The 56,275-nt window shown below is 59.5% G+C and carries 54 protein-coding genes, 1 tRNA gene and 1 pseudogene (1 of these 56 cut by a window edge); 23 read left to right on the forward strand and 33 right to left on the reverse strand.

Going from position 1 to position 56,275, the window contains the following annotated elements:
* Nucleotides 1-48: 48 nt before the first annotated feature.
* The 6 genes from tauC to DCO47_RS02640 all read right to left on the reverse strand — a co-directional run bounded on the left by tauC (nt 49) and on the right by DCO47_RS02640 (nt 7,503).
* Nucleotides 49-882 carry a taurine ABC transporter permease TauC gene (gene tauC, locus DCO47_RS02615; RefSeq protein ID WP_064361595.1) on the reverse strand — a complete coding sequence of 278 codons (834 nt, stop codon included), beginning with the start codon at nt 880-882 and terminating at the stop codon, nt 49-51.
* Nucleotides 879-1,673, reverse strand: coding sequence for a taurine ABC transporter ATP-binding subunit (tauB, locus tag DCO47_RS02620; RefSeq protein ID WP_042608577.1), 795 nt, complete (start codon nt 1,671-1,673; stop codon nt 879-881). Before tauB ends, tauC begins: the two co-directional genes overlap by 4 nt.
* A gap of 16 nt (nt 1,674-1,689) precedes the next feature.
* Nucleotides 1,690-2,667: a taurine ABC transporter substrate-binding protein gene (gene tauA / locus DCO47_RS02625; RefSeq protein WP_064361594.1), complete on the reverse strand. Its 978-nt coding sequence runs from the start codon at nt 2,665-2,667 to the stop codon at nt 1,690-1,692.
* Between the two features lie 274 nt (nt 2,668-2,941).
* Nucleotides 2,942-4,525, reverse strand: a complete 1,584-nt coding sequence (gene gshA, locus DCO47_RS02630) for a glutamate--cysteine ligase (protein ID WP_065615362.1) — start codon at nt 4,523-4,525, stop codon at nt 2,942-2,944.
* Between the two features lie 270 nt (nt 4,526-4,795).
* Nucleotides 4,796-5,179, reverse strand: coding sequence for a PaaI family thioesterase (locus tag DCO47_RS02635; protein WP_116657386.1), 384 nt, complete (start codon nt 5,177-5,179; stop codon nt 4,796-4,798).
* A complete protein-coding gene (locus DCO47_RS02640; RefSeq protein ID WP_042608580.1) occupies nt 5,179-7,503 on the reverse strand; it encodes a Tex family protein in 2,325 nt (774 codons plus the stop codon). Before DCO47_RS02640 ends, DCO47_RS02635 begins: the two co-directional genes overlap by 1 nt.
* Nucleotides 7,504-7,861: 358 nt before the next feature.
* Here DCO47_RS02640 and ompR point away from each other — a divergent pair, with 358 nt between their 5' ends.
* Nucleotides 7,862-8,602 carry a two-component system response regulator OmpR gene (gene ompR / locus DCO47_RS02645; RefSeq protein ID WP_042608581.1) on the forward strand — a complete coding sequence of 247 codons (741 nt, stop codon included), beginning with the start codon at nt 7,862-7,864 and terminating at the stop codon, nt 8,600-8,602.
* A gap of 113 nt (nt 8,603-8,715) precedes the next feature.
* Nucleotides 8,716-10,029 carry an ATP-binding protein gene (locus DCO47_RS02650; RefSeq protein ID WP_016770645.1) on the forward strand — a complete coding sequence of 438 codons (1,314 nt, stop codon included), beginning with the start codon at nt 8,716-8,718 and terminating at the stop codon, nt 10,027-10,029.
* A gap of 202 nt (nt 10,030-10,231) precedes the next feature.
* Here DCO47_RS02650 and rimK read toward each other — a convergent pair whose 3' ends face one another.
* Genes rimK through DCO47_RS02665 form a run of 3 tightly spaced genes read right to left on the reverse strand, consistent with a single transcriptional unit; the run spans nt 10,232 to nt 12,409 of the window.
* Nucleotides 10,232-11,137 carry a 30S ribosomal protein S6--L-glutamate ligase gene (gene rimK / locus DCO47_RS02655; protein ID WP_024011184.1) on the reverse strand — a complete coding sequence of 302 codons (906 nt, stop codon included), beginning with the start codon at nt 11,135-11,137 and terminating at the stop codon, nt 10,232-10,234.
* Nucleotides 11,134-11,595 carry an ATP-dependent zinc protease gene (locus DCO47_RS02660; RefSeq protein WP_172667902.1) on the reverse strand — a complete coding sequence of 154 codons (462 nt, stop codon included), beginning with the start codon at nt 11,593-11,595 and terminating at the stop codon, nt 11,134-11,136. The genes rimK and DCO47_RS02660 overlap by 4 nt, the downstream gene beginning before the upstream one ends.
* Before the next feature lie 34 nt (nt 11,596-11,629).
* Nucleotides 11,630-12,409, reverse strand: coding sequence for an EAL domain-containing protein (locus tag DCO47_RS02665; protein ID WP_116657387.1), 780 nt, complete (start codon nt 12,407-12,409; stop codon nt 11,630-11,632).
* A 116-nt stretch (nt 12,410-12,525) separates the two neighbouring features.
* Between DCO47_RS02665 and DCO47_RS02670 the strand changes: the two genes are divergently transcribed.
* Nucleotides 12,526-12,930 (forward strand): RNA-binding S4 domain-containing protein, encoded by a 405-nt coding sequence (locus DCO47_RS02670; RefSeq protein WP_042608583.1) that lies wholly within the window; start codon nt 12,526-12,528, stop codon nt 12,928-12,930.
* A 158-nt stretch (nt 12,931-13,088) separates the two neighbouring features.
* Here the strand turns inward: DCO47_RS02670 and DCO47_RS02675 are convergent, their stop codons facing one another.
* A complete protein-coding gene (locus DCO47_RS02675) occupies nt 13,089-13,892 on the reverse strand; it encodes a phosphatase PAP2 family protein (RefSeq protein ID WP_116657388.1) in 804 nt (267 codons plus the stop codon).
* A gap of 106 nt (nt 13,893-13,998) precedes the next feature.
* Here DCO47_RS02675 and hslO point away from each other — a divergent pair, with 106 nt between their 5' ends.
* Both hslO and DCO47_RS02685 read left to right on the forward strand, forming a co-directional pair.
* On the forward strand, nt 13,999-14,901 hold the full coding sequence (hslO, locus tag DCO47_RS02680; protein ID WP_042608585.1) for an Hsp33 family molecular chaperone HslO: 903 nt from the start codon (nt 13,999-14,001) through the stop codon (nt 14,899-14,901).
* A gap of 181 nt (nt 14,902-15,082) precedes the next feature.
* Nucleotides 15,083-16,624: a phosphoenolpyruvate carboxykinase gene (locus tag DCO47_RS02685; protein ID WP_016772179.1), complete on the forward strand. Its 1,542-nt coding sequence runs from the start codon at nt 15,083-15,085 to the stop codon at nt 16,622-16,624.
* 107 nt (nt 16,625-16,731) lie between these two features.
* Here the strand turns inward: DCO47_RS02685 and nadS are convergent, their stop codons facing one another.
* From nadS to DCO47_RS02705, 4 genes and pseudogenes are all read right to left on the reverse strand, one after another.
* Complete coding sequence (gene nadS / locus DCO47_RS02690; RefSeq protein ID WP_064363398.1) at nt 16,732-17,019, reverse strand: NadS family protein; 288 nt, start codon at nt 17,017-17,019, stop codon at nt 16,732-16,734.
* A 2-nt stretch (nt 17,020-17,021) separates the two neighbouring features.
* Nucleotides 17,022-17,335 (reverse strand): annotated as a pseudogene (locus DCO47_RS02695) (type II toxin-antitoxin system RelE/ParE family toxin).
* Nucleotides 17,336-17,440: 105 nt separating this feature from the next.
* Nucleotides 17,441-17,740, reverse strand: a complete 300-nt coding sequence (locus DCO47_RS02700; RefSeq protein ID WP_064363396.1) for a hypothetical protein — start codon at nt 17,738-17,740, stop codon at nt 17,441-17,443.
* 345 nt (nt 17,741-18,085) lie between these two features.
* The gene (locus tag DCO47_RS02705) at nt 18,086-19,228 is read right to left on the reverse strand and encodes a hypothetical protein (RefSeq protein ID WP_064363395.1); all 1,143 of its coding nucleotides are present in this window, start codon (nt 19,226-19,228) and stop codon (nt 18,086-18,088) included.
* A 298-nt stretch (nt 19,229-19,526) separates the two neighbouring features.
* On the opposite strand from DCO47_RS02705, the gene DCO47_RS02710 reads away from it, so the two are divergent.
* From DCO47_RS02710 to DCO47_RS02720, 3 genes are all read left to right on the forward strand, one after another.
* Complete coding sequence (locus tag DCO47_RS02710) at nt 19,527-21,461, forward strand: ATP-dependent DNA helicase RecQ (protein ID WP_116657389.1); 1,935 nt, start codon at nt 19,527-19,529, stop codon at nt 21,459-21,461.
* Nucleotides 21,462-21,585: 124 nt separating this feature from the next.
* Nucleotides 21,586-22,812, forward strand: coding sequence for a 3-hydroxyacyl-CoA dehydrogenase (locus DCO47_RS02715; protein WP_116657390.1), 1,227 nt, complete (start codon nt 21,586-21,588; stop codon nt 22,810-22,812).
* A 145-nt stretch (nt 22,813-22,957) separates the two neighbouring features.
* Nucleotides 22,958-23,389 (forward strand): thioesterase family protein, encoded by a 432-nt coding sequence (locus DCO47_RS02720; protein ID WP_116657391.1) that lies wholly within the window; start codon nt 22,958-22,960, stop codon nt 23,387-23,389.
* Nucleotides 23,390-23,444: 55 nt separating this feature from the next.
* Here the strand turns inward: DCO47_RS02720 and DCO47_RS02725 are convergent, their stop codons facing one another.
* The 4 genes from DCO47_RS02725 to DCO47_RS02740 form a co-directional block, all read right to left on the reverse strand.
* The gene (locus DCO47_RS02725) at nt 23,445-23,930 is read right to left on the reverse strand and encodes a glycine zipper domain-containing protein (protein WP_039756448.1); all 486 of its coding nucleotides are present in this window, start codon (nt 23,928-23,930) and stop codon (nt 23,445-23,447) included.
* Nucleotides 23,931-24,279: 349 nt separating this feature from the next.
* Nucleotides 24,280-26,628: an FdhF/YdeP family oxidoreductase gene (locus DCO47_RS02730; RefSeq protein ID WP_116657392.1), complete on the reverse strand. Its 2,349-nt coding sequence runs from the start codon at nt 26,626-26,628 to the stop codon at nt 24,280-24,282.
* On the reverse strand, nt 26,625-27,464 hold the full coding sequence (fdhD, locus tag DCO47_RS02735; protein ID WP_042608593.1) for a formate dehydrogenase accessory sulfurtransferase FdhD: 840 nt from the start codon (nt 27,462-27,464) through the stop codon (nt 26,625-26,627). Before fdhD ends, DCO47_RS02730 begins: the two co-directional genes overlap by 4 nt.
* Nucleotides 27,465-27,556: 92 nt before the next feature.
* Nucleotides 27,557-28,444 carry a LysR family transcriptional regulator gene (locus DCO47_RS02740; protein ID WP_064363390.1) on the reverse strand — a complete coding sequence of 296 codons (888 nt, stop codon included), beginning with the start codon at nt 28,442-28,444 and terminating at the stop codon, nt 27,557-27,559.
* A gap of 137 nt (nt 28,445-28,581) precedes the next feature.
* Here DCO47_RS02740 and lysM point away from each other — a divergent pair, with 137 nt between their 5' ends.
* Nucleotides 28,582-29,022, forward strand: a complete 441-nt coding sequence (gene lysM, locus DCO47_RS02745; protein ID WP_042608595.1) for a peptidoglycan-binding protein LysM — start codon at nt 28,582-28,584, stop codon at nt 29,020-29,022.
* 97 nt (nt 29,023-29,119) lie between these two features.
* Here lysM and yrfG read toward each other — a convergent pair whose 3' ends face one another.
* Nucleotides 29,120-29,782, reverse strand: coding sequence for a GMP/IMP nucleotidase (yrfG, locus tag DCO47_RS02750; protein WP_064363389.1), 663 nt, complete (start codon nt 29,780-29,782; stop codon nt 29,120-29,122).
* Between the two features lie 88 nt (nt 29,783-29,870).
* On the opposite strand from yrfG, the gene nudE reads away from it, so the two are divergent.
* A complete protein-coding gene (nudE, locus tag DCO47_RS02755; RefSeq protein ID WP_065615370.1) occupies nt 29,871-30,440 on the forward strand; it encodes an ADP compounds hydrolase NudE in 570 nt (189 codons plus the stop codon).
* A 7-nt stretch (nt 30,441-30,447) separates the two neighbouring features.
* Complete coding sequence (gene cysQ / locus DCO47_RS02760; RefSeq protein ID WP_064363388.1) at nt 30,448-31,275, forward strand: 3'(2'),5'-bisphosphate nucleotidase CysQ; 828 nt, start codon at nt 30,448-30,450, stop codon at nt 31,273-31,275.
* Between the two features lie 203 nt (nt 31,276-31,478).
* Here cysQ and DCO47_RS02765 read toward each other — a convergent pair whose 3' ends face one another.
* From DCO47_RS02765 to DCO47_RS02790, 5 genes are all read right to left on the reverse strand, one after another.
* Nucleotides 31,479-31,934, reverse strand: coding sequence for a YiiD C-terminal domain-containing protein (locus DCO47_RS02765; protein WP_064363387.1), 456 nt, complete (start codon nt 31,932-31,934; stop codon nt 31,479-31,481).
* Entirely contained in the window at nt 31,931-33,313 is a 1,383-nt protein-coding gene (locus DCO47_RS02770; RefSeq protein WP_042608600.1) for a sigma-54 dependent transcriptional regulator, read from the reverse strand. The genes DCO47_RS02765 and DCO47_RS02770 overlap by 4 nt, the downstream gene beginning before the upstream one ends.
* The gene (locus DCO47_RS02775; RefSeq protein ID WP_042608601.1) at nt 33,310-35,118 is read right to left on the reverse strand and encodes an ATP-binding protein; all 1,809 of its coding nucleotides are present in this window, start codon (nt 35,116-35,118) and stop codon (nt 33,310-33,312) included. Before DCO47_RS02775 ends, DCO47_RS02770 begins: the two co-directional genes overlap by 4 nt.
* Nucleotides 35,119-35,302: 184 nt before the next feature.
* Complete coding sequence (gene rfbC / locus DCO47_RS02785; RefSeq protein ID WP_042608602.1) at nt 35,303-35,848, reverse strand: dTDP-4-dehydrorhamnose 3,5-epimerase; 546 nt, start codon at nt 35,846-35,848, stop codon at nt 35,303-35,305.
* An 83-nt stretch (nt 35,849-35,931) separates the two neighbouring features.
* Entirely contained in the window at nt 35,932-36,456 is a 525-nt protein-coding gene (locus DCO47_RS02790; RefSeq protein ID WP_042608733.1) for a DUF3916 domain-containing protein, read from the reverse strand.
* Between the two features lie 212 nt (nt 36,457-36,668).
* Between DCO47_RS02790 and DCO47_RS02795 the strand changes: the two genes are divergently transcribed.
* The 9 genes from DCO47_RS02795 to DCO47_RS02835 all read left to right on the forward strand — a co-directional run bounded on the left by DCO47_RS02795 (nt 36,669) and on the right by DCO47_RS02835 (nt 46,523).
* Nucleotides 36,669-39,581: an aminotransferase gene (locus DCO47_RS02795; RefSeq protein WP_116657393.1), complete on the forward strand. Its 2,913-nt coding sequence runs from the start codon at nt 36,669-36,671 to the stop codon at nt 39,579-39,581.
* 306 nt (nt 39,582-39,887) lie between these two features.
* Nucleotides 39,888-40,766 (forward strand): N-carbamoylputrescine amidase, encoded by an 879-nt coding sequence (aguB, locus tag DCO47_RS02800; protein ID WP_083353986.1) that lies wholly within the window; start codon nt 39,888-39,890, stop codon nt 40,764-40,766.
* Nucleotides 40,766-41,872 carry an agmatine deiminase gene (aguA, locus tag DCO47_RS02805; protein ID WP_116657394.1) on the forward strand — a complete coding sequence of 369 codons (1,107 nt, stop codon included), beginning with the start codon at nt 40,766-40,768 and terminating at the stop codon, nt 41,870-41,872. The genes aguB and aguA overlap by 1 nt, the downstream gene beginning before the upstream one ends.
* Before the next feature lie 244 nt (nt 41,873-42,116).
* The gene (locus DCO47_RS02810) at nt 42,117-42,335 is read left to right on the forward strand and encodes a hypothetical protein (RefSeq protein WP_064363382.1); all 219 of its coding nucleotides are present in this window, start codon (nt 42,117-42,119) and stop codon (nt 42,333-42,335) included.
* A 457-nt stretch (nt 42,336-42,792) separates the two neighbouring features.
* Nucleotides 42,793-44,079 carry an OprD family porin gene (locus tag DCO47_RS02815; RefSeq protein WP_065615377.1) on the forward strand — a complete coding sequence of 429 codons (1,287 nt, stop codon included), beginning with the start codon at nt 42,793-42,795 and terminating at the stop codon, nt 44,077-44,079.
* 231 nt (nt 44,080-44,310) lie between these two features.
* Nucleotides 44,311-45,057, forward strand: coding sequence for a 2OG-Fe dioxygenase family protein (locus tag DCO47_RS02820; RefSeq protein ID WP_064363380.1), 747 nt, complete (start codon nt 44,311-44,313; stop codon nt 45,055-45,057).
* Between the two features lie 79 nt (nt 45,058-45,136).
* On the forward strand, nt 45,137-45,514 hold the full coding sequence (locus tag DCO47_RS02825) for a GNAT family N-acetyltransferase (protein ID WP_042608609.1): 378 nt from the start codon (nt 45,137-45,139) through the stop codon (nt 45,512-45,514).
* A complete protein-coding gene (locus DCO47_RS02830; RefSeq protein WP_042608610.1) occupies nt 45,511-46,227 on the forward strand; it encodes an AzlC family ABC transporter permease in 717 nt (238 codons plus the stop codon). The genes DCO47_RS02825 and DCO47_RS02830 overlap by 4 nt, the downstream gene beginning before the upstream one ends.
* Nucleotides 46,206-46,523 (forward strand): AzlD domain-containing protein, encoded by a 318-nt coding sequence (locus tag DCO47_RS02835; protein WP_042608611.1) that lies wholly within the window; start codon nt 46,206-46,208, stop codon nt 46,521-46,523. Before DCO47_RS02830 ends, DCO47_RS02835 begins: the two co-directional genes overlap by 22 nt.
* Here DCO47_RS02835 and DCO47_RS02840 read toward each other — a convergent pair.
* Nucleotides 46,440-47,366: a LysR family transcriptional regulator gene (locus tag DCO47_RS02840; protein WP_042608612.1), complete on the reverse strand. Its 927-nt coding sequence runs from the start codon at nt 47,364-47,366 to the stop codon at nt 46,440-46,442. The two genes, DCO47_RS02835 and DCO47_RS02840, sit on opposite strands and share 84 nt — an antisense overlap.
* 469 nt (nt 47,367-47,835) lie before the next feature.
* On the opposite strand from DCO47_RS02840, the gene DCO47_RS02845 reads away from it, so the two are divergent.
* The 3 genes from DCO47_RS02845 (at nt 47,836) to DCO47_RS02855 (ending at nt 49,482) form a co-directional block, all read left to right on the forward strand.
* The gene (locus tag DCO47_RS02845) at nt 47,836-48,126 is read left to right on the forward strand and encodes a type II toxin-antitoxin system RelB/DinJ family antitoxin (RefSeq protein WP_065615378.1); all 291 of its coding nucleotides are present in this window, start codon (nt 47,836-47,838) and stop codon (nt 48,124-48,126) included.
* A gap of 271 nt (nt 48,127-48,397) precedes the next feature.
* On the forward strand, nt 48,398-48,805 hold the full coding sequence (locus tag DCO47_RS02850) for an MbcA/ParS/Xre antitoxin family protein (RefSeq protein WP_083353988.1): 408 nt from the start codon (nt 48,398-48,400) through the stop codon (nt 48,803-48,805).
* Nucleotides 48,802-49,482: an RES family NAD+ phosphorylase gene (locus tag DCO47_RS02855; RefSeq protein ID WP_065615380.1), complete on the forward strand. Its 681-nt coding sequence runs from the start codon at nt 48,802-48,804 to the stop codon at nt 49,480-49,482. The genes DCO47_RS02850 and DCO47_RS02855 overlap by 4 nt, the downstream gene beginning before the upstream one ends.
* A 57-nt stretch (nt 49,483-49,539) precedes the next feature.
* Here DCO47_RS02855 and DCO47_RS02860 read toward each other — a convergent pair whose 3' ends face one another.
* The 8 genes from DCO47_RS02860 to DCO47_RS02895 all read right to left on the reverse strand — a co-directional run.
* On the reverse strand, nt 49,540-50,697 hold the full coding sequence (locus tag DCO47_RS02860; RefSeq protein ID WP_042608616.1) for an AAA family ATPase: 1,158 nt from the start codon (nt 50,695-50,697) through the stop codon (nt 49,540-49,542).
* Nucleotides 50,698-50,931: 234 nt separating this feature from the next.
* Nucleotides 50,932-51,007: transfer RNA gene (locus DCO47_RS02865), tRNA-Thr, on the reverse strand.
* A gap of 75 nt (nt 51,008-51,082) precedes the next feature.
* Entirely contained in the window at nt 51,083-51,919 is an 837-nt protein-coding gene (locus DCO47_RS02870; RefSeq protein ID WP_116657395.1) for an FkbM family methyltransferase, read from the reverse strand.
* Between the two features lie 346 nt (nt 51,920-52,265).
* Entirely contained in the window at nt 52,266-53,501 is a 1,236-nt protein-coding gene (locus DCO47_RS02875) for a methyltransferase (protein ID WP_116657396.1), read from the reverse strand.
* Nucleotides 53,482-54,171: an ABC transporter permease gene (locus DCO47_RS02880; RefSeq protein WP_064363372.1), complete on the reverse strand. Its 690-nt coding sequence runs from the start codon at nt 54,169-54,171 to the stop codon at nt 53,482-53,484. Before DCO47_RS02880 ends, DCO47_RS02875 begins: the two co-directional genes overlap by 20 nt.
* The gene (locus tag DCO47_RS02885; protein WP_064363371.1) at nt 54,168-54,863 is read right to left on the reverse strand and encodes an ABC transporter permease; all 696 of its coding nucleotides are present in this window, start codon (nt 54,861-54,863) and stop codon (nt 54,168-54,170) included. Before DCO47_RS02885 ends, DCO47_RS02880 begins: the two co-directional genes overlap by 4 nt.
* 77 nt (nt 54,864-54,940) lie before the next feature.
* Nucleotides 54,941-55,693, reverse strand: coding sequence for an ABC transporter substrate-binding protein (locus DCO47_RS02890; protein WP_042608621.1), 753 nt, complete (start codon nt 55,691-55,693; stop codon nt 54,941-54,943).
* A gap of 13 nt (nt 55,694-55,706) precedes the next feature.
* On the reverse strand, nt 55,707-56,275 hold the 3' portion of the coding sequence (locus DCO47_RS02895; protein WP_042608622.1) for an ABC transporter ATP-binding protein. It continues 205 nt past the right edge of the window; the window shows 569 of its 774 coding nt (coding positions 206-774); its start codon lies off the right edge, out of view — the gene reads right to left on this strand; it ends in the stop codon at nt 55,707-55,709.

Consider the following 56,275-nt stretch of genomic DNA (forward strand, 5'->3'; position numbering starts at 1 on the left):
GATCGCAGCCTTCGGCAGCTCCTACACAGGGGATTGATTTGAAATTTGTCAGTGCGCCTGGCCGTGCCACGGCACCAGTTTGCGCTGCAAGGCGCGCAGGCCCATCTCCATGGCGAAGGCGATCAGGGCGATGACCAGAATCCCCAGCACCACCACATCGGTGACCAGAAATTGCGCGGCCGATTGCACCATGAAACCCAGGCCACTGGTGGCCGCGATCAGCTCAGCGGCGACCAGGGTCGACCAGCCAACCCCCAGGCCAATGCGCACGCCAGTGAGAATGTCCGGCAAGGCGCTGGGCAGAATCACATGGCGAATCAGCTGCGCGCGCGTCGCGCCCAACGACTGCGCCGCGCGCAGTTTTGCCGGGTCGACCGTGCGCACACCGGTCGCTGTGGCAATGGCAATCGGCGCAAAAATCGCCAGGTAGATCAGCAGCACTTTCGACAACTCGCCGATGCCGCACCAGATCACGATCAGCGGCAGATAGGCCAGCGGCGGGATAGGGCGATAGAACTCGATCAGCGGATCGAGCACGCCACGGGCGATGCGGTTGGCGCCGATGGCAATGCCCACCGGCACGGCGGTCAGGATGGCAAAACCCAGGCCCAGACCAATGCGGCTCAGGCTGGCGCCCAAGTGCTGCCACAACGTCGAATCCATGTATCCGGAAGTCGCCAGCAGCCAGCCCTTTTGCAACACGGCAGAAGGTGGCGGCAGGAACAGCGGTTCGATCAGGCCGCTAGCGGTCACCGCCCACCAGATTGCCAACAGGCCGAACAGGGTCAGCAGGCTGATCCAGCGCGTGCTGAGGCTACGGCGTACCGGAATGCTCACCGAAGGGGTTTTCACCGCCGCAGCGGAAACGTCGTAACTGCTCATGCGCGCTCCTGCCGGGGTACGGCGCTGCGTTGCGAGAAGACTTTGCTCAGCACGTGTTCGCGGGTTTCGATAAAACGCGGATCGGATTTGATCGCGCGGGCCGACTCGCCAGCGGCGTAGCGCTGACCGAAATCCAGCTGCAGACGCTCAACGATCTGCCCTGGATTGGGTGCCAGCAGAATCAGGTCTGTGGCGAGGAACACCGCTTCTTCAATGTCGTGGGTAATCAGGAAAACCGGTTTGGCGGTGCGCTGCCAGACTTGCAGCAACAGCTCCTGCATCTGCTCGCGAGTAAATGCATCAAGCGCGCCGAAGGGTTCGTCCATCAGCAGCACGCGTGGATCGGCGGCGAGGGCGCGGGCGAGGCCGACGCGTTGTTTCTGGCCCCCGGACAATTGCCAGATGCGCCGGTCTTCGAAACCGGCGAGATCGACCAGTGCGAGCATTTCCCGAGCGCGCTGCTCGCGTTTGTCCCTGCCGACACCGGCCAGTTCGAGGCCGAAGGCAACGTTGGCGAGCACGTCCTGCCAGGGCAGCAAGGCGTCGTCCTGGAACACCACGCCGCGCTCGGCGCTCGGGCCTTTGACCGGCACGCCGTCAAGGGTGATGCGTCCGGCACTTGGTTCGACGAAACCGGCAATCAGGTTCAACAGTGAAGTCTTGCCACTGCCGGACGGGCCAAGGGCGACCAGCAATTGCTGCGGCCCCAGGGTCAGAGAAATATCCGCCAGCACCGGCTCCGGGCTGCCCGGGTACTGTGCGCTGATGCGCTCCAGCTGTAGCAAGGCCATCGCTGTGATCTCCGGTTCAGTTGGTGATGTATTTGGCGCTGACGTACGGCGCGTAGTCCGGCAGCACGGCTTCGACCTTGCCCTGCTCCTTGAGGAACGCGGCGGTGTCGGTGATGGCTTTGGTGGTCGGCGCGCCGAGGTCACTGACCTGATCCGCCGCCAGCGGGTAGACGTTGCCCTGCAGCAGCAACGGAATGTCGCTGGCCTTGGCGCCGGACAGTTTCACCAATTTGTCGACGTTGGACTGATTCGCCAGCCACGCTTTCGGATCCTTGCGGTAGTCGGCGTAGGCGTCGAGGGTGACCTTGGCAAACGCGGTGACGATGTCCGGATGCTTCTCGGCGAAGTCCTTGCGCACGATCCACGCATCGAATGTCGGCGCGCCGAACTTGGCCAGCTCGCCGGAGGTGATCAGCACTTTGCCGTTTTCCTTGGCCACGCCCAGTGCCGGATCCCAAACGTAAGTGGCGTCGATGTCGCCGCGTTTCCACGCGGCGATAATCGCCGGCGGCGCGAGGTTGAGCACGGTGACTTTCGACGGATCGATGTTCCAGTGCTTGAGCGCGGCGAGCAGGCTGTAATGCCCGGTGGACACGAACGGCACGGCGATTTTCTTGCCGATCAGATCCTGCGGCGTTTTGATGCCGGAGCCGTCGCGCGCGACCAGCGCTTCAGCGGCGCCGATCTGCGTGGCAATCAGGAAGGTTTCCACCGGCACTTTGCGGGTGATCGCAGCGGTCAACGGGCTCGAACCGAGGTAGCCGATCTGCACATCCCCGGACGCGATGGCGGCGATGATGTCGGCGCCGTTATCGAACTTGCGCCAGCTGATGTCGGCCTTGGTGGCTTTCTCGTAGGCCCCGTCGGCCTGAGCGACTTTCGCCGGGTCGACGGTGGTCTGGTAGGCAACGGTGAGATCGGCCGCCTGGGCCAGGAAGCTTGCAGCAGCCAGAGAGGCCACGGCGAGCAGGCGAAGCGGGAAATTCAGTTTCAATTGGGAGCTCCAGATCAGGCGACCGAATGTCGGCGTGAACGGAGACTAAATGATCTAAGAATCTAGAAATAAATAACTTTTTCGAATGAGCTTATGAGCGGAAAAATCTAAGCACAGCGGGCGGTTGGCACTTGTGGCGAGGGAGCTTGCTCCCGCTGGAGGCCGAAGGACTCCCAAATCCGTTAACGCATTTCAGCTGATGCGCCGCGTTGGATAATTTGCGACTGCTGCGCAGCCGAGCGGGAGCAAGCTCCCTCGCCACAGAGAAATTTGATCAGTTACTGATGGCGAGGATGCTCGCCTGATACGCGCCGACAAACACATCGAAATCGCCGACTTCGTTCTGCTCAAGCTCGGTCTGCTGCGCCAGCGACGCCCGGGCCAGTTCTTCAAACTTCGCTTGCTCGTCAGCCGCCAGCGGTTCGCGACGGAAGAACTCGGCATGGACCTGGCTCTGGCGCAGGGAGAACTGCGCGAAGCTTTCCTTGTGCTCGGCCATGGCGGCCAGCACCTGCGCCGATGGCGTCAGGGACGGATCGTTGACCTTGGCCAGTTGGGCATCCAGCGCCTTGCTGTGGGCATCGCCGCCGACGCTCTGATCGAGCATCGCCGCCAGTGGAGCAATCTGCTCGAGCAGCTCGGCCGCCCATTGCTTCATCTCGACCGGCTGACCGTCACGTTGCAATTGCAGGCCCGGACGGCGGCCTTCCTTGACCACGCTGAGGAAGTTCGAGGTGGCGTTGCCACACGAAGTGTTGGTCAGCAGCGGGCTGTCGTTCAGCGCGCAGTACAGCAGGAAAGCGTCGATGAAGCGCGATTCGGTGAGGTCGATGCCCATCGGCAGGAACGGGTTGATGTCCAGGCAGCGCACTTCGACGTATTGAATGCCGCGCGCCATCAGCGCCTGGATCGGCCGTTCGCCGGTGTAGGTCACGCGTTTCGGGCGGATGTTGGAGTAGTACTCGTTTTCGATCTGCAGGATGTTGGTGTTGAGCTGCACCCACTCGCCATCCTTGTGCGTGCCCACTTCAACGTACGGCGCGTAAGGCGTGGCCACCGCTTCGCGCAGGCTGTCGGTGTAACTGGCCAGATCGTTGTAGCAGGGCGTCAGGCCGGCCTGGGCGTTGCTCTGATAACCGAGATCGCTCATGCGCAGGCTGGTCGCGTACGGCAGATACAGCGTGTCCGGATCAAGCTGTTCGAGTTGATGCGAACGCCCGCGCAGGAAACCGGCATCCAGTGCCGGCGATGCGCCGAACAGGTACATCAGCAGCCAGCTGTAGCGGCGGAAGTTGCGAATCAGGGCGATATAGGACACCGACTGGAAATCGCGATCAGTGCCGACGAAGCCTTCGGCCTCGCGCAGCAATGGCCAGAGCTGTTCTGGCAGGGAAAAGTTGTAGTGAATCCCGGCGATGCACTGCATGGTCTTGCCGTAGCGCAGGGCCAGACCCTTGCGATAGACGTACTTGAGCTGACCGATGTTGGAGGTGCCGTAATAGGCGATCGGGATGTCTTCCTCGGCCGGCAACGGGCACGGCATCGATGGACTCCACAGGTACTCGTTGCCGAGCTTGCTGTAGGCAAAGCGGTGAATCTTGTCCAGGCTCGCCAGCGTGTCGGCAGGATCCGGCAGGGCAGGCGTGATGAATTCCAGCAGCGACTCGGAGTAGTCGGTGGTGATCTGTTCGTTGGTCAGCGCGGAACCCAGGGCTTCGGGGTGCGGCGTTTGCGCCAGGCGACCTTCACTGGTCACACGCAGGCATTCACGTTCGATACCGTGCAGGCACTGCTTGAGCAGAGAGAGGTTGGCGCGCTCGCCGAGCAGAGCCAGGCGGCGGTTGAGAAGTTCGCTCAATTTGGATTCCTTCACGCGTCAGTCGCCCCAATATGGGGGTGGGCAGGACGGTCTACAAGGGTGAAGTTGAAACTGGCGTGATCGCCTGGTTTTGTAGCGGCAGGCCATTTGCCGGTCAGTCAAGAACTGCACAATCCCTGTGGGAGCGAGCCTGCTCGCGAAGAGGGTTTTGCAGTCAATATCACCGTCGACTGACATACCGTCTTCGCGAGCAGGCTCGCTCCCACAGGATTCGTTGCGCCGAAATTAACTCAAAATGATGAGCAACATCTACAGGACAGCGAAGGTGCCTTGCGCTTTTGCGACCAGCTTGTCGCCTTGCATCACCTCGGCTTCGACCACCAGCGTGCGCCGGCCCGGGTGGATCACCCGGGCCGTGCACAGCACCTCGCCGTCGGAAACGGCGCGGATGTAGTTGATCTTGCACTCGATGGTTGCGCTCTGCTGATCGAAGCCATGGCTGCTGGAACAAGCCAGGCCCATGGCGATGTCGACCAGACTGAACAGCGCGCCGCCGTGCAGTTTGCCGCCGCGATTGCGCAGCTCGTGCTCAAGCGCCAGGGCGACTTGCGCGACCCCGGTTTCGAGGCTGTGCAGGCGACAGCCCAACAGCTTGAAAAACGCGCTCTCGACGAGCCCGGCCGGCATTTCCATCAGCGTTTCTTCAACTGCTTGGCGTTGGCGAACAGCGAGGCCATCGCGTTGTTCACCGGCGCGGCGGTCGCGGTTTCCTTGCGCGGCGCGTTGCCGGAGGACTGGCGCGGTGCCGAGCCCGGACGCGAGCCACGGGCGCCGTCGATTTTTTCGCCCGGGGTGTCGCTCATGCGCATCGACAGGCCGACGCGTTTGCGCGGGATATCGACTTCCATGACTTTCACTTTCACCACGTCACCGGCCTTGACCGCTTCGCGTGGGTCCTTGATGAACTTCTCCGACAGCGCCGAGATGTGCACCAAACCGTCCTGATGTACGCCGATGTCGACGAATGCACCGAACGCGGTAACGTTGGTTACCACGCCTTCGAGGATCATCCCCAGTTGCAGGTCCTTGAGGTCTTCGACGCCTTCCTGGAACTCGGCGGTCTTGAACTCCGGACGCGGATCGCGACCGGGTTTTTCCAGTTCTTGCAGGATGTCGGTAACGGTCGGCAGACCGAAGGTTTCGTCGGTGAATTTCTTCGGATCCAGACGCTTGAGGAACGCGGCATCGCCGATCAGCGAGCGAATATCACGGTCGGTTTGCGCGGCAATACGCTGCACCAGCGGATAGGCTTCCGGGTGCACCGCCGAAGAATCCAGCGGATTGTCGCCGTTCATCACGCGCAAGAAACCGGCGGCCTGTTCGAAGGTTTTTTCGCCCAGTCGCGCCACTTTCTTCAGCGCCGCACGGGTCTTGAATGCGCCGTGTTCGTCACGGTGAGCAACGATGTTCTGCGCCAGCGTCGCATTGAGGCCGGAGATCCGCGCCAGCAGTGCCACGGAGGCGGTGTTCACATCCACGCCCACGGCGTTCACGCAGTCCTCGACCACCGCGTCAAGACCACGCGCCAGTTTCAGCTGCGAGACATCGTGCTGGTACTGGCCGACACCGATGGATTTCGGGTCGATTTTCACCAGCTCGGCGAGCGGGTCCTGCAGACGACGGGCGATCGACACGGCACCACGGATCGACACGTCGAGGTCCGGGAATTCCTTGGCCGCCAGTTCCGATGCGGAGTACACCGAGGCGCCGGCTTCGGACACCATGACCTTGGTCATCTTCATCGCTGGATATTTTTTGATCAGCTCGATCGCCAGCTTGTCGGTCTCACGGCTGGCGGTGCCGTTGCCGATGGCGATCAGGTCCACCGAGTGCTTGGCGCATAGCGCGGCGAGGATGGCGATGGTCTGATCCCATTTGTTGTGGGGCACGTGCGGGTACACCGTGGCGTGATCGAGCAGCTTGCCGGTGGAGTCGACTACAGCAACCTTGCAGCCGGTGCGCAGACCCGGGTCGAGGCCCAGGGTGGCGCGCGGGCCGGCCGGAGCGGCCAGCAGCAGGTCGTGCAGGTTGTGCGCGAAAACGTTGATCGCTTCGGTTTCGGCGCCGTCGCGCAACTCACCGAGCAGGTCGGTTTCCAGGTGGGTGTAGAGCTTGACCTTCCAGGTCCAGCGCACTACTTCGCTCAGCCATTTGTCCGCCGGGCGGTTCTGGTTCTGAATGCCGAACTGCTGGGCGATCATGCCTTCGCACGGGTGCATGGTGCCGGGCAGCTCATCGCCGACTTTCAGCGCGGAGCTGAGAATGCCTTCGTTGCGACCGCGGAAAATCGCCAGGGCGCGGTGCGACGGCATGCTTTTCAGCGGCTCGTCGTGTTCGAAGTAATCACGGAACTTGGCGCCTTCCTCTTCCTTGCCAGCGATGACGCGGGCACTGAGGATCGCTTCCTGCTTGAGGAAATTACGTAGTTTTTCCAGCAGGGCGGCGTCTTCGGCGAAACGCTCCATGAGGATGTACTTGGCGCCTTCCAGCGCAGCCTTGACGTCGGCCACGCCTTTTTCGGCGTCGACGAAGCGCGCGGCTTCGGTTTCCGGCGCCAGGTTCGGGTCGTTGAACAGGCCGTCGGCCAGTTCGCCGAGGCCGGCTTCAAGGGCGATCTGGCCTTTGGTGCGGCGCTTCTGCTTGTACGGCAGGTACAGGTCCTCGAGGCGCGTCTTGGTGTCGGCGAGCTTGATGTCACGCTCGAGGGCCGGGGTGAGTTTGCCTTGCTCTTCGATGCTGGCGAGGATGCTGATGCGCCGTTCGTCGAGTTCTCGCAGGTAGCGCAGGCGCTCTTCCAGATGACGCAACTGGGTGTCATCGAGGCTGCCGGTCACTTCTTTTCGGTAACGGGCGATGAAGGGAACGGTAGAACCTTCATCGAGTAGCGCGACGGCCGCTTCGACCTGTTGTGGGCGTACGCCGAGTTCCTCGGCGATGCGGCTGTTGATGCTGTCCATAAAACCACCTGACATAGTGTGAAAGCAGGCTCACAGGCACGCTGATAAAGGCCTGGAGGCTGATTGAGCGGCTGGAAAATGGCCGCTGCCTGGATCAAGAGGCTGTCCATTGACCCGTGAAATCGAACAGTTGCTGCACAGGGCCGGAAAAAATACCGGCCACTTACGGTAACGATTCAGACGTTGCCTGGCGCAAAACGCCGCGCATTATAACCAGCGTTCTGTCATTCGGGGGCGTTGCAGGCTGTAGGCATAAACCCCGGTTTTCTGGCAGTGAAGGAAAAATCTGCTAACAATGCACACGGTGCGTATAACGGCAGCTACGCCATAATGCGCGCCGAGCTAAAAGGAGCATCCAATGAGCAGCACTGCACAAACGGCTGAAGGCGAAAAAATTCTTATCGTTGATGACGATCCGGGGCTGAGCAGCCTGCTGGAGCGTTTCTTCGTCAGCAAGGGCTACCGTGCCCGTACCGTTCCGAACACCGAGCAGATGGATCGTCTGCTGGCGCGTGAAGTGTTCAATCTGGTCGTCCTCGACCTGATGCTGCCGGGCGAAGACGGCCTGACCGCGTGCCGCCGCCTGCGTGGCGCGAACAACCAGATTCCGATCATCATGCTCACCGCCAAGGGCGATGAGCTGAGCCGTATCAAGGGCCTCGAACTGGGCGCCGACGATTACCTGGCCAAGCCGTTCAACCCGGACGAGCTGATGGCGCGGGTCAAAGCGGTATTGCGCCGTCAGGCCGCACCGGTACCGGGCGCGCCGGGCAGTGAAGACGAAAACGTCACCTTCGGTGATTACGTGTTGTCACTGGCCACCCGCGAACTCAAGCGGGGCGATGAAGTGCACATGCTCACCACCGGTGAATTCGCTGTGCTCAAGGCGCTGGTGATGAACGCGCGTCAGCCGCTGACCCGCGACAAACTGATGAACCTCGCCCGTGGCCGGGAATGGGATGCACTGGAGCGTTCCATCGACGTGCAGATCTCGCGTCTGCGCCGGATGATCGAACCCGATGCGTCGAAACCGCGCTATATCCAGACCGTCTGGGGCGTGGGCTACGTGTTCGTACCGGATGGCACCGCCACCAAGTGATCGGTGATTTGTAGGAGCGGGTCTGCCGGTATTGGTCGCACGGCCATTGCCACAGACTCGCAATCCGCAATATGCGAGCATTGCTCGCTCCTGCAAGTGTGTAGCGGTTAAAGATGAAAACCCCCGTCTGGTTCCCCCAAAGCTTTTTCTCTCGCACCCTTTGGCTGGTGCTTATCGTCGTGCTGTTTTCCAAGGCGCTGACCCTGGTTTATCTGTTGATGAACGAGGACGTGCTGGTGGATCGCCAATACAGTCACGGTGTCGCTCTGACGCTGCGCGCCTATTGGGCCGCCGATGAAGAAAACCGCGCAAAAATTGCCGATGCCGCGACCCTGATTCGTGTGGTCGGTGCCGGTGTGCCGGAAGGCGAACAGCACTGGCCGTACAGCGAAATCTATCAGCGGCAGATGCAGGCGGAACTGGGTGCCGACACCGAAGTGCGTTTGCGCATGCATTCGCCGCCAGCGTTGTGGGTTCGCGCGCCGAGCCTGGGCGATGGCTGGCTGAAAGTACCGTTGTATCCACATCCGCTGCGCGGTCAGAAAATCTGGAACGTGCTCGGCTGGTTCCTTGCCATCGGCCTCTTGTCCACTGCATCGGCATGGATTTTCGTCAGCCAGCTCAACCAGCCGTTGAAGCGACTCGTCTATGCCGCGCGGCAACTTGGCCAGGGCCGCAGCGTACGCCTGCCGATCAGCGATACGCCCAGCGAAATGACCGAGGTCTACCGCGCGTTCAACCAGATGGCCGAAGACGTCGAACAGGCCGGGCGCGAACGTGAGCTGATGCTGGCGGGGGTGTCCCATGACTTGCGCACGCCGCTGACACGCTTGCGCCTGTCGCTGGAATTGATGGGCGACCACACCGACCTCACCGACGACATGGTCCGCGACATCGAGGACATGGACGCGATTCTCGACCAGTTCCTCGCGTTCATTCGCGACGGTCGCGACGAATCGGTGGAAGAAGTCGACCTCAGTGATCTGGTGCGTGAAGTCGCCGCGCCGTATAACCAGAACGAAGAAAAAGTGCGTTTGCGTCTGGAACCGATCCAGCCATTCCCGCTGCGTCGCGTGTCGATGAAACGCCTGCTCAACAACCTGATCGGCAACGCCTTGAACCATGCCGGCACCGGCGTGGAAGTGGCGGCCTATGTGTCGGGAGATACCAGCGCGCCGTACGTAGTCCTGAGTGTGATGGACCGTGGCGCGGGGATCGATCCGTCGGAGCTTGAGGCGATCTTCAACCCGTTCACCCGAGGCGATCGGGCGCGGGGGGGCAAGGGCACCGGATTGGGATTGGCGATCGTCAAGCGCATTGCGGCGATGCATGGCGGCAATGTCGAATTGCGCAACCGGTCCGGAGGTGGGCTTGAGGCGCGGGTGAGATTGCCGCTGGGATTGATGTTGCCCCGGGATGCTGTGTAGATCAAAAGCCCCTCACCCCCAGCCCTCTCCCAGAGGGAGAGGGGGCCGACCGAAGTGTCTGACGTCATGCATCGACCTGCAAAATTCGGTCGAGTATGGATTCAGTGTTGCTCGTTCAAGTCGGCGTAGTTCTCCGATATCCCCCAATCGGTCCCCTCTCCCTATGGGAGAGGGTTAGGGTGAGGGGCTCTTGCTCTTCGCTTTAGCCCTTGCCCTTGGTCCGGGTCATATTCGGCCCGCCATTCTTTTCCAGGTGTTCGATGATGATCCCGGCCACGTTCTTGCCGGTGGTAGTCTCGATCCCTTCCAGTCCCGGCGACGAATTCACTTCCATCACCAGCGGCCCGTGATTGGAACGCAGGATATCCACGCCCGCCACCGCCAGACCCATCACCTTGGCGGCGCGTAACGCGGTCATGCGTTCTTCCGGGGTGATCTTGATCAGGCTGGCGCTGCCGCCGCGATGCAGATTGGAACGGAACTCGCCCGGTTTGGCCTGGCGCTTCATCGCGGCGATCACCTTGTCGCCGACCACGAAGCAGCGGATATCCGCGCCGCCGGCTTCCTTGATGTATTCCTGGACCATGATGTTCTGCTTCAGGCCCATGAACGCTTCGATCACCGACTCTGCCGCTGTTGCGGTTTCGCACAGCACCACGCCGATGCCCTGAGTGCCTTCGAGCACCTTGATCACCAGCGGTGCGCCGTTGACCATGGCGATCAGGTCGGGAATATCGTCTGGCGAGTGGGCAAAACCGGTGACCGGCAAACCGATCCCGCGTCGCGACAGCAGCTGCAACGAACGCAATTTATCCCGGGAGCGAGCAATGGCCACCGACTCGTTGAGCGGGAACACGCCCATCATTTCGAACTGACGCAACACCGCGCAGCCGTAGAACGTTACCGACGCGCCGATCCGCGGGATCACCGCATCAAAACCTTCCAGCGGTTTGCCGCGGTAGTGGATCTGCGGCTTGTGGCTGGCAATGTTCATGTAGGCGCGCAAGGTGTCGATCACCACCATTTCATGCCCGCGCTCGATTCCGGCTTCGACCAGACGGCGGGTGGAATACAGACGCGGATTACGCGACAGCACAGCGATCTTCATGCAACACCTGTGGAAGAGGTAGATACCGGGAACACCGGCTTGTCTTGTACATATTTGATGCCCGGATTGACCACCAACTGGCCATCGATCAGGGCTTTGGAGCCGAGCAACAGGCGATAACGCATGGACTTGCGGCAGGCCAGGGTGAATTCCACCGGCCAGACCCGATCACCCAGGGCCAGCGTGGTGCTGATCACGTAGCGCACCTGCGCATGGCCATTGGAGCTTTTGATGGTTTTGCGCGTGACCAGCGGGGCTTCGCAGCGCCGGTGCCGCAATTGCACCACCGTGCCCAGATGCGCGGTGAAGCGCACCCATTTCTCGCCGTCGCGCTCGAACGGTTCGATATCGGTGGCGTGCAGGCTGGAAGTGCTGGCGCCGGTGTCGATTTTCGCGCGCAGACCGGCGACTCCCAGGCCCGGGAGCGCCACCCACTCGCGCAGACCAACAACGGTCAAATGATCAAATGTCTTCAAAGAAAAAAACCAAGAGTTAACGCTTCCAGGCCTCGTCTGGCACCCGGGGCAACGCTTTGAACGCAGGTTTGGCGAACCAGTAGCCCTGCATCAGAAATATTCCACAGTCTGCGAGGAAATCCCGTTCCCCGATGCTCTCGATGCCCTCGGCGATGACTGTAACGTTCAACTCCGCACACATTGTGACAATCCCCCGCACGATCACCTGACGGACACGGTCTTGATCGACATCGCGGATCAGCGCCATGTCGAGTTTGATCAGGTCCGGTTGGAAATCAGCCAGCAGATTGAGCCCCGAATAGCCGGCACCGAAATCGTCGATGGCGGTCTTGAAGCCGAATTCGCGGTATTCACGCAGAATATTGGTCAAATGGCGATAATTATCTACGTGCTCGATTTCCAGGGTTTCGAAAATCAGCCGGTCGATCGGAAAGTTGTGTTTTCGTGCGGCCTCCAGCGTGCTGCGAATGCACAGCTCTGGACGGTAGACGGCGTTGGGCAAAAAGTTGATCGACAAGTGTGTCTGCATATTAAGACTGGCCGCACCTTCGATGGCGCGGGTCCGGCAGAGCTGGTCGAAACGGTAGCGGTTGTCTTCTGTAACCTGATTTAACACGGACAGTGCGCCTTCTCCTGCCACGCCTCGCACCAGTGCTTCGTGGGCAAACACGGACTGATCGCGCAGGTCGACGATCGGCTGGAAGGCGAAGGCAAAATCGAAGTCCAGCGGCTCGCTTTGCTGGCAGCCCTGGCAACCGCCCTTGGGCGAGGTCAATGAAGTCGGGAATTTTGTCACTCGGTCACTCCAGGCCGGTCATGCGGCGAAGATCACAGTCTATCTGGTGGGCCGAGTTCTTGCGCCCGACAGAAACGGTAGTACAGTTCCGACTACTGGCTGAACGAGGAATTCATATGGCGCAGAAACAGGAGGAGGACGACAAGGTCCGTCTCGATAAATGGCTATGGGCGGCGCGCTTCTACAAGACTCGTGCCCTGGCCAAAGCAGCGATCGAAAGTGGCAAGGTGCATTGTCGCGGCGAACGCTGCAAACCGGGCAAGGAACCACGCATAGGCGATGAGTTCGAGATTCGCACCGGCTTCGAAGTGCGCACCGTGAGGGTCGAGGCCTTGTCGATCGTGCGTCGGGGCGCACCCGAGGCGCAGACCTTGTACGCCGAGACCGAGGCGAGTATCGCCAAGCGTGAAGCGGCTGCGGCAATGCGCAAGGCAGGGTCGTTGGGCGTGAGCACCGATGGCAAGCCGAGCAAGAAGCAGCGGCGCGATCTGTTCAAGTTTCGCGGTAGCAGCAACGAATGACGTGAGTTGAACACTATTGTGGCGAGGGAGCTTGCTCCCGCTGGCGGCCGAAGGACGCCCTGTACCGTCGAGCAGTGCGCCTCAAGCGACAAATGCACCGACCGGTATGGCGACTGCTGCGCAACCGAGCGGGAGCAAGCTCCCTCGCCACAGGTTCATCAGCGTGCGGCAGACACCACACTCATCCGCGACACTAGCGGCAACTTGCCCAGCAGCGCGAAAACCGGCGCGGTCAGCTTCAACCAGAAGTTCGACGCGTGCCAGGCAAAGGGCGTGTAGTAACCCCAGCCCAACGCCCAGACCGCCAGCAGCACGCCACCGATGTAATCGTCCTGGCCCCAGTGCGCGCCAGCCACCAGGCGCGGCAACATGAACAGCACTGCCAGACCCCAGATCGTGAAAAACTGGCCGACGGTGCGGCTGAACACGCCCATGAACAACGCCCAGATCAACAGCACCGAGGCATGATCACCCGGGAAACTCTGGCCCGAACGATCCTTCAGCTCCCAGGTTTTTTCCAGATGCGGAAAGTAATCGCTGATGTGCACGGCGCCCTCGATCACCATCGACGGGCTGCTGTGCTGCCAGCCCATGTGATCGGCGAATTTGGAAAACAGCGCGCGAATCACCACCATCAACAGCAGGATCGAGAAAAAACCGAAGAATGCGCGGCGCACGTCGATTGCCCTGAAGACCCAGTCGCCCTTGATCAGCAGCGTCAGCAGAATCAGGCCAACGACAATGTCGAACGGACGCAGACTTGCAATTGCCCAGATGTGGAGCCATATCGGGTTGCTGGCCAGCGGTGCATTCAGCGAGCGGAACAGCCACTCGTCGAAAATCACACACAGCATCTGACCGGTAGGCCATAACCAGAAAGCCAGTAGCGCCAACGGCACTACGTTACACAGAACCAGCCGGCCGAGGTTCCACCTTGATTGGAACAAACCCGGATTGTTCATAAAATGCCTCCCATGGCGAAAAGCGCCGGCACCAAAAAAAGTGCCAGCAAGCGCAAATTTTCACGTTTTGTAACCATTTTGTCATCACATTCAGATACCCAGACCTATGACCGACCTAGCGGATACCGATTTCACTCAACGCTTCATCTTCGATGACAGCGACACTCGCGGCGAACTGGTAGCGCTGGAGCGCAGCTACGCCGAAGTCCTCGCCAAGCACCCGTACCCGGAGCCAGTCGCGCAGTTGCTCGGCGAACTGATGGCGGCCGCGTCGTTGCTGGTCGGCACGCTGAAGTTCGATGGCTTGCTGATCTTGCAGGCGCGTTCGGAAGGGCCGATTCCGCTGCTGATGATCGAGTGCTCCAGCGAGCGCGAAATCCGTGGCCTGGCGCGCTATGACGCCGAGCAGATCGCGGCGGACGCCACCCTCAGCGACCTGATGCCGAACGGCGTTCTCGCCCTGACTGTCGATCCGACTGTGGGCCAGCGCTATCAGGGCATTGTCGATCTCGACGGCGAAACCCTCTCCGATTGCTTCACCAATTATTTCGTCATGTCGCAGCAAGTCGGCACGCGCTTCAAGCTGTTCGCCGACGGTCGTCGTGCCCGTGGCCTGCTGCTGCAGCAATTGCCCGCCGATCGCTTGAAAGACGAAGAAGAACGGGCCGCCAGCTGGCAGCACCTCACCGCACTGGCCAGCACTTTGAGCGCCGATGAGCTGCTCAGCCTGGACAATGAAACCGTGCTGCATCGCCTGTACCACGAAGAGCAGGTGCGCCTGTTCGATGTGCAGCATCTGCGCTTCAGTTGCAGCTGCTCGCGGGAACGCTCTGGCAATGCGCTGGTCAGTCTTGGGCTGGAAGATGCGCTGGCGCTGGCAGCCGAGCAGGGCGGCAAAGTCGAGATCGATTGCCAGTTCTGCAATCAGCAGTACCTGTTCGACGCGGCCGATATCGCTCAATTGTTCGCTGGCGCGGGCGTCGATACGCCGTCAGATACCCGTCACTAAAACGGTTCAGCGCAGGTAAATTCACTGCGTAATGACGGAATATCGCCGTTACGACGGGAGGACCCTACTCTTTTTGGGCTTTTCTGGCATAATCCGGCCCACTTTTTTCGCGGTAGTAGTGCACGACTTTCTACTACAAAACGTTTGGAGCACACTCGGCCACTGGCCGACGGGGAACCTCATGACGCAAGCCAATAACGCCGTGTACACCGATCTGAGTGTTGATGATCTGGTAAAAGAAGCCCTGAATCGCGGTGAAGGCGAGCTTGCCGATACCGGCGCTCTGGTTGTTCGCACCGGTCACCGCACCGGCCGTTCGCCAGTCGACCGTTTCATCGTTGAAGAGCCTTCCACCCAGGCCGCTATCGCCTGGGGCCCGATCAACCGCAAGTTCCCGGCCGACAAGTTCGATGCCCTGTGGGCTCGCGTCGAGGCCTTCAACAATGCGCAAGAGCACTTCGTTTCCCACGTGCATGTAGGCGCGGCGGAAGATCACTACCTGGCCGTGAAAATGACCACGCAGACTGCCTGGCAGAACCTGTTCGGTCGTTGCCTGTTCATCAACCCGGCCCAGTACAACCCGGCTGGCCGCGAAGAATGGCAAGTGCTCAACGTCGCCAACTTCGAGTGCGTGCCTGAGCGTGACGGCACCAACTCCGACGGCTGCGTGATCATCAACTTCGCGCAGAAAAAAGTGCTGATCGCCGGCATGCGTTACGCCGGTGAGATGAAGAAAGCGATGTTCTCGGTGCAGAACTTCCTGCTGCCGGCCGCTGACGTGCTGCCAATGCACTGCGCTGCCAACATCGGCGAAGACGGCGACGTGACCCTGTTCTTCGGTCTGTCGGGCACTGGTAAAACCACTCTGTCGGCCGACGAAAGCCGTTACCTGATCGGTGACGACGAACACGGCTGGGGCGAAGGCGTGGTGTTCAACATCGAAGGCGGTTGCTATGCCAAGTGCATCGACCTCTCCGAGAAGAACGAGCCGGTCATCTGGAAAGCCATCAAGCACGGCGCGGTGCTGGAAAACGTCGTCATCGACGATGCCAAGCACGCCGACTACGCCGATGTCAGCCTGACCCAGAACAGCCGAGCGGCGTATCCGCTGGAGCACGTTGCCAAGCGTTCCGAGAAGAACCTGGGTGGCGAGCCAAACGCGGTGATCTTCCTGACCTGCGACCTGACCGGCGTACTGCCGCCAGTGTCGATCCTCAACGAAGAACAAGCGGCCTACCACTTCCTGTCCGGCTACACCGCACTGGTGGGCTCGACTGAAATGGGTTCGGGCAGCGGCATCAAGTCGACCTTCTCGACCTGCTTCGGCGCACCGTTCTTCCCGCGTCCGGCTGGTGAATACGCCGAGTTGCTGATCAAGCGCATCCGCGGCTTCGGCTCCAAGGTCTACCTGGTCAACACCGGCTGGACCGGCGGTGGCTACGGCGTCGGCCAACGCTTCAACATCCCGACCACCCGCGCAGTGATCGCCGCGATCCAGAGCGGCGCGCTGATCGGTGCAGCCACCGAACACCTCGACACCATCAACCTCGACGTGCCACTGGCCGTACCGGGCGTCGACACCAACCTGCTCAACCCACGCAACACCTGGGCTGACAAGGCGGCGTACGACGAGGCAGCGAAGGCACTGGCCGGTCTGTTCATCGAGAACTTCAAGAAATTCGAAGTGAGCGACGCGATCAAGGCTGCTGGGCCGAAGTTGTAAGTAGTGGTTTGCAGTGAATAAAAAACCGCCCTTTGGGGCGGTTTTTTATTTCCGATCTGAAATGTAGCTTGGTTGGACTCAAAGACTTGGCTTGCCCTGGCTATCTGTCAATCAGCCAGTGCACTCAGCACATGGACAGGATCGTTATGAATGGCCTTGAGTAGTGCTTTGGCCGGCCCAGTCGGCTGACGACGACCTTGCTCCCAATTGCGTAACGTCCCGAGCTGGACATCAATCAAGGCTGCGAACTTTGCCTGCGTCATTCCCGTCGCTTTGCGAATCTGTTTAACCTGTAATGCATCCACATGAAATTCGCGGGAAGGTTTTTTTTCACCCCGAAGAATCTCATCCATTTCCTGCACGCTTTCCATCAGCTCATCAAAAAATTTGCTCATGGTTACCTCCAGTTTCCAATCATGGCCTTCAGTGCTTTCCGTTCGTCATGAGTAAGATCCTGCTGCTCATTTTTTGAGTAAATCATCAAGAACGCGATCTGTGATGCTGAAACGAAGTGGTAGTAGATAACCCGTGCTCCACCTCGTTTACCGTGGCCTTTGGAGGCGACTCGTGCTTTACGCACCCCCCGGTCCCTTCGATTACATCGCCAATGGAAGGGTCTGCGACCAGCTGCTTTTGAAAGGTGGCGTAGGCATCGTCGTCCAGTAACTCTCTTACTCGGCGGGTAAAGACTGAAGTCTCAATAAAAATCATGGTCAATGTACGCCAGTGACTTACTTTCAGGCAATGCTGAAGTGTTGATGAGGATGATTGGTGCTTGATCGCCGACAGGGATCGGCGGTGATAAGGCTGCTCGGCTTAGGCCGGCGCTTTCCAGTTGAGCATTTGTGTCTGTGCGACTTGCAGCAGGTCGCAGCCGTCCTGGGTCAGCAGGTACAGGGCGTGGGTGATGTGGGGGATGTCTTCGACGTCGGCTTGTTTGAAGCTCAGGCAGTACAGGGTTTGCAGAAGGTCGCTGGAGGCGCGCAGGCGCTGGACGGCGCACTCGAGGATGTCCTGCGGGTTGGCTTGTGTGTCGATGATCAGCGGTTTGCTGTCGGTGAGGTTTGATTCGAGTGGGCGGTAGCGATCGGTGGTGTATTGACTGCGTGCTTTCATTTTTCGACCCTCAGATGCTGCAAATGAAGCCGCCACATCGTGACCAAGCGACAGGAGGCGACTGTGTTCGGGTTGGTCAACCGGTGAGGATCGTGCACATACCCGGCACACCCGAGGGTGTCCCAAACACAGTCACCATAAACTGCAGGCAAATGAGTGCCCGCAGCATACAGTGCATGCGTATACACGAACCAATCGGGTGACCAAGCCCGAGTCGCTGAACACACAGCGACACCCACGACTATAGGTTCGCACCACCAACTCGCGATAGCCGACAAGGCATCACGTGAAGTAGGAACGGGACGAACTCTTTGCCGGACGTTGCTATCGATTCTTCAACGTTTTTCAACGCAGATGCTGGTAACCGGAAATATCCAGCAGGCTCGTGGTCAGTCCGGTTGCCGGCCGGTAGATCGTGCCTTTGACTGCCGAGAACGGCACGCCTTTGCTGCCCAGCGAGACATAGCGCTCGCCTTTGTCCAGCTCGGTGAAATAGGTGTAGGACTGGCTGTGCATCTTCTTGTAGCGAGCTTCGTCGCTGACGATGGCGCCGGTGAATCGGAGCAGGTCGGCATTGCTCAGGTTGAGGGTCTTGCTCAGTGGGACGCCCCAGCGTTTGAGGCAGGTTTCGGCGAAATGGCGAACGATGCGGCCGGGCTCGATCAGGGCGTTGAGGTCGCTGCCGCTGGTGGGGTCGCCCCCAAGGGCTGTAGCGTTGCCAGCGAGGGTGGCGTGGCGACCGGCCATTGGGTAGATCGAGGTCCTGGTACCCGTGGCTGTTTGTGGAATCACGCAACTGAAGCCTTTCGAGCGCTCGTCGCGGGCATAGAAAGCGATGTATTCCTTGACGTTGGACTGAAGTTTCACCCGGTTTTCCTGAAAGTTGCCGATACCCGGAACTGGATCAATCGCAAATATATTCACCGGAATATGTTTGAGGGCAGCGTCCTTGAACATGGCATTGGCCAACATGTGGCAACTGATCCCCCCACGGCTCCAGCCGACCATATTGACTCGGGTGGGAATGATGCTGTCCTTGCGGAAAGTCTTGATGATCTGTTCCTGTAATTTCTGCTGCGTGATACTCCGCTCGCCATAGTTGTATTGGCGCCACAACCAGGAGCCTTCCACTTTCACATCTTCAATAGGAATGCCTGCGGCTTTCAGACGGTTATATTCTGCCTCGGTAAGTTGTTTACGCTGCCAGTCGCATTTGCCTTTGATGACATTTATGGCGTGTTGCACGTTTTCGTCCCAGCCTTTACCGAACAGGGTTCCAGACAGGCCGTATTCGGAGGTCTTGGTGAACAGGTCATCGGCTTGCAGATTGCCGCTGCCAGGGCCGTCGACGACGATCCAATCGGCAAATTCGCGTCCGCCGTGGTGTGCAGCAAGCGTAGAAACGATTTCGCCATCCCAGAAGCTTTTATGTTTGTCATCAAACTTGTTGGAACCGGTACCGCAGAAAAAAATGGTTAACGTTGTCATGTTGTTGCTCTCGTTTGTTTTAAGAGCAAGTAAATTAGTTTGAGTGGGTTCGCTTGATAAAGTGCTTGGTTGTTTCGATTCTTGTAGATTCGAATAAATCTGTTTTTTGTTTTTTCTGTAATGAAAGTTTTATTGAGCGGAATCGTTAGTTGTCCGGATACTTTATCTACCTGACGATCCCTCGTGTACGCTTGATACCCTGTATCATTCCGTATCGATTTGCCCCCAACCTTTTCTCGACTCGCTGCGATCGTCCGCTAGGCTTTGGGCATGGCAGCAGTCAAAGGAGTGACAGCGAATGCACAACACCCTGGAACAGGTTTTTGGTTATCCACAGTTTCGACCCGGTCAGGAGGCCGCCATCAGCGCGGTGCTGGCGGGGCGCTCGGCGGCGGCGATCTTTCCCACCGGCTCCGGCAAATCGCTTTGCTACCAACTGCCGGCCCTGCTGCTACCGCATCTGACCTTGGTGGTCTCGCCGCTGCTGGCGTTGATGCAGGATCAACTGGCGTTTCTCAAGCGTCACGGCATCTCGGCAGGCAGTATCGATTCGGCGCAGAGCCGCGAGGATGCCAACGACGTCATGGCCCGTGCGCGTTCGGGCGAGCTGAAAATTCTGATGATTTCCGTCGAGCGCCTGAAAAACGAGCGCTTCCGCAATTTTCTGCAACAGGTGCCGATCTCGTTGCTGGTGGTCGATGAAGCACACTGCATTTCCGAGTGGGGCCACAACTTTCGTCCCGACTACCTGAAACTGCCGGACTACCAGCGCCAGTTCAACATCCCCCAGGCCCTGCTGCTTACCGCTACGGCCACACCGAAAGTCATCGCCGACATGCAGACCAAGTTCGCCATTGCCCCGGCAGATGTGGTGACCACTGGTTTTTACCGACCCAACCTCAACCTGCTCGTTGAGCCTGTGCGCGGCCACGACAAGCGCCGGCGGCTGGTGGAATGGATGGCCGAGCGCCCCGGGCAACCGAGCATTGTCTACGTCACGTTGCAGAAGACCGCCGAGCACATTGCCGAGCATCTCGAGCGCAACGGTATCCAGGCCGAGGCTTACCACGCAGGTTTGCCCCACGATCAGCGTGAGGACATTCAACGCCGCTTCATGGCCGGGCAGTCCAATTGCATCGTCGCCACCATTGCCTTCGGCATGGGCATCGACAAGAGCGACATTCGCAACGTCGTGCATTTCGATCTGCCCAAATCCATCGAAAACTACAGCCAGGAAATCGGTCGTGCCGGCCGTGACGGTCAGCCCTCTGACTGCCTGGTGCTGGCCAATCGCGACAGCCTCAATGTGCTGGAGAACTTCGTTTACGGCGACACACCCGAGCGCGATGGCATTCGTTATGTACTCGATGAACTGAAAGCTTCGGTGCCTGAGGGGCAGTGGGAGTTTCTGCTCGGGCCATTGGCGGATCAGAGCAATATTCGCTCGTTGCCACTGAAGACGTTGCTGGTGCAGCTGGAACTGCGCGGTCTGATTGCTCCGCGTTACGCCTATTACGCCGAGTATCGCTTCAAATATTTGCTCGAGCCGGAGGCACTGCTCAAGCGTTTTGAAGGCGAGCGCAGGGATTTCGTGGCGGCGATCATCAGAACGTCCGCGAGAGCACGCACTTGGGCCACGGTAGATTTCGAGGCGATGTACTCGCAGTATTCCGCCGAGCGCAATCGCGTGGTGACAGCGCTGGATTACTTCCAGGAAAGAGGCTGGGTCGAGCTTGAGAGCAAGCAGATGACCGAGGTTTACAGCCTGCTGCACAGTGATTTTGCCAGCGATGCCCTGAGCGCTGAGCTGCACGAGTATTTCACCCGCCACGAACAGACTGAGGTGGCGCGGATTCACGCCATGCTCGAGGTGTTCGCCACCGAGCGCTGCCTGGGTTATCGCCTGGCCGAATATTTCGGTGATCACAATGCCCCCGAGCGTTGTGGCCATTGTTCGGTGTGTCACGGCCATGTCGCCCGGTTGCCCGAGCCGCCAGCGTTGCCGCCGCTTGTGGATAAAAAATTCGCAGAATTGTGTGGTGAATTTATCCACAGGCATGAGCAGCACACTGGGCGCATTCCGTCGGCCGAACGCCTGACGCGATTCCTCTGCGGTATCAGCGTACCTTTGTTCACCAGGCTCAAGGCGCGCGCGATTCCAGGATTCGCAGCGCTGGAGGAGTATCCCTACGCTGAAGTCCGGGAATGGGCAGACAATCACTTGCTCGATTAGGCAGAGGATCTGTGGGCGCTGCATCCATCCGCTGAATGTCGATCATCACGCTAATAGACTTCAAAAAGCGTCGTGGCCTGACTAAGGTTGGAATCTGTCTTCGGGCCACTCACAAGAGAACAACATGAGCCAGACATCCTTCGAAATCCAGCAGGCTGCGGTGATCGGCGCAGGCACCATGGGCCGTGGCATTGTCATGTGCCTGGCCAATGCCGGCGTGAGCGTGCAGTGGGTGGATAACAATCCACAGATGCTCGAGCAGGCGCTGATGGCGGTCGCCGAAACTTATGCACACAACGTGCGTCAGGGCCGCATCGATCAGGCCGAAGCGGATACCCGTATCGCTCGCGTCTCTGCGGCGGCGGATTACGCGACGATCCGCAATGTCGACCTGGTGATCGAAGCGGTGTACGAAAACCTCGAGCTCAAGCAGAAGATCTTTCGTGAGCTGGATGGCCTGCTCAAGCCTGAGGCTCTGCTGGCGAGCAACACCTCGGCGCTGGACATCGACGCCATTGCCGCTGCGACCCGGCGCCCGGCACAGGTGCTGGGCCTGCACTTCTTCAGCCCGGCGCACATCATGAAACTGCTGGAAATCGTACGCGGCGCGCAAACGTCGCCGGCGGCACTCGAAGCCGCCTTGGCCCTCGGCAAGCGTATGGGCAAGGTCAGCGTGGTGTCGGGCAACTGCCACGGTTTTATCGGCAATCGCATGCTGCATCCGTATGTACTCGAAGCGCGCAAGATGCTTCTCGAAGGCGCTTATCCACAGCAGGTGGACTCCGCGCTGCAAGGTTTCGGCTTCGCCATGGGGCCGTTTCGCATGTACGACGTGGTCGGTATCGACCTGGAGTGGCGTGCTCGGGAGCTCGCTGGCAAGGGCCAGGATGCGCCGGAGGTCCAGATCGATAACCGCCTGTGCGAAATGGGCCGGTTCGGGCAGAAGTCCGGTAATGGTTATTACCACTACGAGCCGGGCAGTAGGCAGGCCGAGCAGGATCCCGAGGTCGAGGCACTGGTGCTGCGGGTCAGTGAAGAGCTGGGTTTCCAGCGTCGCGACATCGGTCCTGAAGAAATCCTTGAGCGCTGTTTGCTGGCGCTGGTCAATGAAGGCGCGAAGATCCTGCAGGAGGGCATTGCCGGCTCGGCCCATGACATCGATCTGGTGTACTTGAATGGCTATGGTTTTCCAGCGGAGAAGGGTGGGCCGATGGCCTGGGCGGATCAACAGGGGCTGGCGGATATCCATCAGCGCCTGCTGGCGCTGGAGACGCGCCAGGGCGATCAGTGGAAGCCGGCGCGGCTGATTGGCGAGCTGGCGGCGCAGGGGAAGGGGTTTGCTGATCGCTGAACAATGCTGTGATTGATACATCGCCTTCGCGAGCAGGCTCGCTCCCACAGGTTCGCGCCTTTCAATATTGGAGCGAGCCTGCTCGCGAAGGTGCTGCCACGGTTTGAATTAGACTCGCCGAAAAATCCGAAGGAATCCCTGCTCAATGTCCAGCCCGACCCCGCAACGCTCCGACTACCCCCACTTTCAGCCCATCACCACACGCTGGCACGACAACGATGCCTACGGTCACGTCAACAATGTCACCTACTACAGCTTCTTCGACACGGCGGTGAACACTTATCTGGTTCAGGTCGGCGGCCTGGATATTCATGACGGCGAAGTAGTGGGATTCGTGGTCAGTTCGGCGTGCGATTACTTTGCCTCGATCGCTTTCCCCGATCTGATCGAGATCGGACTGCGGGTCGGCAAGCTGGGCAACAGTTCGGTGCAGTACGAGCTGGCGGTGTTCAAGGTCGGCGAAAGCGAGGCGCGTGCGGCGGGGCGGTTTGTGCATGTGTTTGTCGATCGGGCGAGCAATCAGCCGGTGCCGATTCCTGCAGGTCTGCGCGGGGCGCTGGAACGGTTGGTCATCTGATCGCGCAAAAAAAATCGCAGCCCAAGGGGCTGCGATTTTCGTTCAAGCTTTCGCCTCAATGGTGGCGATAGTACTTGTGATGCTTGCGGTGGCCGTAAGCGTGGCCGCGACCCGGGTGACCACGGTCGCGGTAGTAGCGACGGTCATCATGGCGACGGTCGTAACGACGATCATCGTCGTCGCTCTTGTTGCCCATGTAGTTACCCAGCGCGCCGCCCGCGCCGCCACCTGCGGCAGAGCCGATCAGGCTGCCGGTGGTGCCGCCAAGACTGCGGCCAACCACGTTACCGCCGGCTGCACCCAGTGCACCGCCGATGGCCGCTTCGCCACGGCTGCGCTTGTCTGCGCCGACCGCACTACCACCCGCGCCGCCCAGGGCTGCGCCGATGGTGGAACCTGTATTGCCGCCTAACGATTGACCGACGACCGAGCCAAGAACCCCGCCCAATGCGCCGCCCACACCTGCTTCGGTGGTGCCTCCGGCAGAAGCGAAGCCACTGACCAGGCCAAGGGACAACAAGAGAATCGAGGAGAACTTCATAGAGGATGAGCCTCAAAGGGATGACGGCGCCGATCCTGAGGCTCTGCATTGGGCGTGACAATCAAAATCCGACGAATAACACGACATGTATACAATATTGCAAGTTACTGTTTTTTCACCGGAACTTAACCGATTTTCGCCGGTCTTTAGCTACTTCGGACAGGCCGTTTTTATTCAAAAACGGCCTTTTTTGTGGGCGGTCGAAAAATGTTGAGTACCGAGACATTCGGTGAATCGGCTACCGCCATCGCGAGCAGGCTCACTCCTGCAGTGACCGCGTTTCTACAGACAGGACACGGTCAATTGTAGGAGTGAGCCTGCTCGCGATAGCAATCGTCCAGTCACCGCATCAAGCAGACTTGGCCATGATCAACCCAGTCTCACTCGCCGCTTCCAGCCGGATCGCGATGAACTTCGAGGTCGGCGTATGGCTGCCATCGCCAGTGCTTTCAAGCGGCACCAGCGGATTGACTTCCGGATAGTACGCCGCCGCCTGCCCGGCAGGAATGTCGAACGCCAACAATGTAAACCCTTTCACCCGGCGCTCGCGACCGTCGTCCCAGATCGACACGATGTCAGCCTTCTGCCCCGGACGGAAGCCCAGACGAATGATGTCGGCCTCGTTGGCGAACAGCACGTCACGTTGGCCCTTCACGCCGCGATAACGGTCATCAAGTCCATAAATCGTCGTGTTGTACTGATCGTGAGAGCGCATCGATTGCAAAATCAGATCCGGCACCTGGCCGGTCGCACGAGTGCGCTCGTGGACCAGATCTTTCGGCAACTGGTTGGCGCGGAAGTTGGCCCGGCCTGACGGCGTGTTCCACTTGCGTGCACCAGCGGAATTGCCCAGATAGAAGCCGCCCGGGTTTTTGATCTTCTCGTTGAAGTCTTTGAAGTTCGGGATGGTGTCGGCGATCAGTTCGCGGATGCGCCCGTAATCGGCCACCAGCCAGTTCCAGTCGACCGGTTGGCTGCCCAGAGTGGCGGCAGCGATGCCGGCGATGATCGACGGCTCCGAGCGCATCTGGTTCGACAGCGGCTGCAATTGGCCGTTGGAAGCGTGGACCATGCTGAACGAGTCCTCCACGGTCACTGCTTGCGCGCCTTCGGCCTGGATGTCGATATCGGTACGCCCCAGGCACGGCAGGATCAGCGCATCCTTGCCGTGAGCGAGGTGGCTGCGGTTGAGTTTGGTGCTGATCTGCACGGTCAGGTCGCAGTTGCGCAGTGCTTCAAAGGTACGCGAGCTGTCCGGGGTGGCCTGGGCAAAGTTGCCGCCCAACCCAATGAACACCTTGGCGCGACCTTCGGCCATCGCATGAATCGCCTCGACCACGTTGTGGCCGTTATGACGCGGCACCTTGAACTGGAAGCGACGTTCCAGCGAATCGAGGAACGCCACCGGCGGACGCTCGTTGATGCCCATGGTGCGGTCGCCCTGCACGTTGCTGTGACCGCGTACCGGGCACAGACCGGCGCCCGGCTTGCCGATGTTGCCGCGCAACAACATCAGGTTGGCGATCTCCTGAATGGTCGGCACCGAATGGCGGTGCTGGGTGATGCCCATGGCCCAGCACATGATCACGTTCTTGCCTCTGGCGTACATGCGCGCGGCTTGCTCGATCTCGACCAGCGTCAGGCCGGACTGCTCGACGATCTGCTCCCACGAGGTGTCGTCGACAGTGGCGAGATACTCCAGCACGTTGGCGCTGTGGGCATTGAGGAAATCATGGTCGAACACCGCCGGCTCGCCAGCCTTCTGCGCATCGCGCTCCCATTGCAGAAGGAACTTGGCCATGCCGCGCAGCACGGCCATGTCGCCGCCGAGTGCCGGGCGGAAGTAGGCGGTGTTGGTCGGCTTGTCGCCGTTGGTGAGCATTTCGATCGGGTGCTGTGGATGCTGGAAACGCTCCAGGCCCCGCTCCTTCAGCGGGTTGATGCACACCACCTGGGCACCGCGTTTCACCGCTTCACGCAACGGTTCGAGCATGCGCGGATGGTTGGTGCCGGGGTTCTGGCCCCAGACGAAAATCGCGTCGGCGTGTTCGAAGTCATCGAAGGTCACCGTGCCTTTGCCGACACCGACGCTCTGCGCCAGCGCCACGCCGCTGGCCTCGTGGCACATGTTCGAGCAGTCAGGAAAATTGTTGGTGCCGTAAGCCCGCACGAACAACTGATACAGATACGCCGCTTCGTTGCTGGCGCGGCCCGAGGTGTAGAACTCGGCCTGATCCGGGCTCGGCAGATTGCGCAGGTGCTTGCCGATCAGGGCGAAGGCATCCTCCCAACTGATCGGCTTGTAGCGATCGGACTCGGCGTCGTAAACCATCGGCTCGGTCAGACGGCCCTGATATTCCAGCCAGTAGTCGCTCTGCTCCAGCAGCGACGTGACGCTGTGCTTGGCGAAGAATTTCGCATCGACGCGGCGCTTGGTCGCTTCCCAGTTCACCGCTTTGGCGCCGTTCTCGCAGAACTTGACCATGCCGCTTTCCGGCGAATCACCCCAGGCACAACCCGGGCAGTCAAAGCCGCCGTTCTGGTTGGTCTTGAGCATCATGCGCAGGTTTTTCAAGGCGTTGTCGCTGGTCAACCATGCCTGGGCCACACTGATCAGGGCGCCCCAGCCGCCGGCGGCGCCTTTGTAAGGCTTGTAGCGCGGAACAGGTTTCTGGTCGGCTTGATGATGTTGGCTCACGCTTGATTCTCCATCGCGGGGCTGTACACCCGCGGCGCACTTTTCTGCGGCAGGTGGATGAGATTGAGGTTGTGGCGCCGGGCCCATTGCACGGCCAGGCCGGTGGGTGCCGACAGGCTGACCAGGGTCTGGATGCCGGCACGCAGGACTTTCTGGATCAGTTCGAGGCTGCAACGGCTGGTGACAATCGCCAGCCCACCCTCGGTTGAAATTTTCTGGCGAATCAGACCGCCGATCAGCTTGTCCAGCGCGTTGTGCCGGCCGATGTCCTCGCGGCCGAGCAGCAATTCACCGCTGGCATTCATGAACACCGCCGCATGCACCGCGCCGCAGTGCTGGCCCAGCGGCTGGAACGCGCCGATGCGCTGGCGCAAGCCGTCGAGCCATTCGATCGGTGGCAAGGCTGCGCCCGGCAACACTTTAAGATCGGGCAACGCCTGTTCCACCGCTTCGACGCCGCAGAGTCCGCAACCGCTGGTGCCGGCCAACTGCCGACGCTGCTGCTTGAGATTCCAGAACGCCCGGTTGGCGATGGTCACCTGCGCGTATTGCGCCGAGCCTGCACCCGTCAGTTGCAGATCATAGATATCGCTGGCGTCTTCGATGATGCCGCTGCCAAGACTGAAACCGACGATGAAATCTTCAAGGTCAGTCGGGGTGACCAGCATCACTGCCTGACTGATGCCGTTGTAGGCGATCGCCAACGCAACTTCCTCGGCCAGCGCGGTGCTGGCCGATGCCTCGAAGGATAAATCGCTGTAGCTGTAGGTCTGGCTGGCGGCAGGCGCGGGCGTTTCGATTGCTGGCGCCGCGCAGGCAGGACGCTTGGCGTTCATGGCATCACCGACGGTTTGATCTAGGTCAAGACTAGGCGCGGCAAGTTGTCGCGTCTAATCGCTATTACCGATCTACCGATAGATGCCGTCGATCAAGCGTCTTTTGGCGATTTTTGATACAGCGCGAAACACGCCTCAGCCAGCGCTGAGCGCGGCGCACCACGGCGCATGATCAGGCCCAGCGGAGCGAGGGTGTGGGCATTCTCGATGGGTTGCAGACGCAGATGATCGGCGAGGGTTTCCGCGCCGCCGTCGAGCGGCATGATCGCGCAACAAAAGCCGCCGTGTACCGCTTGCAGCAATTGATGCACGGCGTCGGTTTGCAGCAGCGGCTGCGGCGTCAGGCCCCGACTGTGGAAGTTGTGGTCGATGGACTGGCGAAAATGCATGCCGCTGGTGAGCATGCACAGCGGCAGCTCGATCAGCGATTCCCAGCTCAGGGGCGCTTCGCCGAAGCTGAACGAGCGCTCGTCGTAGAGCAGGCCCATGCGGGTCTCGTTGAAGGCCAGCGAATCGAAGCGCTCACTGTCCAGACGCTCCAGATAGGAAACGCCGATGTCGATGCGGTTGTTCGCCAAGTGTTCGAGCACCTGCTCGGAGCTTAGCGAGGACAGCTCGAAGCGCAGTTCCGGGTGCGCTGCGTGCAGACGCTGCATCAGCGGTAACGGATCGAAACTCGACAGCGGCACCACACCCAGGCGCAGCGTACCGATCAGATTGCCGCGACAGGCCGCCGCTTCCGCCTGCAAGCCGTCGTAGGCCGCCAGTACCGTGCGCGCCCAGGCCAGCACACGCTCGCCCGGCGCGGTGAAGCCTTCGAAGCGCTGGCCGCGGTTGACCAGTGGCAGATCAAGTTCTTCTTCAAGGCTGCGCAAACGCATCGACAGGGTCGGCTGGGTGATGTGGCAGCGCGCGGCGGCCTGGCCGAAATGGCGGGTTTCGTCGAGGGCGATGAGGAATTTCAGCTGCTTGATGTCCATCTTCGCTCCGGGCGGTTGGCGGGGTGTGGCGATTCTACCGCCTGCGGCGCGGCAGCGTCATTGGTCGGACTGGAACCGGGTTTGGCCGGGGTGGTCTAGGCTTGGACGACTGGAACCCAAATCAAGGAGTGTGTGCTATGAGTCTGTTGAGCTTTGTGAAAGAGGCCGGTGAGAAGCTGATTGATCTGTTGACCCCAGGCAATGCCAATGCGAGTGAGCAGTTGAAGGAACATATCAGCAAGGTCGGGTTGGGCAATCCCAACGTGCAGGCGACCGTGGATGGCGACAAGGTGACGGTGACCGGTGAAGTGGCGAGCCAGGAAGAAAAGGAAAAGGTTCTGCTTGCGCTAGGCAACATTGCGGGCGTAGGCAGCGTCGATGATCAGATCACCGTGACCGGCCCGGTTGTGGCGGCCGCCGAGCTTGTCGAGGTCAAGGCAGGTGACACGCTTAGTGCGATCTCACTGCGCGTCTATGGCAATGCCAACCAGTACCAGAAAATATTCGATGCCAATAAACCGATGCTCAAGGATGTGAACAAGATCTATCCGGGACAAAAACTGCGCATTCCAAAATAACGCAGTCATGTAGGAGCTGCCGAAGGCTGCGATCTTTTGACTTTGATTTTTAAAACCAGGATCAAAAGATCGCAGCCTTTGGCAGCTCCTACAGGGATCAGAGTCCGGTAATGAGCTCGCGATAATCCCCGACTGCGGCGAACTCCGCCGTGTCCTTCGGCCCTTTGCGGCTGTCCGGTTCTTTCACTGCGAGCAAATGCGCCACGCCAAAATCCCGTGCACTGCGCAGGATCGGCAAGGTGTCGTCGATAAACAGGCTGCGCGCCGGATCAAAACCGATGTCCGCCTGCAAGGCGTCCCAGAACTGTGGGTTCTCTTTGGGAAAACCATAGTCATGCGAGCTGATCAGCCGCTCGAAGTAGGGCGCCAGTTCGATCCGTTCCAGTTTCAACGACAGCGAATCGCGGTGCGCATTGGTGATCATGATCACCCGTTTGCCGGCACGCTTGATCGCGGCGAGAAAGGTGTCGGCATCCGCGCGCAGGGCAATCAAGTGCGCGGTTTCCTGTTTCAGTTCCCGCACCGACAGTTTCAGCTCCGCGCTCCAGAAATCCAGGCAGTACCACTGCAACTGGCCGGCGTGGCGTTCGAACAACGGCTGCAATTCCAGCTCTGCCATCGCCCGGCTGATGCCGTGCAGTTCGGCGTAGCGCTGGGGCAGGTGCTCGAGCCAGAAATGGTTGTCGAAGTGCAGATCCAGCAGCGTGCCGTCCATGTCGAGCAGAACGGTATCGATGTCGGACCACGGTAAAGAGGGCATGGCAACGTCTCGAACGGTGAAAGGATATCCGACGCAAACAATCGGGAAAGCCGCGTTATAGTAGCGCGTTCACGCCAAGGAGCTTTGCATGCGCCAGAAACCCACCGTACTTGCCCGCGAGATCGTCGCCACCAGTCGCCTGTTTCGCGTCGAAGAACTCAAGCTGCGATTTTCCAATGGCGTGGAGCGCACCTACGAGCGTCTGGTCGGCAAAGGCGCGGGGTATGGCGCGGTAATGATCGTCGCGATGCTCGACGCCGAACATGCGGTGCTGATCGAAGAGTATTGCGGCGGGACCGAGGAGTACGAACTGTCTCTGCCCAAAGGCCTGATCGAGCCGGGCGAAGATGTGCTGGCGGCGGCCGAGCGGGAGCTCAAGGAAGAGGCCGGTTATGGCGCGCGCCAACTGGAGCATCTGACCGAGCTGTCGCTGTCGCCCGGTTACATGAGTCAGAAGATTCAAGTCGTCCTCGCCACTGATCTTTACGAGGAACGGCTGGAAGGCGATGAGCCTGAGCCGATGCGCGTCGATAAGGTCAATCTGCGCGAACTGTCGGCGCTGGCGCTCAATCCGCAATTTACCGAAGGCCGCGCGTTGGCGGCGCTGTATTTGACCCGTGACCTGCTGACCCAGCGCGGGGTGTTCAGCCATGAGTGAGACGTTGATGAATTTTCCCCATCCGTTGATGGCACCGGTGGTCGAGCTGGCGTTACAGGCCGGCGAGGCGATTCTGCCGTTCTGGCGTGCCGGTGTTGAAGTCACGGCCAAGTCCGATGATTCGCCGGTGACGGCTGCTGACATGGCAGCACATCACCTGATCGTTGCCGGCCTGACGGCGCTTGATCCGAGCATTCCAGTACTGTCCGAAGAGGACGCCGATATCCCGCAGAACGTGCGCGCCGGCTGGCAGCGCTGGTGGCTGGTGGATCCGCTGGACGGAACCAAGGAGTTCATCAGCGGCAGCGAGGAGTTCACCGTCAACATCGCACTGATCGAAAACGGCCGAGTGGTGTTTGGCGTGGTGACGATGCCGACCAACGGTCGTTTTTACGTCGGCGGCGCCGAACTGGGTGCCTGGCGTGGCGACAAGGGCGCAACGCCGGTGCCGATTCAGGTGCGCGACGTGCCAGCCCCGGGCGAGGCGTTTACTGTGGTCGCCAGCCGCCGTCATTCAAGTCCTGAGCAAGAGCGTCTGCTGGCCGGGTTGAGCGCGAGTCTCGGTGAGCTGCAACTGACCAGTATCGGAAGTTCGTTGAAATTTTGTCTGTTGGCCGAAGGTGCTGCCGATTGCTATCCACGCCTGGCGCCCACGTCGCAGTGGGACACGGCGGCTGCTCAGGGCGTGCTGGAAGGGGCGGGGGGCGAGGTGCTGGATCTGAGCGGCGAGGCGTTCAGTTATCCGCCACGGGAATCGCTGTTGAATGAATTCTTTCTGGCGCTGCCGGCGAAGGCTGCGTGGCGCGAGAGATTGTTGGAGTTGGCTCGAGGTTAACTGCTGATCCGGAATTCCCCCTCACCCCAGCCCTCTCCCCCAGGAGAGGGCTGGGGTGAGGGGTCTGGCGCTATGCATGGACCTGGAGAATCGAGTCGATTGTGGATTCGGCGAAGCAGTTTCAGGTCGACTTGAATCTGCAGCATCCCCGTATCGGTTCCCTCTCCCTCGGGAGAGGGCTAGGGTGAGGGGGCTTTTGATCTTCAGCGGTGCAACACGTACTGCCCGGTAAATCTCACCGCCTCGGCCTGACTTCCCGCATTCAGGATCCGCGTATCCAGCGTCAACCGCGCCCGCCCATAACGCCGATACATCGCCAAAAACCGCTTCCACACCGCTGCATCCGGCGGCGGACATATGGCCACGGCGTCCCCGGTCACGGGCAGCGGATAACTGATCTGCCCTTCCTGGATGACGATGTGTCCGTCGGTAATCCCTTCTTCTTTCAGACGTAAATGCAACCAGCCCCAACCGGCCAGCACCGCGCCGCAGTAGAGGCTGCCGCCAAACAGGGTGCTCTTGTGATTGACGTTGGGCGCGAGGGGCAGGTGCAGGCTCAATTGCTGCTCTCGCCACTCAAGCACCTTGAGTCCCATCTCGACGGTCAGCGGAATGTCGTGATGCAGCACCGTTTCCAGGTATTCGCTTGCGCTGCTCATTCGCTCTCTTCCCCGTGGCTGCTGTCGCCGAAATTCAGGCCATGTTTGCGCAACTTGTCGTGCAGAGTCTTGCGCGGAATACCCAAGGCTTCGGCGAGGCTGCGTACCGAACTGTGCGAGCGCGCCAGTTCGGCGGCGATCAACGACTTCTCGAAATTTTCCACTTGCTCGCTGAGGCCGCCGTTGACCACTTCCACAGGCGCGGCGCCGCTGCCGTCAGCGCTGCTATCCAATGCCAGCTCCAGGCCCAGCGCAAAACGCTCGGCGGCATTTTGCAATTCGCGTACGTTGCCCGGCCAGGTGTGGCGCAGCAGCAATGCGCGTTGCGCCGGTTGCAGTTCGTGGGGCGGCAAACCGTGGCGAGCGCTGGCTTCGTCGGCGTAATGCTGGAACAGCACCAATGCGTCTTCACCACGTTCGCGCAGGGGCGGGATACGCAGCGGTGCGACGTTGAGGCGGTAATACAAGTCGGCGCGGAAGCGGCCCTGGTCCGCCGCCTGGCGCAGGTCTTCCTTGGTCGCGGCGATGACCCGGATGTCCAGCGGGATCAACTGATTGCCGCCCAGGCGTTCGACGACCCGCTCTTGCAGCATGCGCAGCAATTTCACTTGCACGTCCATGCTCATACTCTCGATTTCGTCGAGGAACAGCGTGCCGCCGTTGGCGAATTCGAATTTGCCGATGCGGCGTTTCTGCGCGCCGGTGAAGGCGCCGGGCTCGTGGCCGAACAACTCGCTTTCCACCACCGATTCGGCGAGTGCGCCGGCGTTGATCGCCACGAACGGGCCGTTGCGCCGGCTCGACAAGTCATGCAGCGCACGGGCAACGACCTCTTTGCCGGCGCCGGTTTCGCCGAGGATCAGCACGTCGGCCTTGGTCGCCGCCAGCGCGCCGATCTGCTCACGCAGGCGCAGCATCGGCGTCGAGTGACCAACCAGTCGCGCGCTCAGTTCGTTGCGGTCGCTCAAGGCCAGACGCAGGCTGCGGTTGTCCAGCACCAAGCGGCGCAAGGACAGCGCACGACGCACGCTGTCGAGCAGGGCATCGCTGGCAAAGGGTTTTTCCAGAAAGTCGTAAGCGCCGGCGCGCATCGCCTGCACCGCCAGCGGTACGTCGCCATGGCCGGTGATCAGCAGCACCGGCAACTCGGGATCCTGTGCATGCAATTCATTGAGCAGTTCGAGGCCGTCCATACCCGGCATGCGAATGTCGCTGACCACCACACCCGGCCAGTCACGCTCAAGCTGTGCGGCCAGGCCTTTGGCTTCGGACAGTGGCAGGATTTTCAGACCGGCCAGGTCCAGGGTCTGGCCGAGGGCCTGGCGCAGGTGCGGATCGTCGTCGATCAACACTACCTGGATGCGATTGTCGATGGTCATGCACTTCGATCCTCGGACGGTTGCAGGCTGACTCCGGGCGCACCGGCGCGCAGGCGCAGGGTGATCAGGGCGCCGCCTTGCTTGTGGTTGGCGAACGACAGCTCACCACCGAAGGCGCGCATCAGCGTTTCGCAAATGGCCAGCCCCAGACCCAGGCCTTGCGTGCGGGTCTTGGTGGTGTAGAAGGGCTCGCTGGCGCGGCCAAGGGCTTCCATGCAGAACCCGGGGCCGTTGTCGCGAATGTACAGATTGACGCCTTCGGCGGTGGCTTCGGCGCTCAGCCACAATTTGCGCGGCGGGCCTTTTTCGGTCAGCGCATCAAGCGCGTTGGCCAGCAGATTGCCGAGCACTTGGCGCAATCGGGTTTCGCCGGCCTCGACCCACAGCGTGGCGGCAGGCAGGTCGCGGATCAGCTCAACTTCCATACTGCGCCGACGTTTGGCCAGCAATGCCAGCGCATCGTCCAGCGCCGGTTGCAGCGCGACACTTTCCGGTGCGTGGCGATCGCGGCGGGCGAAGGCGCGCAGGTGGGCGATGATCGAGGCCATACGCCCGGTCAGTTCGCTGATCAGTTTGAGGTTGCCGCGCGCGTCGTCGGTGCGCTGATGGTCGAGCAGCACCTCGGCGTTCTCTGCATAACTGCGAATCGCCGCCAGTGGCTGATTGAGTTCGTGGCTGATGCTCGCCGACATGGTGCCCAGCGCCGACAGCTTGCCGGCCTGAACCAGATCGTCCTGGGCGCGCACCAGCTCCTGCTGCGCGTGCTCACGCTCGAGCACTTCCTGCTTCAGGCGTCGGTTGAGGCCTTCCAGATCGCTGGTCCGTTCGGCGACCCGGCCTTCCAGCTCGCGGCGGGCCTTGGCTTCGAAGGCGATGCGCTCCAGATAATGCCGACGCCGCTGCATCATCAAACCCACCAGCAGCATGACCACCAGCAGCGTGGCGCCGCCAATCGCGACTACGGTGCGCACCGGGCGATCGATCAATGTGCGCGGGGCGAGAATGCTCACGCTCCAGCCGGTTTCGGCAATGTCGTGGGTCTGCGTCAGCCACGCGTCGGGGCTGAGGTTCAGCGGTCTGGGTTCGCGGGTCGGGTAGGGCTGGATCGCGGTGATCGCGGCGCGCTCGGAATCGCTCAGTTCCCGGGTTGATCGGAAACGCCACTCCGGACGCGAGGTAAGGATGACCACGCCGTTGTGGTCGGTCACCAGCAATTGCTCAGGGGTTTTGCCCCACAGGCTTTCGGTGTGGTCGAGGTCGACCTTGATCACCAGCACGCCGATGATTTTCTCGCCGTTGCGCACGGCAGCGGCGAAGAAATAACCGCGTTTGGCCGAGGTGGTGCCGAGGCCGAAGAAGCGTCCGAGGCGTCCGGCCATGGCTTCGCTGAAATACGGGCGAAAGGCGAAGTTGCGGCCGACGAAGCTGTCACGTTTGTCCCAGTTCGACGCCGCCAGTGTCTGGCCGGACGTGTCCATCAGGTACATGACTTCGGCGCCGGTCTGCGCGGCGATGTTTTTCAGCAAACGATTGGCGTTGCCTTGGGTCACGCCGTCGTCCGGCGCACCGAGCACCGCACGCAGGGCGGGCAGGTCGCCGAGGATCTGCGGCAGCACTTCATAGCGATGCAGGGTGCCGAGCAGGTTGGCGACGTAGAGGTCGAGGGTCTGGCGATTCTGCCCGGCGAGTTCGCTGCGGTAATAGCGTTCGGCAAGGTGTTCCAGCGGCCACAGCAGCGGCGCCAGGCACAGGGCCAACAGCGCGAGGCTGCGCCAGCGGGGTCTGCGGGGGAGTGTTGGTTTCATGAGCCGGATACGCCTGTAGGGACAGGCGCATTATGCCTCTGCTCTGTACGAAAACTGCCTGCGCGTCGATCATGCTGCGTTAAAAACAGGCTCGGAATGCTCATTTAGGGGGCCTGGACTCCGCTCCTCGCCTGTTTTTGCCTTGCCTGATCACCGCTCGGCGAGTTTTTGTCCAGACCTTGCCTCAGGCGAAGACGTCAGCGTCCTTGAAAAGTGCGGCCGCCTGGTCCTTGGTCGACAGTTTAGGCGCTGCGTCCAGTTGCCAGTCGATGCCCAGGTCCGGGTCATCCCAGCGGATCGCGCGTTCGGCTGAGGGTGAGTAGTAATCAGTGGTCTTGTAAAGAAATTCGGCGTAATCGCTCAGCACCACAAAGCCATGGGCAAAACCCTCCGGTATCCACATCTGCCGGTGGTTGTCGGCAGACAGACGCACGGCCACCCATTTGCCGAAATCGGGCGAGCTGCGGCGGATGTCCACGGCAACATCGAGCACTTCACCGGCGGTCACCCGAACCAGTTTGCCCTGGGTTTGCTGCAGTTGGTAATGCAGGCCACGCAGTACGCCTTTTTGTGACCGCGAATGGTTGTCCTGCACAAATTGAACATCGAGGCCGGTTGCTTCCAGAAACGCCTTGGCGTTGAAACTCTCGTAGAAAAAACCGCGCTCGTCACCAAACACCTTCGGTTCGATGATCAGAACACCGGGCAGGTCGGTGGTGATTACATTCATGAGTATTTCCATAGATTCAAGGCGAACGGGCGACATTCTTGCGCAAAGCGCCGCGAGGCGCGAGTGCCGACTGCGTGGAGGTGTCAATCCACCTCGCCAAAATACCAGCGTTCCTCGTGGTAATACTGGCCATCCCAGCCCTCAACCTCGTAGCGCAAGCCTCGCTCTCCCATGCCCTGTGGCAAAACCAGCCCCCATTCCAGAGACAGGCTTCTGCCGGTTTCCACATATTCGCTGTCGGAGGCAGGTATATGACCGCGGTGATATTCCAGATCCGCATAGATACAGATTTCGCTGGAAAACATACCGGGAACACAAATGGCTGCGACCACCCTGCAGTCAAGCGCATGCTCCGGTCGGGCCAGGCGTAGATGCTGCGCCGCGTCGATCAGGTGCTGGGCGCATTGCCTTTTCAGGTCGGGTGTCGCCTGTTTTCCTTCGACCATCGACATGTGGATTGGAATTTTCCAGTTCCAGTACTTGTCCTCGAGCGTGAGATCCGCTGGAAAGTATCCCTCGAAATCAGCGGCCCAGGCCGCCAGAGCTCGTAAGCGGCGCGGAATGTTGCGGACTTTTTTATTCGAAAGGGCGAGGCGACGATGGGACATGACTTGGTCTTGCATCCGTGCTGTGAAATTCAGGGCGCAGGTTGCACAGAGCTGCGCGGAAACACAATCTGAAAGTCATGTAGGAAAATTTGACTGGAAGGCTTTCGCGACGGCAGGGCGGCCTTCTTCTGGTCGGTCTTCGTTATAAAGGGTTGCGTATCGCCGGGAGCAATGGCGATATAAGCGCCTAATAAAATGTCAGGGGTCGTTTCATGCCGCTCGCCACGTTGATTCATCGCGCCAGTTTGCCCGGTCCGCAGGTTTCAGAAGCGCAGGCGCTGCAATGGCTGGCCGAATATTACGGGCTTGGCGGCACCTTGCAGGCGCTGGGCAGCCAGCAGGATCTGAATTATCGCGTCGACAGTGCGCGTGGGCGCTTCGTGTTGAAAGTCTGTCGGGGTGACTACGCGCTTTCGGAGCTGCAGGCCCAGCACGCCGGGCTCAAGTATCTGGCCGAGCACTCGGCGATCAAGGTACCGCGCGTGATCGCTGCCAATAACGGTGAAGACCTGTTGTCGCTGCACGCCAATGGCGAAGCGGTGCATGTGCGGTTGCTGGAGTACATCGACGGGCAGCCGTTGACCGATTTCGATCATCTTGGTCAGGACGTGGTCGCCGGTTTTGGCCGACTCTGTGGCGAGATGGATCTGGCGCTGGCAGGCTTCGATCACCCCGGCCTCGAGCGCACCTTGCAGTGGGACGCGCGCCATGCCAACGCGTTGATCAGTCACCTGTTGCCGGTGATCAGCGACGAGCAGCAGCGCGCGGCGATAGGCGCTGCCGCCGAGCGGGCCGAGCGCCATTTGCGGCCGCTGGTGGACAAGTTGCCGGTGCAGGCGATTCACATGGATATCACCGATGACAATGTCGTCTGGCAGCGCGATGTTCAGCGCCATTGGCAGTTGCAAGGGGTGATCGATTTCGGTGATCTGGTGCGTACGTGGCGTATCACCGATCTCTCGGTGACCTGTGCGGCTTTGCTGCATCACGCCGATGGCGATCCGTTTGTCATCCTGCCGGCGGTCAAGGCGTATCACGCGGTCAATCCGTTGCACTACGAAGAGCTGCAAGCGCTGTGGCCGTTGATCGTCGCGCGAGCGGCGGTGCTGGTGCTCAGTGGCGAGCAGCAGGTGAGCGTCGATCCGGGCAATACCTACAGCCGCGACAACCTCAGTCATGAGTGGGAGATCTTCCGCGTCGCGACCTCGGTGCCACTGGCGCTGATGGAGGCGGCGATTCTGACGGCCGTGGGCCAGTCCCTGCCCGGTGTCGAAAACATTCAATTTGCGCCACTGCTGCCCGGCCTGGTCGGGCGCGAATTTGCCCTGATCGACTTGGGTGTGCTGAGCCCGCACTTCGAGGCCGGCAATTGGGAGCAGCAGGGCATTGATCAGCGTTTGCTGAAAGAGGCCGCAACGGTGCACGGGCTGGCGGCCACGCGTTATGGCCAGTACCGCTTGTCACGCACGCGGCCGGACAGCGCGACCGAACCGGATACGTTCCCGCTGCATGTCGAATTGCATGTGCCGCCTGGAACCGACGTGCAAGCACCGTTCGCGGGTGTTCTGAGTCATACGGCGGACGGTGCGCTGCGGCTTGACGGGCCGCAGTTCAGTGTTCGGCTATGGGGCGTGACGCCATTCCCTGACCCTGGCGCAGCACTGGACCAAGGCCAACGAATCGGTAAGGTCAGCGGGCCTTTGCTCGTGCAATTGTGCCGAGCAGCAGAGCTCGACGCGCCGCTGTTCTGCGCGCCCTCCCGTGCGCGGGCCTGGCAGGCGTTGTGCCCGTCACCGGCGACGTTGCTTGGCCTCGCCTGCGACGCCGAGCCAGAGCTGGACGCGCAAACCCTGCTCGCGCGTCGCGATGCCAGTTTCGCCCGTACGCAAAAACACTATTACGTCGACCCGCCACGCATCGAGCGCGGCTGGCGCAATCACCTGATCGACATGCACGGCCGATCGTATCTGGACATGCTCAACAACGTTGCAGTCCTGGGCCACGGCCACCCGCGCATGGCGGCGGTCGCGGCGCGGCAATGGTCGTTGCTCAATACCAACTCGCGGTTCAACTATGCGGCAGTCGCCGAGTTTTCCGAACGCTTGCTCAAGCTCGCACCGAAGGGCATGGATCGGGTGTTCCTGGTCAACAGCGGCAGCGAGGCCAATGACCTGGCGATTCGCCTGGCCTGGGCCTACAGCGGCGGGCGCGACATGATCAGTGTCCTCGAGGCCTATCATGGCTGGACGGTCGGCGCCGATGCGGTTTCAACGTCGATTGCCGACAACCCGAAAGCTCTGGAAAGCCGCCCGGACTGGGTGCACCCAGTGACGGCGCCTAACACCTATCGCGGCGAATTCCGTGGCCCCGATTCGGCGCCGGATTACGTGCGCAGCGTCGAACATCATCTGCGAAAACTTGCCGAGCAGAAGCGGCAACTGGCCGGTTTCATTTGCGAGCCGGTGTACGGCAATGCCGGCGGTATTTCGTTGCCGGCGGGTTATCTGCAAAAGGTCTATGCGCTGGTGCGTGCACAGGGCGGGGTGTGCATCGCTGACGAGGTGCAGGTCGGTTATGGGCGCATGGGCAAATTCTTTTGGGGCTTCGAAGATCAGGGCGTGGTGCCGGACATCATCACCATGGCCAAAGGCATGGGCAATGGTCAGCCTCTTGGCGCGGTGATCACTCGTCGAGAGATAGCCGAGGCGCTGGAGGCCGAGGGCTACTTCTTCTCCTCGGCGGGCGGCAGTCCGGTCAGTTGTCAGATCGGCATGGCAGTGCTGGACGTTATGGAAGAAGAAAAGCTCTGGGAAAACGCCCAAGTCGTCGGCGGCCACTTCAAGGCGCGACTGGAAGCGTTGATCGATAAACATCCGCTGGTTGGCGCGGTACACGGCTCAGGGTTCTATCTGGGACTCGAGCTGATCCGCAATCGGCAGACGCTGGAGCCGGCGACTGCAGAGACTGCGTTGCTGTGTGATCGCCTGCGTGAGCTGGGGATTTTCATGCAGCCGACCGGCGATGACTTGAACATCCTCAAGATCAAACCACCGATGGTGACGTCGCGCCAGAGCGTGGATTTCTTTGTCGATATGCTGGATCGGGTGCTTACCGAAGGCTTGTAAGCAAGGCACCATCCCATGTGGGAGCGAGCCTGCTCGCGAAAGCTGTGTATCAGTCGCCAGATGCGGTGACAGACACACCGCATTCGCGAGCAGGCTCGCTCCCACATTTGTATTCGGTCTAAAGTTCGATTTGTATCGATTTACTAAGCGTTTAAATAGCGTATTTTCTGATTTATAGGTTTTAAAGCCGATATTTATCGGTTATAAAGTCGCCATTGCCCCGGCCTTGGCGATCTCTTGTCCGGTGCGCGCGTTTCTTTTCGGTCGAATTCGTCGACCGTCAAAGCACTAGCCCGGAGATGATTCATGAGCCGTATCGTTACCGTCGCCGCCACGCAGATGGCCTGTTCGTGGGATCTTGAAGCCAACCTCGAAACTGCTGAAAGGCTGGTGCGTGAAGCCGCCGCCAAAGGTGCGCAGATCATCCTGATTCAAGAGCTGTTCGAGGCACCGTACTTTTGCCAGAAGCCGAATCCGGATTACCTGCAACTGGCAACGACCGTTGAAGAAAACGTCGCCATCAGGCATTTCCAGAAAATCGCCCAAGAACTTCAAGTGGTGTTGCCGATCAGCTTCTACGAGCTGGCCGGGCGGGCGCGCTTCAACAGCATCGCGATCATCGACGCTGATGGCAGCAACCTCGGGATTTATCGTAAAAGCCACATCCCGGACGGCCCGGGCTATCACGAGAAGTATTACTTCAACCCGGGCGACACCGGTTTCAAAGTGTGGAACACCCGTTACGCGAAAATCGGCGTAGGCATCTGCTGGGATCAGTGGTTTCCGGAAGCGGCCCGCAGCATGGCCCTGCAAGGCGCGGAAATCCTGTTCTATCCGACCGCCATTGGCAGCGAGCCACACGACAACAGCATTTCTTCGCGCGATCACTGGCAACGTGTGCAGCAGGGCCATGCCGGCGCCAACCTGATGCCGCTGATCGCCAGCAACCGCATCGGCAACGAAGAACAGGACGGTTATGACATCACCTTCTATGGCTCATCGTTCATCGCCAACCAGTTCGGTGAAAAAGTGCAGGAGCTGAATAAAACCGAAGAAGGTATTCTTGTGCACACGTTCAACCTCGACGAGCTCGAGCATATTCGCAGCGCGTGGGGTTCATTCCGCGACCGCCGGCCGAATCTGTACGGCGCGTTGAAAACCCTCGACGGTTCCCTGGAGTCCTGATGACCACATTGAAAAGTACCCCACGCGCCGACGGCTTCTACATGCCGGCCGAGTGGGCGCCTCAAACCCAGACCTGGATGATCTGGCCCGAGCGCCCGGACAACTGGCGTCTGGGTGGCAAACCGGCGCAGGCCGCGCACGTCGCGGTAGCCAAAGCCATCGCCCGTTTCGAGCCAGTGACCGTTGCCGTCTCCGCCGGCCAGTACGAAAACGCCCGCGCGCGTCTCGATGTGCCGAATATCCGCGTGGTGGAAATGTCCAGCGACGACGCCTGGGTTCGCGACAGCGGCCCGACCTTCGTCATCAACAACCGTGGCGAAGTGCGCGGTGTGAACTGGGATTTCAACGCCTGGGGTGGTTTCGATGGCGGTCTGTATGCGCCGTGGAATCGTGACTCGCAGGTCGGCGGAAAAATCCTCGAGATCGAGCGCAGCCCGCGCTACCGCACTGAAGGTTTCGTGCTCGAAGGCGGTTCGATTCATGTCGACGGCGAAGGCACTTTGATCACCACCGAAGAATGCCTGCTAAACCGCAATCGCAACCCGCACCTGAGCCGCGAAGAAATCGAAGCGATGCTCAGTGACAACCTGTCCGTGGACAAGATCATCTGGCTGCCGGATGGTCTGTTCAACGACGAAACCGACGGCCATGTGGATAACTTTTGCTGCTACGTGCGCCCGGGGGAAGTATTGCTGGCGTGGACCGATGATCCGCAGGATCCGAACTATCCACGCTGCCAGGCCGCAATGCGCGTGCTGCAAGACAGCACCGACGCCAAGGGCCGCCCGTTCACGGTGCACAAAATGCCGATTCCGGGGCCATTGTATGCGACCGAGGAAGAGTGCGCCGGGGTCGATCCGGTGGACGGCTCGCAGGAGCGTAATCCGTCCGTGCGCCTGGCCGGTTCCTACGTGAATTTCCTGATCGTCAACGGCGGCATCATCGCGCCGAGCTTCGATGACCCGATGGACGCGCCAGCCAAGGAAATCCTGCAGAAGCTGTTCCCGCAGCACGAAGTGGTGATGGTGCCGGGCCGCGAACTGTTACTGGGTGGCGGCAATATTCACTGCCTTACCCAGCAACAGCCGGCGCCGCACAAAGAGTGAGTTGAGTCGTAACAGCTTGAGTTGGTTAACAAATCAGCCTGGCAATGATTAGCTCGCTACGCATGAAAGCAAGCCCGCAGCCCGTCAGGACCGCGGGCTTGTTTGTATCCGCCGGTCGCTGTTCGGCGCGCTTTGGCATAGCTCTTGTATTGCTTCTGTTGCACTAGGGAGGGCGGGGAACTTCAACAGTTCTGTCACAAACCTTGGATAACTTAGCCGCTCATGAACGGGGGAGAGCGCTGAAATGAACGCCGAAGTGAACGTAGTCAGCGAGCGGACTGTGCATCCCATGGCCGTCAATGGCGAATCGCTCCAGCTTGTCGCGCACTGGTTGAAGTCCAATGGAACGCGTCAGATCAGAGAACCTGATCCGCGCCGGATGATGATCGAGCGCTACCCCGCTGGGCTGTTCAGCGAGGCCGAACTGGAAGCGTTGTGGGATGTGATGGAAGGACAGGAGTAACAGGGATTGATCAAAGCGCTGCCGGGATTGGCGGCGCTTTTTTTTGCCTGAATTTTATCTAAAGGTATTCAAAGGTGGGAGCGAGCCTGCTCGCGAAGGCGTCCGCCCTGCCAATGACTCGTTGACTGATCCACCGCTTTTCGCGAGCAGGCTCGCTCCCACTAATCAAAACTCCCTGCTTAATCTGGTTTTCCTGCAATCGCCCAGCTAAGAATTTACGTTTCTTAGACGTTTTTCGCCTATTTAAAGACGATTCTTGAAATTGACACACTGTTAAGGGCGCGGCTACGATTCCGCCTAACGCCTGTGGCTAACCGCCATGACTCAAAATAAGGAGCAGGCCCGCCATGACGTATCCGTCGGCGGGTCTTTTTGTTTCGGGGTGAATACAAGAGTGCAAAAGCGCCGTTTCAGCCGTTCGACACAGCGCGTTTCAACCCGTAATAAGGAAAACAAAATGTTGAACAAGCGAATCAGTCTGATCGCACTGGGGATGTTGAGTGCTACACAGGCCATGGCTAACGACCAGGCCGAATCCAAGGGTTTCGTTGAAGACAGCAGCCTCAAAGTGCTGCTGCGCAACGCCTACATCAATCGTGATTACAAAGACGGTCGCCCGGACAAAGCCGAGTGGGGCCAGGCGGCGATCGGGACGTTCTCGTCCGGCTTCACCCAAGGCACCGTGGGTGTCGGTGTTGACGCCTTTGGTCTGTACGCACTGCGTCTGGACGGTGGCAAGGGACGCACCGGCGCGCAAGGCATCGACTTCTTCAAGCAGGAAAATGACGGTCGCGCCAACCACGACATCGCCAAGGGCGGCGCAGCGGTCAAATTCCGCTTCTCCAACACCGTGCTGACCTACGGCGACCAGATGCCGGCCCTGCCGGTGCTGAGTTACGACAACGTGCGTCTGTTGCCGGAAAGCTACACCGGTACTTTGATCACTTCCCGTGAGATCAAAGGTCTGGAGTTGAATGCCGGTCGTTTTACCGCTGAATCGCGCAAGAGCGATGAAGGCCGTGACAGCGGCGGTCTGAAGTCGATCAATGTATTGGGCGGCAGCTATCAGTTCACCGAACGCTTCAAAGGCGCGCTCTATGCGTCGGACGTTGAAGACGTCTTGAAGAAACAGTACGTGAACGCCAACTACGTTATTCCGTTCAACAAGGACCAGTCGCTGACCCTGGACTTCAACGGCTATCGCACCAAACTGGACAACTCCTATGTCCGCGAAAACGGTGTAACCGGCGACGACAACAAGATCTGGAGCCTGGCGGCGACCTTCGCCACCGGCCCGCATTCGTTCACCGTGGCGCACCAGCGTTCCACCGGCGACAGCAACCTGGGTTACGCCTACGGCGGTTATCAGAAAGATCAGGGGCGTGTCGGTGACGGTGGCAATACCATCTACCTGGCCAACTCCTACTGGTCGGACTTCAACGCCGAAGATGAACGCAGCTGGCAGCTGGGCTACGGCCTGGACTTCGGTGTATTCGGCGTTCCGGGTCTGAGCTACAACTTCGCTTACGTGCGTGGCGACAACATCACCACCTCCACCAGCGAAGGCGGCACCGAGCGCGAGATCTTCAACCAGTTCAAGTACGTCGTGCAAAGTGGTCCGGCCAAAGACCTGAGCGTGAAACTGCGCAGCTCGATTCTGCGTGTCTCGCAGAAATCCAGCGAGTACAACGTCAGCGGTAACGAAGTGCGAGTATTCGTGGACTATCCGATCAATATCTTCTGATGATCGAAATGCTGTAAGAAAAATGAGAAAACCCCGATTCGTTCGGGGTTTTTTTTCGACGGTTTTTCAGTCGAAACCGGAAATAACCAGAGTTTTTGTCATGTAAAAGTTGTTTTCGATGCGCTGCAGGTTTCGTTTCAAACAACACTTCAAATGCCTGAAATTCTTTCTCATGGACGCAAATTCTCCACCTAATAGATTAGGGCGTTCAACGCAGCGGAGAATCTGGTAATGATCGTTTTGAACAGAGAAGTGGGCGAATCGCTACGGCGCGACAAATTTGTCAACGTCCAGGGTGGTGACTTCAATCTCTACGGTCATTTTGCCGACTTCGTCAGACTGACCAAGAGTTGGGAAAACATGGAGCCTGACAGCTATTACGGTCAGGCCGAAGCCGGCATGCGCTACCGTCGTTACAGCGACTTTGAATACAACCCGAAAACCCGCGAACTCAAACAACTCGAGCATCGCGCCTATGTGCAATCGAAAGCGAACAACGCTTACGTCGGTGGCGTGGTACGGCATTTTCAGGACTTTTCCGAAGAAGTGATCTCTTCACCGGTGATGCGCAGCCTGATCGACACCGATTTCGAAGTGTACAAGAGCGTTCTGCCGGAAGAGTTGCACGATGAAATCTGGCAATGCCAGATCCATCAGATTCGCATCGAGATCAAACCCGGCAAACAGCTGGAAATCACTCCCGAAGGCATTCACTGCGATGGCTATCCGTTCAGCGGCGTGCACTTCTGGGGACGCAATAACGTCGAGGGTGCGGAGAGTCGTCTGTACGACATCCACAAGCATCAATTGGCGGCGACCACCTACGAGGAAATTCTCGACACCACCTACTTCCTCGATCGCGACATGCGTCACTACGTGACCCCGGCGCGCAACACTCACACGCATGCCATGGCATACCGGCAGATTCTGGCAATTTCCTTCTCGCGGCCCGGGACCGCTTTCGACATTGTTCGCTAATCAGATCACCCCAATCGACGGCGTCGAATGCTCGACGCCAGTGGTCCTGCGCCGGGCTACGGCCAAGGATGCGCAACGCATGGAGCGCTTCTTCCGCCAGTTCGACGAAGTGTCGTTCTGCGAATGGCAGGACGCCAAATGCCTGCGCGGCGTGTTGATCCAGAAAACCACCACGGCGTACCTGGCGTTCGATGTCGACGGCGAGATCGTCGGCGCGGTGCTGGGCGGCATGCTCGGCAGCCGCGGCACGATCAATCATCTGGCCGTCAGCCCGCGCTACCGCAGCCAGGGCGTGGGTCAGCGCCTGGTCGAAGCCGCGTCATCCGACATGAAGCGGGTCGGGGTTCTGCGGATGTTTCTGTTCGTCGACGATGCTAACCTCGCGGGCAAGCGATTCTGGACCGCCCAGGGTTTTTGCGAACCTCACGGCGAACGGACATTTGAGAGGGATCTATGAATGAAAGGTCCGGCAGCGCACCGTTGATGGCGACTCATCAACCGTCGCGCACGTTTGCCGAAGCCAGCCCGGTAGTCGCCGGGTATTTCACCGTGTCGTTTGTCTTCGGGCTGATGGCGGTCAACGCTGGTTTGCCGATGTGGCTGCCGGTGGCGATGTGCTTGTTCGTGTATGCCGGCGCATCGCAATTCGCCGCGCTGGCGCTGATCTCCAGCGGCGCATCGCTGACCACCATCGTACTGACCACGTTCCTGATCAATGCGCGGCACATGCTGATGTCGGTGTACATGGCCAAGGCCCTGCGCGCCCTTGGCTTGAGCCGCATGGAACGTTGGGCTTACGCCGGTGGCCTGACCGACGAATCCTTCGCCTTCCACAGCGTCAAGCTCGGCACTGGCGCCCCGGTCAACGTGCGTTATCTGATCGGTTTCAACCTGTTCTGCCACACCTCGTGGGTGCTCGGCGGTTTGCTCGGTGCAGTCTGCGCGCAGTACGCGGCGCACCTGATCAAATATCAGCTCGATTACGCGCTCACGGCGATGATGCTCTACGTGCTGGTTTCGCTGTGCAACACGCGCAAAAAACTGATCGCCGCCGCTGCCGCCGTGGTCTGCATGGGGGCACTGAGCCTGATCGGCAGTTCGCCCTTCAACGTATTTATCGCCACGTTTGTGGGCTGCGGAGTGGGTGTATGCCTGACCAAACGTTCCTGATTCTGGTGGTGGCATTAATGATGGCCGTGACCTTTCTGCCACGTGCCTTGCCGCTGCAGATCAACACCGAACACTGGCCGCCGTTCGTGGCGCGGGCGCTGGAATATTTGCCGGTGGCGATCGTCGCTGCGATCAGCCTCACGCCCCTGTTGATCAAGGACCGGCAGATACAGCTCGATCGCCCGGAATTCTATGCCGCGATTCCGACGTTGCTATGTGCGTATTTCAGCAAAAACCTCTTTCTCAGTGTGGCGGTGGGGACGGCTGCGTACATTGCGCTCGGCTCGTTCATGTAGCGGCATATCGACGACATCGTTCAACGCCTGGTGCGACAACTCCGGATTGTTCACCGCCAGGCGCACTTCGAGAAAATCCTCGAAACCGGGGAAGATCGTCAGGCCGTTCTTCTGCGCCGCTTCACGCGAGACCATACCGACCGCATCCATCTGTGTGATGAGCGACAGCGTCAAGGTCTCGCTGCATGAATAGACCATGCGCTGACCGTTCTCGTGATTGCCCAGGCCGGCGTCGAGAAAACGCAAAAAGCTGTGGGAATACGGACAGTCTTCAGCAGGACGCACCTGGAACTTGTTGCCCAGCAAGGTCAAAGGATCGTTTTCCTGACCGCAATGCGCACCAACCACCTGCACCTGCACATCCGGCAGCACGATGCTCGGCAAGCCGGGACGCTGCGGGCCGATCAGCACGGCGAGGTCGAAATCTTCGTTCTTCAGCTTGCTGAGATTTTCCATCGACTCGGCGTAGCTGAATTCCATCTGGTAATCGGGAAACACCTCGATCAGACGTCCGATCATGCGCCGGTTGAAGTCAGGCGACAGCGTGTTGTTCAACGCCACCTTCAACGTCCGCTGCCCCGGCACCTTCAGGGCCTCGACCTTTTCCTCCATCTGCCGCGTGGCGATCAACACTTTGTCGATGTAGGGCGTCAGCTCCGTGCCTTGCGGCGTCAGCGTCAGCCCCTTGTTTGAACGGCGAAACAAGCGGAAACCGAACTGCTCTTCGACCTTGTTCAACTGCGCGGCCAACGCCTGCACAGTCAGGCACGAATGCTCGGCTGCAGCCGACAACGAGCCGGTCTGCACGATGCGCATGAGGTTGCGTAAGGTTCTGCTATCCATGGGTAATGCCCTCTGAAGTGGGCTGGGTATTGTTGTTTACGAAACGACCGAACCGGCGCCATATGCCGGCTATATTCCTGCACCTGAGCATAGTTGTCGCGGATTTAGTAGCGAATTGATTCCCCCGCCGATGGCTGGAGGCTGACAGAGGATCGGGGTTTTTGGTGGCTTGGGGGTGATGGAGGTCAAAAAAAGTGCTGGGTTTTGGTGCGTGGGGGCGGTTTTTCCGATGAGAAACGGCTTACATCCTCCGAGGTTTTTGCCAGCGTCACGCGCAGAACGATCTCAGGCAGAGTAGCGATTTAGCTGATAGCGCTTACCTGTCAAAGGAGTTGAAATGGATACCTGGCAGTCGATCCATGGCGGTTAACAACCACCTATCAACTTCGCGTTGACCGACGAAGATCCCTCCGACCACAATGTAGAGGTAGCGCTGATGTAGCTACAAAATTACAACGAGGTAATCGTAATGGCTGCACTACTCAAAACTACCGATGTGCGTTGCCGCATTGATGAGGATTTGAAAACGCGTGCCACTGAAGTCTTAAACGCTTGCGGGCTGAGCATCAGCGACGCCATGCGACTTTTTCTGCGACAGGTTGTTGCCACTCAGGGGCTTCCCTTCGAGGTGCGAGTTCCATCAGAGAAAACGGCGCGCGCAATGATGGAAGCACGAGAAATCCGTCAGCGTTTCGACTCCATAGACGACATGCTGAGGACTGTTGATGGCGAAACCGGAGAAAACGCAAAAACGCGCTGATCGGCCTAAACAGTGTGCACAGACTTCTGAATTCAAGAATTCTTGGGATCGTTATAACCGTGCCGGAAGGCGAGACATGAACGACGTCCGGAATGTGATGGCGATGTTTGTTCTTGGGGCAGCAATTACCCGCAGAATATCTGGATACATAAGCCGGCTTAACTCCGGCTTCTGTGCGGCTGTTTGTTGCGATTGTTCGTTTGTGTATCAAAACTCTAAAAAATTACAGTTTTGTACTAGTCTTGAGCTAAGACAAAATCAGGAGGCGTCTATGCCTACCTCATCTCCAGCCCTCATCCCACGCGAACAACTCGACGCCCCCGAAGCCGGTCGCGTCGCGCTGAAGTTCTTCTTCAACCTTATGGAGCGTTGGGGCTGCAGCGCCGAGCAGCAACGCACATTGCTGGGCGGCGTCGGCAACACCACGTTTTATAAATACAAACATTTGCCGAACATACGTCTGCCTAACGACACCCTTGAGCGGATCTCCTACCTGATGGGCATTCACAAGGCGTTGAGCATCATCTTCAGCAACAGCCGCGAGCGCGCTTACGCTTGGGTCAGCAGCCCGAACACCGCGGCACCTTTCAACGGCAAAACCGCACTGGATTACATGCTGGCGGGCAGGGTGGTCGACATCGCCGATGTGCGCCGCTACCTCGATGGAGTGCGCGGTTGAAAACGCCGACGCTGGTCGAGGTGCCATGGCCGCGCGCGTATCGCATCGTCAACAGCAGCTTCCCGCCGATTGCGCTGTTCGAAGATGTGCTCGATCCAGAAGACCTCGAAGTCGCCTACGCCATCGAAGCGCTAACCAATGATCGTCTGATCGAGCAGGCCGGCGTGCTCGCTCGCGTGCGCCCGGAAGATCGCCTGTCCGGCCCCGGTTCCAGTCCAGTAATGGCCGCGTTTACCCATGTCGGCAAACGCAGCCGTTTCAGCGACGGCACCTTCGGCGTCTATTACGCTGCCAGCAGCCAGGCCGCAGCCATCGCCGAAACCTGTTTCCACCAGGAACGCTTCCTCGCCGCGACCCAGGAAGCCGATCTCGAATTGACCATGCGCACTTACGTCAATCAGGTGATCAAACCGCTGCATGACGTTCGTCATGGCTTTGATCATTTGCATCAGCCTGATCCGGACGCCTACGGGCCGTCGCAGGTATTTGCGCGGCAATTGCGCGATGCTGAATCTTGGGGCTTGCTCTATAACAGCGTGCGATTGGCGGGGCATGAATGCGTTGCGGCGTTTCGGCCCCCGGCGGTTTCGATTCCGAAGCAGGGCAAACATTTGCGCTATGTGTGGAGTGCGGGTCAGCAGAAGATTTCGTTTGTGTTCGAGATCAGTCAGGTCTGAAACGCAAAAAGCCCTCGAAGGGGTCTGTCCCCAATACTGCTCCAATACTGCTTGAGCCTAACTTCCCTCGATCAAAGCCCGCTCCTCCAGCCAGATCTCTTGCACGAATTGATCGGTGATCGCATAAATGCCATGCCCGCGTCGCATGATGATGTTCTCGGCAACCAGCGCAATCACTACCGGCTGAATCTCTTCGACCCGCACCTCTCGCCCGACGGACTTTGAATATTCAGCCGCTGCGTCTGTGGAAAAAATTCCGCGAGCATCGCCTTCTGTAGATGCGATCTTGTTGAAAACGGCTTGAGCCAAGCTACCCAGTTGCTCGACTTTTTCCAGCTCGATGCTTGCCGCCGCCGAACGTAGTGTACTGGCGATTACTGGCAGAAAAACATCTGGCTCGCCCTCTTGCTGTAAGAGTTGGCGTAGGGCCTTCAGCATTTCTTCAGGCCGATTGCCCAAAGTGTCGAACGCTTCGATTGCAGCTTCGAGGGACGGTAATTTGTCCTGCTTCACGGTAATTGCGAGTCTGTTGAGCAAAAACTCAACGTAATCGCCTTTCAGCAATGGATAGGCTGCTGACGTGGCGCCGGAAAAGGCGTGGTTGCGTTTGGCGGTCAGTTCGCTGACTTGCGCTCTGTGCGAACCTGTGCCGATAAATAGAAAGTATCCCGGCGTTTTCGGACGAGGGTTGATTGCATCGCGGGCGGCTTTGAGTGCCAGGAGCAGCTGATTACCGTCGTCTGAGGAAATGGCATGCTGCACCTCGTCAATGATCAACACCAGATCAGTCTTGGCTTGATCTACGACTTCGGTGAGTGCTTGCGCCAGTGTCGGGCCGTCGACGTTGCCAATGCTGTCGAGTTTGAAGCCGAACTTGAATCCAGCGGCGCCGATTTCAACATTGCTGACTCGCTTGAAGGTTTCCAAGGCAGAGGAGCCAGGTGTTTGCAGATCTTTCAGGGTTTTCCGGATGGCGTTGTGCACGAGCGTTGCCGGGTTAGCCAGAGTGTCGCTCCATAAATCGACGTAGATGACCAAAGCGCCTGCTTCTTCCAGGGCCGGGATGAGATCATTCCTCAGAAACGTCGTTTTGCCTGTGCGGCGCAGACCAGATAGAAACAAGCCTGAGCGCAAACCTTCGTCGAGCACACCTGGGTTAAGAAGTTGGTTAGCCATTGACTCAGCCAGTTCTGGTCGCTGAAAAATGCTGCTCATGCGATTACACCTTTTTATGTGCACACCCTAATTATTGCTATTTCATAATTTAGCATAAAGATGGAAACGAGGACCGTCGGTTCAAAGTCCGCGCTTTCGAAGTGTGTAAGAGGAAGTGTGGCCAATCGCGCGAAGTGCGAGGGAGAAGCTACTTTCACCGGGGGAAAGTGCCAGGGATATAAACAAAGCAGAAACAACAAAGCCCCTGCATTTCTGCAGGGGCTTCGTTTTGTATGGTGCCGGCACCAGGAGTCGAACCCGGGACCTACTGATTACAAGTCAGTTGCTCTACCAACTGAGCTATACCGGCGTGTGGGCGACGATTATAGCGATTGGGAAGATCCTGTAAACCCCTGAATTCAGACTATTTTTGCATCCGCTCTAATCAAGCCTTGCGTAGCACATTGCGCAGGGTTTGCACGGCCTTCACGGTGCGGCTGTTCTGCAGGGCCGATAGTCGCGCTTCGGCCTGCTCCGCGCGTTGCAGGGCGTTGGCCAGTTGTTGGGCGGTGTCGAGTTCGCTGGGGCTGAGCGGGTGAGCGAAGGCGTGGCCTTTGCACAACTGGAAGTTGTCGAGATTGCACGGTGGGATGGCGAAAGCAGGTTTGAGGTTCAGGTGTTCGTCGGCGAGGAACCAGGTGTTGAGACCGTCGAACAGGATCGCCTGATAACCGGCGTCGGTGACCAGCGGTTCCCACGTGTGGTCGCGCTCCCAGGGGGTCTCGATGACGATGATCCAGGGACGGAAGCGAGTGAAGTCCATGCCGCGCAGGACGCTTTCTTCGTGGCCTTCGACGTCGATTTTCAGGAAATGGATCGGTCGATCAGCGGCATATTGTTCGCAGATCGACGTCAGTGTGCGCGAGTCTACTGTGAGGCTGCGCACCTCCATGCCTTGATCTTTGTGCTGTTTGGCGATCGCCGGGTCGGCCGTGGACAGGCCGGTATCGGGGATAGCGTAGAAGGTCATTTCGCCGGGCCGATCGCTGGCGATGCTTTGCACAGTAGTGTCGTGCGGACGTTGCTGACAGAGGGCGTCGTAGTAGTTCTGTATCGGTTCGACGTTCACGCCGTTCCAGCCGTGGTCATAGAAGGCTTTGGTAACCGAATCGTGATTCGGGTCATTGGCTCCTACATCGATATAGAAGCCGTCTTCGACTTGCTTGAGGGCACGCCACAAGCGGACGTCTTCAAAATTCTGCGCATAAGAAATAAACGTCACGGTCGCATCCTGTCGGGTTTGTTTTGTTCTTGTTGGGACGCGTGCGGGTGGCACGTTGTGGCCTTGTATAGCAAGGCGGGCGAGATGCCGCAATTATTCGCTGCGAGCGGGTGCAATCAGGCGGTTATGTCGTTTTGATTGGCGGCTTATGCACATTCGGCTGGGATTGACTCAGGTCAGGCGGGATTTTCTGGAAGCGTTCTCATTTTGTTCGCAAATTCCTGTTTTAACGGTTTTTTATCCATGTGAACAAAAAATGAACAGCGATGTTAATGGCGTGAAACAGGCGTAAATATTGGATCCACTATGGATTCATCAACAGAGTTATCCACAGGGTGGTCACGTTTTATTTGCGTTCGGCCAACACCAGCAAATTCCGTGGCGTAAGGGGGGCTGCGCAAAAAGTGCCAAGGCGTACGGTGTAGCCCTGTTCGACGAGGAACAGCGCCCGATCCAGATTCAACCAAAGCTCCAGTGGCCGTCGGAACAACCCGCGGAGCAATTCCAGGTTGCGTACTTCGGCCAGTCGCTGCCAACCGGTAGCTTCCAGTTTTTCCCAATCCGTCGGTCCAACTGTGGATAACTCTTTCAGCGCGGCCAGATCGCGACAGTAGTCAGGGAAGGGTTTATCCAGCCAGGCGCTCGGCAGAGATGGGGTTGGCAAGTACTCGTCAGTACCGCGCAACTGCCGTTGCAGACAATCGAAAGCCAAGCGTCGGGCCATCGAGGTATCGCGCTGGCGTTTGACCCTCGCACCGGCGGTGACGGTTTCGCTCATCGGCAGAGCCAGATCTTCGAGTGATAGCCGTAGGGCTGATCGCAAACCCTCACAAGACAGTGGCTGATACTCGCTGCGATTGATCCGGTTGTAGCAACATGGCGCGATCGCCATCTGCTGACATCCGGCGGCACTCGCCAATCGCATGAGGCGTACGTGCAGATCGCCGCAGGCGTGCAGGGCGATGGGTGTGTGACTGGCGCTCACCACGGCAGCGGCGTCCGCCGCGAGTACGTCCTGCTCCACATGCAGCGCATGCAAGTCATGACGCTGACTCAGCGCCTGACCGCTCGCAACCAACAAAGGATCATATTCGACACAAGTCAGTTGCTGCCCTTCACTCAACAATCGTCGACCCAGATGCCCTTTGCCGGAACACCAGTCCAGCCAATGCGTCGGCTGCGAGGCGAAAGACAGACAACTGGCAAACGCCTCGATCTGCTGCCACTTGCGCCCAGGTACATCGACATTCAAGCGATGCCCGGCAGCCTCAAGCGCGTGCCTTGGCAATTCGCCGACTGCACTCAGTTGGGCCGACAATTTCGCCAGTGAGGCAAATGGCTCGGGCGCATCGGTCAGATCAGCAAGATGGTTATGCGCGCGTTCTGCATCTTCCAGCGATCGCCCGCGAAGCCAGGAAGACAATTCCGGGTGACTGGTTTCCCACGCAAGGGAAAGATGCGTAAACGGTCGAGGTTTCCACAGCGCCTGATGCTCAATCAGAAAAGCATCCAGCGCGATGAAGCGGGCGAGCAAGTCATCGCCCGTCAGCACGCAGGAAGTTTCAGCGGCCCTGGCAGGCATCGACGCGCAGCCAGCGCTCCAGCAGCTTGAAGCCGCGTACCAGCACGTAAGCCATGACCAGATAGAACACGCCGGCGGCGAAGAAAATCTCCACTGGCAAATAGGTGCGGGCGATGATCGTGCGGGCCATGCCGGTCAATTCCAGCAGGGTCACGGTGCTGGCCAGGGCGCTGGCCTTGAGCATCAGAATCACTTCGTTGCTGTACGCCGGCAGACCGATCCGCGCTGCACGCGGGAGGATGATGTAGAACATCGCTTTCGGCCTGGACATGCCCAACGCTCGCGCCGCTTCGATCTCGCCCGGTGGAATCGCCTGAATCGCACCGCGCAGAATCTCGGCGATGTACGCCGCTGTGTGCAAGGTCATGGTCACCGTGGCACACCAGAATGGATCGCGCAGGTACGGCCACAGCGAGCTTTCACGCACGGCGTCGAACTGCGCCAGGCCGTAATAGACCAGGAACAGCTGCACCAGCAACGGCGTGCCCCGGAAAAAGAAGATGTAGGCGTAAGGCAGCGAGCGCACGTACCACAGCTTCGAAGATCGGGCGATGCCCAGCGGAATCGCCAGCAGCAGGCCGGCAATCACTGCGATGGCAACCAGTTCGAGGGTCAGGGTCGCGCCCTGCGCCAGTTTCGGCAGCCACTTGATGATGACTTCCCAATTCATTGCGCGCTCCTCGCAAAGCCGCGGGCGGCGCGTTTTTCCAGGAAATGCATGCCGGTCATCGCCAGTACCGTCAGGGCGAGGTACATGACCGCCGCGACCATATAGAAGGTGAATGGCTGTTTCGACACGGTCACGCCGATCTGCGCGTGACGCATGATTTCTTCCAGACCGATGACCGATACCAGCGCGGTGTCTTTCATCAGGATCATGAACAGATTGCCCAGGCCGGGCAGGGCGATGCGCCACATCTGCGGCATGATCAACCGGGTGAAGATCCGCCACTTCGACAGGCCCAGGGCCTGGCCGGCCTCACGGTGACCCTTGGGAATGGCAAGCAGGGCGCCACGGAACACTTCCGTGGCGTAGGCGCCGAAGCACAGGCCCAGTGCGATCACACCGGCGGCGAAAGCGTTGAGTTGCAAATCGGGGTTGCCGAAGTACTCACCGAGGGTGCGCATCAGGTTGACCGTACCGAAGTAGATCAACAGCACCCAGAGCAATTCCGGGACGCCGCGCACCAGCGTCGAATAGCTGCCGCCAAGCCATTGCAGCGGCTTGTACGGGGAAGTCTTGGCCAGAGCGCCGAGCAGGCCGAGCACCAGGCCCAGGCACAGGGCGGTGAGCGCCAGTTGGACGGTCATCAGCGCGCCAGCGGCGAGCGCCGGGCCGAATCCGTAGAGGTCGATAATCATGGGTTTCTGTTCAAATTGCGGCAGGCAAAGTCGGGAGCCGGCGCCGCTTGTTCACGGCGCCAGTCCCACAGGTCAGATCAATAGATGCTGAACGGGAAGTACTTGTCGTTGATTTTCTTGTAGGTACCGTCAGCGACGATTTCCTTCAGTGCAGCGTTCAGCTTGTTGCGCAGTTCGTTGTCACCCTTGCGCACGGCGATGCCGATCTTGTCGCTTTCCACCACCGGGTCGCCCTTGAACTCATAGTTCTTGCCAGCGTCGGTTTTCAGCCAATCGTAGTTGGCGTATTTGTCGGCGAGGATCGCATCGACACGACCGGAGGTAAGGTCGAGGTAGGCGTTTTCCTGGGTATCGTAGAGGCTGACCTTGATGTCATCACCGTAGGTGTCTTCGAGCCAGGTGCCGGCCAGCGTTGCGCGCTGGGTGCCGATGGTCTTGCCCTTGAGCGAGTCCTTGTCGGTTTTGAAATCGACATTTTTCGGCGCGATGAACTGCAGTTTGTTCGAGTAGTACGGGTCAGTGAAATCCACCGCGGCTTTGCGCTCTTCGGTGATCGACAGCGAGGAGATCAGGAAGTCGAACTTCTTCGCGTTCAGGGCCGGAATGATGCCGTCCCAGTCAGAGGTGACGACGGAGCATTCGGCTTTCATCTTCGCGCACAGGGCGTCGCCGATTTCCTTGTCGAAGCCGACAACCTGTCCGCTGGCATCTTTGTTGTTGAACGGCGGGTAGGCCGCTTCGATGCCCATTTTCAGGGTTTCAGCCATGGCACCGGCGCTGAACGCGAGGGTGACTGCGGCGGCCAGGAAGACCTTCTTGAAATTCTGCATGCATGTTGCTCCGTTAGCGGTTGCTGGACATGAATTGTTTGCAGCGCGCCGAAAGCGGGTTGTCGAACACCTGCTGTGGCGATCCTTGCTCTTCTATAAGGCCCTGATGAAGGAACACCACTTCGCTGGAGACCTGACGGGCGAAGCCCATTTCGTGGGTCACGAGCAGCATGGTGCGGCCTTCTTCGGCCAATGCGCGGATGACACTAAGTACTTCCTGAACCATTTCCGGGTCAAGGGCTGAGGTGGGCTCGTCGAACAGAATGACTTTCGGCTGCATCGCCAGTGTGCGGGCGATCGCTGCGCGTTGTTGCTGGCCGCCGGACAGTTGCGCCGGGTAGGCGTGGCGCTTGTCGGCGATACCGACCTTGGCCAGCAGGGCTTCGGCGACTTCGATGGCCTCGGCCTTGCTCTGGCCGAGCACCCGGCGCGGGGCTTCGATGATGTTGTCGAGCACGCTCATGTGCGGCCACAGATTAAAGTTTTGAAATACAAAACCGATCTCCGAGCGCAGGCGATTGATCTGCTTGCCGTCGGCGGCAATCAGTTCGCCGTTCTTGGCGGCTTTGAGCTTGAGTTCTT

Origin of the sequence: Pseudomonas sp. NDM, assembly GCF_003105095.1 — a bacterium.
GTDB classification, from domain to species: domain Bacteria; phylum Pseudomonadota; class Gammaproteobacteria; order Pseudomonadales; family Pseudomonadaceae; genus Aquipseudomonas; species Aquipseudomonas moraviensis_A.

Coding starts and splice junctions, on each gene's coding strand:
- tauC (WP_064361595.1), bottom strand. CDS start 882: ATGAGCAGTTACGACGTTTCCGCTGCGGCGGTGAAAACCCCTTCGGTG.
- tauB (WP_042608577.1), bottom strand. CDS start 1,673: ATGGCCTTGCTACAGCTGGAGCGCATCAGCGCACAGTACCCGGGCAGC.
- DCO47_RS02635 (WP_116657386.1), bottom strand. CDS start 5,179: ATGGAAATGCCGGCCGGGCTCGTCGAGAGCGCGTTTTTCAAGCTGTTG.
- DCO47_RS02640 (WP_042608580.1), bottom strand. CDS start 7,503: ATGGACAGCATCAACAGCCGCATCGCCGAGGAACTCGGCGTACGCCCA.
- ompR (WP_042608581.1), top strand. CDS start 7,862: ATGAGCAGCACTGCACAAACGGCTGAAGGCGAAAAAATTCTTATCGTT.
- DCO47_RS02650 (WP_016770645.1), top strand. CDS start 8,716: ATGAAAACCCCCGTCTGGTTCCCCCAAAGCTTTTTCTCTCGCACCCTT.
- rimK (WP_024011184.1), bottom strand. CDS start 11,137: ATGAAGATCGCTGTGCTGTCGCGTAATCCGCGTCTGTATTCCACCCGC.
- DCO47_RS02670 (WP_042608583.1), top strand. CDS start 12,526: ATGGCGCAGAAACAGGAGGAGGACGACAAGGTCCGTCTCGATAAATGG.
- DCO47_RS02675 (WP_116657388.1), bottom strand. CDS start 13,892: ATGAACAATCCGGGTTTGTTCCAATCAAGGTGGAACCTCGGCCGGCTG.
- hslO (WP_042608585.1), top strand. CDS start 13,999: ATGACCGACCTAGCGGATACCGATTTCACTCAACGCTTCATCTTCGAT.
- DCO47_RS02685 (WP_016772179.1), top strand. CDS start 15,083: ATGACGCAAGCCAATAACGCCGTGTACACCGATCTGAGTGTTGATGAT.
- nadS (WP_064363398.1), bottom strand. CDS start 17,019: ATGAGCAAATTTTTTGATGAGCTGATGGAAAGCGTGCAGGAAATGGAT.
- DCO47_RS02700 (WP_064363396.1), bottom strand. CDS start 17,740: ATGAAAGCACGCAGTCAATACACCACCGATCGCTACCGCCCACTCGAA.
- DCO47_RS02705 (WP_064363395.1), bottom strand. CDS start 19,228: ATGACAACGTTAACCATTTTTTTCTGCGGTACCGGTTCCAACAAGTTT.
- DCO47_RS02710 (WP_116657389.1), top strand. CDS start 19,527: ATGCACAACACCCTGGAACAGGTTTTTGGTTATCCACAGTTTCGACCC.
- DCO47_RS02715 (WP_116657390.1), top strand. CDS start 21,586: ATGAGCCAGACATCCTTCGAAATCCAGCAGGCTGCGGTGATCGGCGCA.
- DCO47_RS02720 (WP_116657391.1), top strand. CDS start 22,958: ATGTCCAGCCCGACCCCGCAACGCTCCGACTACCCCCACTTTCAGCCC.
- DCO47_RS02725 (WP_039756448.1), bottom strand. CDS start 23,930: ATGAAGTTCTCCTCGATTCTCTTGTTGTCCCTTGGCCTGGTCAGTGGC.
- fdhD (WP_042608593.1), bottom strand. CDS start 27,464: ATGAACGCCAAGCGTCCTGCCTGCGCGGCGCCAGCAATCGAAACGCCC.
- DCO47_RS02740 (WP_064363390.1), bottom strand. CDS start 28,444: ATGGACATCAAGCAGCTGAAATTCCTCATCGCCCTCGACGAAACCCGC.
- lysM (WP_042608595.1), top strand. CDS start 28,582: ATGAGTCTGTTGAGCTTTGTGAAAGAGGCCGGTGAGAAGCTGATTGAT.
- yrfG (WP_064363389.1), bottom strand. CDS start 29,782: ATGCCCTCTTTACCGTGGTCCGACATCGATACCGTTCTGCTCGACATG.
- nudE (WP_065615370.1), top strand. CDS start 29,871: ATGCGCCAGAAACCCACCGTACTTGCCCGCGAGATCGTCGCCACCAGT.
- cysQ (WP_064363388.1), top strand. CDS start 30,448: ATGAATTTTCCCCATCCGTTGATGGCACCGGTGGTCGAGCTGGCGTTA.
- DCO47_RS02765 (WP_064363387.1), bottom strand. CDS start 31,934: ATGAGCAGCGCAAGCGAATACCTGGAAACGGTGCTGCATCACGACATT.
- DCO47_RS02770 (WP_042608600.1), bottom strand. CDS start 33,313: ATGACCATCGACAATCGCATCCAGGTAGTGTTGATCGACGACGATCCG.
- DCO47_RS02775 (WP_042608601.1), bottom strand. CDS start 35,118: ATGAAACCAACACTCCCCCGCAGACCCCGCTGGCGCAGCCTCGCGCTG.
- rfbC (WP_042608602.1), bottom strand. CDS start 35,848: ATGAATGTAATCACCACCGACCTGCCCGGTGTTCTGATCATCGAACCG.
- DCO47_RS02790 (WP_042608733.1), bottom strand. CDS start 36,456: ATGTCCCATCGTCGCCTCGCCCTTTCGAATAAAAAAGTCCGCAACATT.
- DCO47_RS02795 (WP_116657393.1), top strand. CDS start 36,669: ATGCCGCTCGCCACGTTGATTCATCGCGCCAGTTTGCCCGGTCCGCAG.
- aguB (WP_083353986.1), top strand. CDS start 39,888: ATGAGCCGTATCGTTACCGTCGCCGCCACGCAGATGGCCTGTTCGTGG.
- aguA (WP_116657394.1), top strand. CDS start 40,766: ATGACCACATTGAAAAGTACCCCACGCGCCGACGGCTTCTACATGCCG.
- DCO47_RS02810 (WP_064363382.1), top strand. CDS start 42,117: ATGAACGCCGAAGTGAACGTAGTCAGCGAGCGGACTGTGCATCCCATG.
- DCO47_RS02815 (WP_065615377.1), top strand. CDS start 42,793: ATGTTGAACAAGCGAATCAGTCTGATCGCACTGGGGATGTTGAGTGCT.
- DCO47_RS02820 (WP_064363380.1), top strand. CDS start 44,311: ATGATCGTTTTGAACAGAGAAGTGGGCGAATCGCTACGGCGCGACAAA.
- DCO47_RS02825 (WP_042608609.1), top strand. CDS start 45,137: ATGGAGCGCTTCTTCCGCCAGTTCGACGAAGTGTCGTTCTGCGAATGG.
- DCO47_RS02830 (WP_042608610.1), top strand. CDS start 45,511: ATGAATGAAAGGTCCGGCAGCGCACCGTTGATGGCGACTCATCAACCG.
- DCO47_RS02835 (WP_042608611.1), top strand. CDS start 46,206: ATGCCTGACCAAACGTTCCTGATTCTGGTGGTGGCATTAATGATGGCC.
- DCO47_RS02840 (WP_042608612.1), bottom strand. CDS start 47,366: ATGGATAGCAGAACCTTACGCAACCTCATGCGCATCGTGCAGACCGGC.
- DCO47_RS02845 (WP_065615378.1), top strand. CDS start 47,836: ATGGCTGCACTACTCAAAACTACCGATGTGCGTTGCCGCATTGATGAG.
- DCO47_RS02850 (WP_083353988.1), top strand. CDS start 48,398: ATGCCTACCTCATCTCCAGCCCTCATCCCACGCGAACAACTCGACGCC.
- DCO47_RS02860 (WP_042608616.1), bottom strand. CDS start 50,697: ATGAGCAGCATTTTTCAGCGACCAGAACTGGCTGAGTCAATGGCTAAC.
- DCO47_RS02875 (WP_116657396.1), bottom strand. CDS start 53,501: ATGCCTGCCAGGGCCGCTGAAACTTCCTGCGTGCTGACGGGCGATGAC.
- DCO47_RS02880 (WP_064363372.1), bottom strand. CDS start 54,171: ATGAATTGGGAAGTCATCATCAAGTGGCTGCCGAAACTGGCGCAGGGC.
- DCO47_RS02885 (WP_064363371.1), bottom strand. CDS start 54,863: ATGATTATCGACCTCTACGGATTCGGCCCGGCGCTCGCCGCTGGCGCG.
- DCO47_RS02890 (WP_042608621.1), bottom strand. CDS start 55,693: ATGCAGAATTTCAAGAAGGTCTTCCTGGCCGCCGCAGTCACCCTCGCG.